Source organism: Ancylobacter sp. SL191 (genome assembly GCF_026625645.1).
Taxonomy (GTDB): domain Bacteria; phylum Pseudomonadota; class Alphaproteobacteria; order Rhizobiales; family Xanthobacteraceae; genus Ancylobacter.
Map to the genome: position 1 here is coordinate 1417766 of NZ_CP113056.1, position 56843 is coordinate 1474608.

Consider the following 56843-nt stretch of genomic DNA (forward strand, 5'->3'; position numbering starts at 1 on the left):
TGACGCAGCCGCTGTCGGGCATGCAGCGCTATGCGCAGGAACTGGTGGGGGCCCTCGACGCCAAGCTCGACGCCGAGCCGGAACTGCGCGCCCGGCTGAGCCCCGTCGCCCTCGTCCCACCGGGCGAGCGGCGCGTGCCCGGCTGGCGGCATATCCCGGTGCGCGAGGTCGGCCGGCTGAAAGGCCATGCCTGGGAGCAGATCGAGCTCGCCCTCGCCGCGCGGGGCGGGACTTTGCTCAACCTCATCTCCGCCGGCCCGCTGGCCCATTCCCGCTCCATCCTGGTGATGCACGACGCGGCGGTGTTCGCCCATCCCGAGCATTTCTCGCGCGCCTATCGCACGCTGCACCGCTTCCTGCGCCCGCGCCTCGCGCGCCGCGCGCGCCGGCTGGTGACCATCTCGGAATTCTCCCGCCGGGAGCTGGCGCGCTATTGCCGCGTGCCGGAGAGCGCCTTCACCATCATTCCCGACAGCGCCGAGCACATCCTTTCGGTCGCGCCGGACACCTCGATCCTCGCCCGGCATGGGCTGACCCCCGGCCAGTATGGCCTCACCGTCGGCAACCAGACGCCGAACAAGAACATCGCCCTCGCCATCCGTGCCTTCGTGCGCGCCGCCCCGCAGGGCTGGCGCCTCGCGGTGGCCGGCGGCGGCTCGGACCGGATCTTCGCCGGTGGCGCGGTGGAGGATCACCCCTCCGTCGCCCGCCTCGGCCGGGTGAGCGATGGCGAGCTGCGCGCGCTCTATGAGAACGCCGGTCTGTTCCTCTTTCCCTCGCGCTATGAGGGTTTCGGCGTTCCCCCGCTGGAAGCCATGGCGCTGGGCTGCCCGGTGCTGTCCTCCGATTCCTCGGCCATGCCCGAGGTGCTCGGCGACGCGGCGCTGTACTTTCGCAGCGACGATGAGGGGGACTGCGCGGCGCAGATCCGGGCGCTGCTCGCCGCTCCCGCCGGCGCCATCCCGCTTAAGGCGGCGGGGCGGGCGCGGGCCGCGTCCTTTTCGTGGGCCCAGGGGGGAGCGACCTTGCGGCGCTTCTCCTGCCGCCGGGCGCATACCGTGCCGATTGAAAGCAATGTCGGTGGCTGTGCCGCCGAGTGTCGATCCAGGAGCGAAGCGTGACAGCAGCGTCGGGCAAAACGGAATTCGGCATGGGGCAACTTGCCTCCATCCAGGTTCTTCGGGCGTTGGCCGCGATCATGGTGACTGTCGCGCACGCCTCTGAAGAGGCGAAATACTTCTATGGCTTCACGCCATGGATCGAGACCGACCCCTTCGGCAAGGGTGTCGATCTGTTCTTCATCATCAGCGGCTTCATTATCTATTATTCGAGCGTGAAGCTCTTCGACCTGCCGCGGCCGCACGTCCAGTTCATCAAGAACAGGCTTATCCGCGTCGTTCCGATCTATTATATATTCACCACGCTCATGATCATGGTCATCATTTTCGCGCCGGGCGGCGTGAAGGAGGCCAAATTCGACGTCTATCAATTCATCTCATCGTATCTGTTCTTTCCTTACGAGCGCTATGACGGGCGTATTTCACCGATCCTGTCGCTTGGATGGACGCTGAATTATGAGATGTTCTTCTATGCGATGTTCAGTCTGTGCCTGATGGTGTCGCGTGCGCATGTCGCCTTGTGCACGATCATCCTGCTCTTCGTGCTGTCGGTTCTGGGCGCGCTCGGTGTCGGTGCGGAATTCGCGGCCATCCGCTTCTGGACCAACAGCATCATTCTCGAATTCGCCATGGGCATTCTCATCGCGCTGGCCTATGCGCGGTGGGGCAAGGCGTTCGCGCTGTCCACCGGCTTGGCCGTCGCCGTCGCTTTGGTGGGGTTGCTGGCGCTTTACTATCTCAATATGCCGCACAAGCCGTTCGCGCTTCCACGCTTCGTGTCCGCCGGCATTCCCTCCGCCATTACCGTGGCGGCGCTGGTGCTGCTCCTGCCGGCCACCGTGGAGCGCCGCCTGCCGCGCTTCATGGTCGCGCTGGGCGACAGTTCGTACTCGCTCTATCTCAGCCACCGCTTCGTGCAGCGTCCGATCCAGATTCTGCTGACGAAATCCGGCATCTTCGGACCGGGGACGGTCGGCGGGGTGTATGTCGTCATGGCCGTCATTGCGGCGATTGGCGTCGGTCATCTGGTCTATCTGCTAATCGAGCGGCCCCTGCTACACTGGATGCGGTCAATGTCGCGGGGCCGGGTCGGTCGCCCGCTTGGAGAGCGTTCATGAAGCCGGGTGTTGGGGGCGATCAGCGTCAGCGGCGTGGGGGACCGGCGCCTCGGCCGCCGGACCACGTCTTCCTGCTGCTGATCTCGCCTCTCTTCATCCTGAGCTTCACCTGGGCGATCGGTCTGATCGGCTATGAGGTCGGCGGGCTGATCGGCCAGAACTATTCCTACTTCGCCTTCATGGTCTACGCGCTGAAGCTCGTGCCGCAGTCGACGCCCTTCGGCTATCTCTGGCTGCTTCTCGGCTATCTGTTCTTCGCGACCGGCGTGGTCGCCGCGGGGGTGTGGAACCGGCGGCAGCCGCCGGACTACAGCAATGTCCGCTCCTTCTTCTTCTTCAAGGTGCTGCTGATCCTGTTCTCGGTGACATCGGTCGTCGCCTTCATGTGGATCGGCGTCGCCATCATCCAGTTCGGTGGTCTCGCGGCCATCATGGAGGTTGCGGCAAGCGACAACGTGGCAGCGCGCGATGCCATTGTCGGCGCGGCCTTTCCGGGCGGCCGTCTGGTCAGCTCCGGCTTTATCGGCATTGCGGTGCTGTGCGCCGGCCGTCTGGCTCTGACCGAAGTGCCGATGACGTTCCCGCAGCGCCTTGCTATCGTCGGCATGTTCATCGTCGCGCTGATCTATCTATCGCTGGCACCGATCCTGATCAGCGGCCGCATTAATTTCTTCATTGCCTGCATCGGCAGCTTCGTCGCCGCCTCCATCGTTCGCGGGCGGATTATCGGCGTCGGCTACCTGCTGATCGGCGTCGGCATGCTCGCCTTCGTCTGGACGATCAAGCAGTACTTCGTCATGGGTCACGTGACGGACGAATCCGTGGCCCAGCAGGGCTGGCAGAGCATTCTGTTCTATCTGTACAACGATGTTTATAATGCCCTCGTGCCGGTGCAGAACAACGAGGGAGATCTTGCTCTCGGCTGGTACTCCCTGCGGTTCGTGTTCTTCTTGACCTTCACGAACAAGTGGTTCCAGGCCTACAACGCCGAGGCGATCATTGATGCCCAGGAATGGATGGGCGGCGGTGAGATTCCCCTGCTCGGCGCGCCCTATATCGATTTCGGCTTCGGCGGACTGATCGTCCTGCTCGTGATGGGCTACGCGACGCAGATCGTTTTCATGAAGTGCCGTCGTCATTTCTTTTATGCCTCAGCCTATGGGCTGATCTTCGCCTGCCTGCTGCTCTCCACCCACTCGGCCTATCTGACGAGCCAGGAAGTGGCGTACAACCTCATCGTCATCGGCGCGGTGGGTTGGCTGGTCACGCGCCGCGCGCCCCAGGCTCGCCCGGCCGTGCGGTCAGTCTTCCCCAATCCCAGAGACAGGTCGCTGGTGCCCGGTGGACCGGTGGCCGGACAGTCGTCGTCGCTCTAGCCGACAGTTGAGCCGAGCGGTGTTCGGTGCTGCCGTCGCCTTTTGCGCCGCCGCTGCCTTTTGCAAGGTGCCTGAAAAAGCAGCGCCTCCGATGACGGATCATCGGAGGCGTTTGTGTTGGCGTGGCGCGGGCGCGACGCTCAGCTCTGGGCGACATTCCCCCGGCCGATGCCGGTGTATTTGAAGCCGCGGCTGAGGAGGTCGACGGGCGGGTAGATGTTGCGCAGGTCGACGATGATCGGGCTCTTGAGCACGGCCTTCAGGCGATCGAGGTCGAGGGCGCGGAAGGCGTCCCATTCGGTGACGATGACCAGGCAGTCCGCTCCCTCGGCGCATTCATAGGCGCCGGCGGTGTAGACCACGCTGGGCGGCAGCACCTTGCGGGCCTCGTGCATCCCTTCCGGGTCATAGGCGCGCACGGTGACGCCGCGATCGACCAGCGACTGCACGATGTTGATCGCCGGGCTGTCGCGCATGTCGTCGGTGTTCGGCTTGAAGGTCAGGCCGAGCACGGCGACGGTGGCCCCGCGCGGCGCCACTTCCAGCGCTTCCAGCACCTTGCGGCCCATGGCGGCCTTGCGCGTCTCGTTGACCGTGGTGACGGTCTCGATGAGGCGCACCGGGGAGCCGGCCTCCTGCGCCGTGCGCATCAGCGCCAGCGTGTCCTTCGGGAAGCAGGAGCCGCCATAGCCCGGACCGGCATGCAGGAACTTCGAGCCGATCCGCCCGTCGAGGCCGATGCCGCGCGCGACTTCCTGCACATTGCCGCCGACCTTCTCGCACAGGTCCGCCATCTCGTTGATGAAGGTGATCTTCATCGCGAGGAAGGCGTTGCTGGCGTATTTGATCAGCTCCGAGGTGTTGCGCTCGGTGAACAGGATCGGCGCGGCGTTGAGCGAAAGCGGGCGGTAGAGCGCGGACATCACCTCGCGGGCGCGCGGATCGGTGGTGCCGATCACCACGCGGTCGGGGCGCTTGAAGTCCTCGATCGCCGCGCCCTCGCGCAGGAATTCCGGGTTCGACACCACGGCGATGTCCGCCTCGGGCGCCGCCTCGCGGATGATGTGCTCGAGGTCGGTGCCGGTGCCGACCGGGACGGTCGACTTGGTGACGACGACGGTGAAGCCTTCCGCGACCTGCGCGATCTCGCGCGCGGCGGCGTGGACATAGGACAGGTCCGCATGGCCGTCGCCGCGGCGCGAGGGCGTGCCGACGGCGATGAACACCACCTCGGCTTCCTTCACCGCCTGGGTGAGGTCGGTGGCGAAGTCGAGCCGGCCGGCCTCGACATTGCGGCGCACCAGGTCGTCGAGGCCCGGCTCATAGATCGGAATCTCGCCGCGGTTCAGCCGCTCGATCTTGCCGGCATCCTTGTCGATGCAGGTCACGTGATGGCCGAAGTCCGAAAAGCACGTACCGGAAACAAGGCCGACATAGCCGGTACCGATCATTGCAACGCGCATGAAGTGATCCCATCCCCCAGATGCCGAAGCACCGGCCCCGCAGGGCGGCGCGTGGCGTACCTAGCAAATTCGCTGCCGGGCGGCGAGAGCGGCACACCCATCTGATACCGTTTCTGGTTGCACTGCGGCATTTTGGACGAGCGTGCCAAGCCTGCGAAAAAGTTCGCGCGGTTGACCCGCTCGTGATGACGCAGGGGCAGTAACGTCGCGTATAGTTTCGGAAGTATCGCAACAATTACCATATTTATTCGTATTTAGAGTAATTAAAAACAAGCCGTTACAAATTGTTTAGTTGACACGTCTGTCCCCGAGGCGGATGACGCCAGCATCCGATGCCCGTTGATCCAAGCAGACCTCGCGATGGCTTTTACTCTTCCGGCCTTTCCGGCGCGCTGCCCGCGCCTCGCTTTCGCCCGGCTGCTGGTCGCGCTGGTGACCGGCCTGCTGGCATGGACGGCGCTGGTGCTGCCGTCGCGGGCGGAAGTGCAGCTGACCGACCTCACCGGCCGGCAGGTGACGCTCAAAGCCCCCGCCAAACGCCTGCTGATCGACGATGGCCGCTTCCTCGTCGCGCTCGCGCTCATCCAGCCCGATCCTGTCAGCCTGCTCGCCGCCTGGCCGCGCGACATCAACCGGCTGGGCAAGAGCACTTATGACGTCTACCGGGCGAAGTTCCCCGCCATCGAGACGCTGGCCAAGGTGGCGAGCTCGGCCGGCGCGCTCTCGGTCGAGCAGGTGGTGGCGGCGCGCCCGGACCTCGCCGTGTTCTCGCTCGGCTCCCAGCCGAGCGAGGAAGAGCGCGCCCGCATCGAGGCGGCCGGCATCCCGGTGGTGGTGATCGACTTCTTCACCCACCCGCTGACCAATACCGAGCCGAGCCTGCGCCTGCTCGGTGCCGCCACCGGCGCCTCCGAGAAGGCCGAGGCGTTCCTGGCCTATCGCCGCGCCCATCTCGACGCGGTGACCAGCAAGCTGGCCAATCTTCCCCCCGCCGAGCGCCCGCGCGTCTTCCTGGAGCCGCACGCGGCGATGACGGCGGATTGCTGCAACTCGCCCGGCCGCGGCAATGTCGGCGAGATCATCGACCTGGTGGGTGGCGCCAATATCGGCGCGGCGGTCATTCCCCGCGCCTTCGGCAAGCTCAACCTCGAATATGTCATCGCCCAGGATCCGCAGGTCTATATCGCCACCGGCGGCAGCCATATGGAAGGCACGGGTGGGCTGCTGATCGGGCCGGAATATACCGTCGAGCGCGCCCGTGAGACGCTGGCCCGCGTCATTGCCCGACCGGGCTTCGCGGGGCTGGCGGCGGTGCGCGACAAGCGCGTCTATGGCCTGTCGCACCAGATGCTCAATTCCGCGCTCGACCTGTTCGCGGTCGAGATCCTCGCCAAATGGATCCATCCCGAACGCTTCCGCGACCTCGATGTCGACGCCACCGTCGCCGAGGTCAACCAACGCTTCCTCGCCGTACCGATCGACGGTCCGAACTGGATTTCGCTCGACTGAGCGTCCCCCACCCGCGCCGCTCGCCGGGAGCGTCGCGCGCCGCCAACGACATCTCTCAACGGAGTAACGCCATGCCTACCGACGCGACGCCCTCCCGGTCCCTGGCCCCCCGCGCGCGCTTCCTGCGCACCGCCCTCGTCTCCGCCACCGCGCTGGTGGCCCTGGCCGGCACGGCGCTCGCGGACCCGGAATTCGTCAAGCAGGTGAAGCCCGGCCAGGGCCTCTACGAGATCGTGTTCGGCGCCTCGACCAATCGCGTCTATGTCGCCGCCGCCGGCACGCGCGGCGCCACCGAGACCAGCGTTCTGGCGCTCGATCCGGCGACGCTGGAGACCCGCGAGACCATCCCCACCGGCGATGACCCGATGTTCGGGCTCGGCATCAACACCAAGACCAAGACGCTCTATGGCACGCAGACCCGCGACGGCTCGGTCGGCGTGATCGACCTCGCCACCGGCAAGGTCGTCGCCAAGCTCGCCAAGGGCGAGAAGGCGCATGTGCGCGAGGTCGCGGTCGACGAGGCCAATAACCGCGCCTATGTCACCGTGCTGGGCATGCGCGACACGCCGAGCGCCGTGTGGATCATTGACGGCGCCACCAACAAGATCGTCGACAGCATTGACGGCCTCACCGGCGGCATTGCCGGCATCGCACTGGATGCCAAGAACAACCGCCTGTTCCTCTCGGCCCTGCAGGCCAACGAGGTCGTGGTGGTCGATCTCGCCAGCAAGAAGGTGACGAACCGCTTCCCCACCGGCGGCGAGGGCGCGATCAACCTTGTTTATGACGCCAGCGGCGACCAGCTCTTCGTCGCCAATCAGGGTTCGGGCGAAGTCACCGTGCTCGACGCCAAGGACGGCAAGCTCATCAAGGAGATTGCGACCGGCGGCGGCGCGCTGAGCGTGGCGCTCGATGCCAAGCGCAGTATCCTCTATGTCGCCAACCGCACCGGCGGTTTCGTCAGCCTGATCGACACCAAGACGCTCGACCCCATCGCCAATGTCGTCACCGGCTCCATGCCGCAGACCATCACGGTCGATGCCGAGAGCGGCAATGTCTATGTGTCGAACAAGGTGAAGAGCGTGCCGCGTCCGCGCCCGCCCGAGGGCGCCGCCGCGCCGGCAGGCGCTCCCCCGGCGGGTGCGACGCCGGTTGCCGCCGCGCCGGCCGGTGCTCCCCCGGCAGGCGCTCCGGCTGGTGCGCCGCCCGCGGGTGGTCCCGGCGGCGAGCGTGGCCGTCCGGTGCCGATGGTCGATCCCTTCGGCGACACCGTCACCCTCATCAAGCCCTGAGCGGCGCCCACCTCGCATGGATGGACCGTCAATGGGTCTGCCGATGAATGCCCGTCTTACCGATGCCGCGCGGCCTGAGCGCGCGGCATCCACGCCCCGCGCGGCGGCGATGTCTGCCCCGGCCCTGCCCTTCGTGCTGGCAGGCCGGGAGGGCACGCTGATCGGGCAGGGCTGCCTTGGGCGGCTGGAGGCAGGCCCGGCGCCGGTCGAGGCGCGGGTGCGCGCCTATTTCGCCGCGCGGCCGGAAGGTCCGCGCCTGCTGGTCGGCGCGCTGCCCTATGACATGGACGCGCCGGCCCATCTGTTGCAGCCGGCGGAACTCACGCGCCAGAGCGGCCGCCCGGAGCTGTCCGGGCTGCTGCCACGCCCCAGCGGCCCGCGCCCGCTGGCCCCGGCCGGGGCCCCGCAGTGGCGGGTCATGGCCGAGCCGACGCTGCCCGCCTATCGCGCGGCGGTGGCGGCCGCGCTCGACGCGATGGCGCGCGGCCAGAAGGATGCGAGCGGCGATGGGCTGCGCAAGATCGTGCTGTCGCGCAGCCTGCGGCTTGCCGCCGACCGCCCGATCGACGCCGGGGCGCTGCTTCAGGCGCTCGCCCGCGATGAAAGCGTCACCACCTTCTGCGTGCCGCTGGCCGGTACGGAGGAGGGTGGCGTGTTTATCGGCGCGACGCCGGAACTGCTGATTGCCAAGACCGGCGCGGCCATTCTCTCCCATCCGCTCGCCGGCTCGGCCCGCCGCCATGCCGATGCGGCCGCCGACCGCGCGGCGGCTGAGGCGCTGGCGGTCTCCGAGAAGGACGGACGCGAGCACCGCGCCGTCGTCGAGGCGATCCTCGACCAGCTCGCGCCCTATTGCGTGGAGCTTGGCACGCCCGAGGGCACGCAGGTCACCTCCACCGCCACCATGTGGCACCTCGGCACGCGCATCGTCGGCAAGCTGCGCGATCCCGCCATGTCGAGCCTCGAACTCGCCGCGCGGCTGCACCCCACCCCGGCCGTCTGCGGCGCGCCGCGCGCGGTGGCGGCCCGCGCCATTCCGGGGCTCGAGGGCTATGACCGGGGCTTTTATGCCGGCGCGGTCGGCTGGTGTGACGAGGCCGGGGACGGCGCCTGGCATGTCGCCATTCGCTGCGCGCGCATTGCCGGCGGCGAAGCCCGGCTTTATGCCGGGGCCGGAATCGTGCCGGGCTCCGATCCGGTCGCCGAGGGGGAGGAGACTTCCGCCAAATTCGCCGCGCTGCTGCAGGCTTTCGGCATCGACGAGGATGGCCGCCCGCTGGACGCGGGCGCGTAAGGGCGTTTGGGAGAGGTTTGCGTGATCCCGCTTCGACAGGTCTGGCCGCCGGAATTTGCCGCGCGCTACCGCGCCGCCGGCTATTGGCGCGGGGAAACCTTCACCTCCTTCCTGCGCCAGCGCGCGCAGGAGATGCCCGCGCACATCGCCGTGGTCGGCGGCGATCAGCGCTGGAGCTTCGCCGAGCTGGAAGGCCGCGCCGAACGCATCGCCCGTGGCCTGCTGGCCCTCGGGTTTCAGCCCGGCGACCGGGTGGTGGTGCAGATCCCCAACATCCCGGAATTCCTGTCGGTGGTGTTCGGCCTGTTCCGCGCCCGGCTGGTCCCGGTCTATGCGCTGCCGGCCCATCGCCATGTCGAGATCAGCCATTTCGCCCGCACGGCCGAGGCGCGCGGCTACATCGTCGCCGCCAGCCATGACGGCTTCGACTACCGCGCATTGGCCGCGCAGGTCGTCGCCGAGGTGCCGGCGGTGGAGCATGTCGTGGTGGTCGGCGAGGGCGGAGAGTTCGCCTCGCTCGCCACGCTGCCCTCCGGCGAAGGCGTCGTGCTCCCCGAGGATGCCGACCCCTCGGAGGTCGCCTTCCTGCAGATTTCCGGTGGCTCGACCGGGCTCTCCAAGCTCATCCCGCGTACCCATGACGACTACATCTATTCGTTCCGGGCGAGCGCCGAGATCTGTCGCCTGACGCCCGACAGCGTCTATCTCGCCGCGCTCCCCGTCGCGCATAATTTCCCCATGAGCTCGCCCGGCGTGTTCGGTGCGCTCCATGCGGGATCGCGCGTCGTGCTCGCGCCCTCGCCGAGCCCGGGGGTCGCCTTCCCGCTGATCGCGCGCGAGCGGGTGACCATCACCGGTCTCGTGCCGCCGCTCGCTTTGCTCTGGCTGCAGGCGGCGCCGGGGACGGCGCATGACCTGTCGTCCCTGGAGGTGCTGCAGGTCGGCGGGGCGAAGTTCCTGCCGGAATCGGCCCGCCGCGTGCGCCCGGTGCTCGGCTGCACGCTGCAGCAGGTGTTCGGCATGGCCGAGGGACTGGTGAACTACACCCGCCTCGACGACCCCGACGAGATCATCACCGAGACGCAGGGCCGGCCGATCAGCGACGCCGACGAGGTGCTGATCCTCGACGATGCCGGCCATCCCGTGCCCGAGGGCGAGGCCGGCAATTTGCTCACGCGCGGGCCCTATACGATCCGCGCCTACCACAACAACGACGGAGCGAATGCCCGCGCCTTCACACCCGACGGCTATTACCGCACCGGCGATGTGGTCAAGCGCACCCCCGAGGGCTATCTCGTGGTGCAGGGCCGCGCCAGCGACCACATCAACCGCGCCGGCGAGAAGATCTCCGCCGAGGAGATCGAGGACCATCTGCTCGGCCACCCCAGCGTGTTCGACGCGGCGGTGGTGTCGCTGCCGGATGATTTCCTCGGCGAGCGCTCCTGCGCCTTCATCATCGCCTCCGGCGAGAAGCCCAAGGCCGCCGCGCTGAAGGCGTGGATGCGCACGCGCGGCCTCGCCGACTTCAAGGTGCCGGACCAGATCGTGTTCGTTGATGCCTTCGAGACCACGGCGGTCGGCAAGGTCTCGCGCAAGGAGCTGCGCGCGAATCTCCGCCGCCGCTTCCTCGAACAGGAGGCCGCCCGATGAGCGTCAAACCCGGTCTGCCGACGATTCCCCCCTACGACCTGCCGCGCCGCGAGGAGCTGCCCACCCCGCGCGGGCCATGGAAGCTGGAGCCGGGCCGCGCCGCGCTGCTGATCCACGACATGCAGAACTATTTCCTGCGCGTCTTCGCCGCCGATGCCTCCCCGCTCGTGCCGGTCATCGCCCATATCGCCGCACTGGCGGATGCGGCGCGCCGCGCCGGCGTGCCGGTGTTCTACACCGCGCAGGAGGGCAATCAGGACCGCCGCGACCGCGGGCTTCAGGCTGATCTCTGGGGCCCCGGCATGAGCGCGGCGCCCGAGCACCAGCCCATCCATCCCGCGCTGACGCCCCAGCCGGGCGACTTCGTGCTGGTGAAGCACCGCTACAGCGCCTTCCAGCGCTCGAATCTGGAGACGCTTATGCGGGCGCGTGGGCGCGACCAGCTGATCATCTGCGGCGTCTACGCCCATATCGGCTGCACCCTCACCGCCGCCGACGCCTTCATGCGCGATATCGAGCCCTTCCTGGTGGCCGACGCGCTCGCCGATTTCTCCCGTGCCAAGCACGACCTCGCCCTCGCCTATGCGGCGGATGTGTGCGCGGTGCCGCTGATGAGCGCGGACGTCCTGGAGGTTCTGTGATGGCCATCGAGCCCGGCGACATCCGCCGCATCGTCACCCCGGCCGCCCCGATCACCCGCGAGCGGATGCGCGCCGACATAGCCCGCATGCTGCATGAAGACCCGGACGAGATCGGCGGCGATGACAGCCTGATGGATCTCGGCCTCGATTCCATGCGCGCGATGAATCTCGTGCTGGCCTGGAGCGAGGGCGGGCTGGAGCTGGAATTTTCCGATTTCGCCGAGACGCCGACGCTCAACGGCTGGTGGGCGCTCGTCAGCGCGAAACAGGCTGCGCGGGCCTGAACATGAACGCGGGGGCATCGGGGGAAAGTTTTCCGCTTGCCGAGGCGCAGGCGGGGCTGTGGTACGCGCAGCGGCTCGACCCTGCCAATCCGCTGTTCAATACCGGCCAGTACATCGAGCTGACCGGCCCGCTCGACCGCCCCGCCTTTGAGGGCTCGCTGGCGCAGGCGGTTATCGAGGCGGATGCGCTCGCTTTGGCGCTGATCGACGATCCCACCGGCCCGCGCCAGCGTGTCGACCCCGCCCGCCGCCCGGGGCTGGAGGTGATCGACCTTTCCGCCGCGCCCGATCCGCTCGCCGCGGCGCAGGCCGACATCGCACGCGACATGGCGACCGCGGTGGACCCGGTGCGCGACAGGCTCGCCGCCGAGCGGCTGTTCGTGCTCGGTCCTGACCGGCACATCTGGCAGCAGCGCGTCCACCATCTCGCCATTGACGGCTATGGCATGATCCTGCTCACCCAGCGCGTGGCGGAGCTCTACAACGCCGCCCGCTCCGGCAACACGCCGGGCACTCCCCCGCCCCCCGTACGCGTGGCGCTGGAGGAAGACGCCGCCTACCGCGCCTCGGACAAGCGCGCGGCGGATGCCGCCTATTGGCAGTCCCTGTTTGCCGACCGGCCGGAAGTGGCGAGCCTCGCGCCGGGCACGCCGATCAGCGCCTTCACCTTTCACCGCCATGCGGTGGAGATCGACCGCACCGCCTTCGCCCGGCTGCGGGCGCTGGGCGACAGCGTGAACGTTCCCTGGCCCGATGTCGTCACCGCGCTCGCCGCCGCCTATGTGCAGCGCCATACGGCGACGCCCGAGGTGGTGGTCGGGGTGCCCTTCATGGCGCGCATGGGCAGCGCGGCCGCCCGCGTGCCGGCCATGCTGATGAATGTGCTGCCGCTGCGCGTCGCCGTCCCCGCCGGCGCACCCTTGCCGGATTATCTCGCCAGCGTCGCGAAAAACCTCACCCGCGCCCGCCGCCACGGGCGTTACCGCAGCGAGCAGCTGCGCCGCGACCTCAAGCTCATTGGCGGCCAGCGGCGCCTGCACGGCCCGCTGATCAACCTGCTGCCTTTCGACGAGAAGCCGCGCTTTGCCGGGCTGGAGAGCCGGCTGGAGGTGCTGAGCACCGGGCCGGTGGAGGACATCACCTTCACCTTCCGCCTGCACGGCACGGATGGGCTGCGGCTCGAGGTCGATGCCAACCCGGCGCTTTACGACGCCGCTGAGGTCGCCGCCCATGCCGCGCGCCTCGCGCAGTTCATTGCTGCCGCCAGCGCCGCCGACACGCTTGAGGCAGTGCCGACGGCGACGCCCGAGGAAGCCCATTGGGCGCTGGTGACGCTGAACGCGACCGATCATCCCGTGCCCGACACCACGCTCGCCGCGCTGATCGAGGCGCGGATGCGGGAGACGCCCGACGCGCCGGCGCTGCGCTTCGAGGGTCAGACGCTGGATTACGCGACGCTCGACGCCCGCTCGCGCGCACTGGCCGAGGCGTTGGCCGCTCGCGGCATCGGCCGTGAAGACATTGTCGTGGTGGCGCTGCCGCGTTCACTGGAACTGGTGATCGCGCTCATCGCCATCATCCGGGCGGGCGCGGCCTATCTGCCGGTGGATCTCGCCCAGCCGGATGCGCGGCTCGCCCGCATCCTCGCCTCCGCCTCCCCGAAGCTCGTGCTGGCCGGCGAAAGCGATGCGCCGCGCTTTGCCGGCGTTCCCGTGCTCACGCCCGCCGCCTGGCCGCGCGAGCCTGCCGGCAACTCGCTGGCGGGCCCCAAGCCGGGTGACGCGGCCTATGTGATCTACACCTCCGGCTCGACCGGCGAGCCGAAGGGCGTCGTCATTGGGCACCGCGCCATCGTCAACCGGCTGGAATGGATGCGGGCGCATTATGCGTTCACGCCCGCCGACATCATCCTGCAAAAGACCCCGGCGACCTTCGACGTGTCGGTGTGGGAGTTCTTCCTGCCCTTCCTCACCGGCTGCCTGCTGGTCGTCGCCCCGCCCGAGGCGCATCGCGATCCCGTCGCGCTGGCCCGCCTCATCCGCGCCGAGGCCATCACCACCGCGCATTTCGTGCCCTCCATGCTCGCCGCCTTCCTCGCTGAGCCCAGCGCGCAGGGGCTGAGCCTTGCCCGCGTGTTCTGCTCCGGCGAGGAACTGCCGGCGGATCTGCGCGACCGCTTCCACCGCACGCTGGCGGCCGAGCTGCACAATCTCTACGGGCCGACGGAAGCCGCGGTGGATGTGAGCTACTGGCCGGCCGCGCGCGACGACCGCTCGCTCCCCGTGCCCATCGGCTTTCCGGTGTGGAACACGCGGCTTTATGTGCTGGACGAGCAGGGCCGCCCGCAGCCGCCGGGGGTGGCGGGTCATCTCTATCTCGGGGGGGTGCAGCTCGCGCGCGGCTATCTCGGCCGGGCGGACCTCACCGCCGAGCGCTTTGTCGCTGACCCTCACTTGCCGGGCGAGCGCATCTACGCGACGGGCGATCTCGCCCTTCTGCGCCCGGATGGCGCGGTGGTCTATCTCGGTCGCTCGGACCACCAGATCAAGATACGCGGCCTGCGCATCGAGCTTGGCGAGGTCGAGGCGGCGGTGATGGCCTCCGGCCTTGTTCGGCAGGCCGGCATCGTCGCGCGCGAGGACCGCGGCACCAAGCGCATCGTCGCCTATGTCGTGCCCGAGCCCGGTGCGGACCTCGCTCTGCTCAAGGCGCGCGTGGCCGCCAAGGTGCCGGACTATATGGTGCCCGCCGCCTTCGTGCCGCTCGACGCGCTGCCGGTGAACGCCAATGGCAAGCTGGATCGGGGTGCGCTGCCCGCTCCCGATTTCGCGGGGACCGGCCAGCGCGCGCCGGAAACGCCGACCGAGCAGCGGCTCGCCGCCCTGTTCGCCGACCAGCTTCAGCTCGCCACGCCCATCGCGGCGGAAGATGATTTCTTCACGCTGGGCGGGGATTCGCTGGCCGCCGTCGCGCTGCTGCTCCGGGTGCGCGAGGCGTTCGGCCGCGATCCCGGCCTTGGCGCGCTGTTCGCCCAGCCGAGCGTCGAAGGCTTCGCCCGGCTGATCGACGCGGAAGGGCAGGGCGAGGATGGGGCCGGCAATGGTGGGCTCGATCCGCTGATCACGCTGGTGGCCGGCGATCCCGCTCTGCCGCCGCTCTTCGCCATCCACCCGGCCGGCGGCATTTCCTGGTGCTATGGCCGGCTCGCCCGCACGCTTGAGCCGCGCCGCACGGTCTATGGGCTTCAGGCGCCCGCTTTGGCGCCGGACGGGGCGGTGCCTTCGAGCCTGGAAGCGCTGGCCGCCGATTATGTCGCGCGCATCCGGGCCATCCGCCCGGAAGGCCCCTATCACCTGCTCGGCTGGTCGGTCGGCGGCATCATCGCGCAAGCCATGGCGGTGCGGCTGCGCGACCTCGGCGGCGACGTCGGGCTGGTGGTGATGCTCGATTCCTACCCCTGCGATGTCTGGCGCGGCGAGCCCGACCCCGGCGAGGACGGCGCGCTCAAGGCATTGATCGCCATTGCCGGCCATGACCCGGACCGGCTGCCGGCGCTGGCGCTCAACCGCGCCTCCGTGCTCGCCTTCCTGCGTGCCTCCGACAGCCCGCTCGGGCGCCTGCCCGATGCCGCGCTCGACGGCGTGGTGCGGGTGGTCGCCGGCAATAACCGGCTCGTGCGCGGCCATCATCACCGCCGCTATGACGGCACGATCACCCATATGCGCGCCGGGCTCGACCATCAGGGCCGCGATCTCTCCCCCGAGCAGTGGCGGGCCTATGCCCATGACGTCGCGGTGATCGAGGTGCCGGCGCTGCACGCCCATCTCACCGGGCCGGAGGCGACCGCGCATATCGCCCCCGCGCTCGCCCGCCTGCTGGCGGGGCAAGATTTCAAGGAGCCGACATGCGCGACAGCGGTCTGAACGGCAAGCTCGCTTTGGTCACCGGCGCCGCCGGCGGCATCGGCGCGGCGGTGGTGCGGCTCCTCGTGGAGGAGGGCGCCCGCGTCGTCGCCACCGATAGTGACGAGGACGGGGTGAAGGCGCTCGCCAGCGAGTTCGGCGACGCGGTGATCCCGTTCCGGCTGGATGTGTCCTCCAGCATGGATGTGACTGCACTCATTGGCCTGATCGTCCACCACATCGGCCCCATCGACCTCCTCGCCAACGTCGCCGGCGTGCTCTCCAACACGGTGGTGACGGAGCTCACCGATGCCGAGTGGGAGAGGGTGCTAAGTATCAATGCCGGCGGGGTTTTTCGCGTCAGCCGGGAGGTCGCGAAGGTCATGCAGGCGAGGAAGCGCGGCGCCATCGTGACGGTATCATCGAACGCCGCCGGCATTCCCCGCCACGCCATGGCCGCCTACGCCGCCTCCAAAGCCGCCGCCACCATGTTCACCCGCTGCCTCGGGCTGGAGCTCGCAAGTCACGGAATTCGCTGCAATATTGTCGCGCCGGGCTCGACCCTGACGCCCATGCAGACCGGCATGTGGGCGGATGAGAACGGCGCCGCGCGCGTCATCGCCGGCACGCCGGAGACCTTCAAGGCCGGCATTCCGCTCGGCAAGCTGGCGACGCCCGATGAGGTAGCCGAAGCCGTGGTGTTCCTGCTCTCCGACCGCGCCAGCCACATCACCATGACCGATCTCTATGTCGATGGCGGCGCCACGCTGCGCGGCTAAGTGTTTGATCCGACGACTAAAGCGCGCGGTCGACGATCACCTGCAGGAAGCCCCGCGAGCAGGGCTCGACCCGCGCCTCGACCTTGTAGACGCGGGCCAGCGTCGCCGGGGTGATCGCCTGTGCCGGGCTACCGTCGGCGGCGATAGCGCCTTGTTCCAGCAGGATAATCCGCTGCGCGTAACGCGCCGCCTGGGCGATGTCGTGGAGTACGATGATGACGATGATGCCCCGCTCGCGCGCCAGCTCCTCCACCAGTTGCATCACCCGCAACTGGTGATGGATATCCAGTGCGCTGGTCGGCTCGTCCAGCAGCAGCACGCGCGGTTCCCGCACGATGGATTGGGCGAGGCTGGCGAGCTGGCGCTGGCCGCCGGAGAGCTCGTCGAGGCCACGTAGGGCGAGATCCGAAATCCCAAGCCGCTCAAGGGCTTGCATGGCCTTGAGACGCGCCTGCGCGGCGGGCAGGGCGTCGCCCCTCGCCGACATCAGCGCGCTCAGCGTCGCCTCCAGCACGGTCAGCGCGACACGCTGTGGCAACGCCTGCGGCATGTAGGTAACATGTTGCGCATGGCCGGCGATGGACAGCGCCGTCAGCTCGATATCATCGAGCCGGATCGTTCCCTTTGCACTGACCAACCCCGCCAGCGCCCGCAACAACGTGGTCTTCCCCGCCGCGTTGGGCCCGATCAGCGCGGTGACCTGCCCGCCTTCAATGGCAGGAATATCAAGTTTATCAATGACATGGCGCTTGCCGTAGCCGACCGACAGCCCCTCCACATGCAGGGCCATCACAGTCGCTCCCGGCGTGCGAAGATGAGCGCCATGAAGAAGGGCACGCCGACCAGCGCCGTGACAATGCCGACCGGTAACAAGGCGCCGGGAACAATGGTCTTCGACGCCACCGAGGCCAGGGACATCACCGTCGCTCCCGCTAACATACTGGCAGGCAAGAAGAATCGATGATCTTCGCCGACTAATATTCGGGCGAGGTGGGGGGCTACTAGGCCGATGAAGCCGATCGTGCCCACGAAAGCCACCGAGGTCGCCGCCAGCAGGCTGACGCGCAACAGCGAGAAGAACCGTAACCTCTTGACGGATATGCCGAAAGAGCGCGCGCGGTCTTCGCCGAGGCGCAGCGCGGTCATGCGCCAGGCGGCGGCCAGTGAGTACGGTGTGGTGACCAGTGTGACCAAAGCGAGCACGCCGAGCTTGCCCCAGGTGGCGCGCGACAGGCTGCCCATGCTCCAGAACACCAGCTGCTGCAGCGCCTCCTGGCTGGCGACGAACTGGATCAGCGCCACCAGCGCGTTGAAGGTGAAGACCAGCGCGATGCCGAACAGCACCAGCGTCTCCACCCCCGTGCCGCGCAGTCCGGCGAGCACCTGAAGCAGCAGCACCGAGCCGAAGGCGAAGAGGAAGGCGAAGAGCGGCAGGTTCCATTCCCCCGGCAGCAGCGGCACGCTCGCGCCCAGCACCAGCGCCAGAGCCGCGCCGAAGGAGGCGGCGGAGGACACGCCGAGCGTGAAGGGACTGGCCAGCGGGTTGTTGAGGATGGTCTGCATCTCCGCCCCGGCGAGCGCCAGCGCCGCGCCGACCAGCACCGCCATCAGCGCATAAGGCAGGCGCACCTGCCAGATGATGACGCGGGCCGGACCGTCGAGCGAGGCGGGGTCGAGAATGCCGGCGACCACATCGGCGATCGGCAGGCGGGAGGGGCCGGTGGCGATGTCGAACAGCAGCGCCACCAGCATCAGCGCGCCGAGCCCGATGACGATGGCGACGCGCCGGCGCACCAGCCGCGCATAGGCGGCGAGCGCGGTCGCGTGCGGGGCGGCCTCGGGCGTCGCGGGCGGCGGTGCAGGGGACGCGATGGGGGGCGAGGTCTCGGTCATGCGGGTCTCCGCGGGCCGGGCCGCGCGACGGGTCCAGCGGTTCTGCATGAGGGGCCGGAGGGGGTCAAGCTTCTGCAAGGGAAAGCAAATTCCTTAGAATCGTTTCAGTCTGGAAGTCCCCCACGTCCCCCGCCGCCGCCCCGCCCTTCTGCCCGCTGTGTCACGCCGGGCCGCGCGTGCCGCCGGCGTGGCTTCCCGCCGCGCCCTCCCCCTTGCGCGCCCGGCGCCATGGTCTAGAGCAGGGGCCGTGCCGGGCTTGCCGGCGCGGGAGGCGCAAGGGAGCCCCGATGCCCGCCGTCATCGTGCCGGATGCCGAATGGTTCGATCTCATGCCCCCCGGTGGCGGCGCGCCCTGGCGCATCTTCCTCGCCCGGCCGCGCGGCCCCGCCCCGCCCGGCGGCTTTCCGCTGATCGTCATGCTCGATGCCAATGCCGCTTTCGCTACCTTCACCGAGGTGATGCGGCGCGGCGCCGGCCGGACGCAGGCCACGGGCATCGAGGAGGCTGTGCTGGTCGGCATCGGCTATCCCGAGGACGAGGACACCCGGCGGCGCCGGACCTTCGATTTCACAACCGGGCCCAGCGCCGAGATGCGGGAGGGCAGCGCTCCGTCCCGCCCGACCGGGGGGAGGGACGCCTTGCTGGCCTTTATCCAAGGCACGCTCAAGCCGCGCCTCGCCGCCGAACTGCCGCTCGATTCCAACCGCCACCTGCTGTTCGGCCATTCGCTCGGCGGCTGGTTCACGCTCGACGTGGCGCTGCGCGACCCGGCCGCCTTCGCCGCCTATGTCGCGGTGAGCCCGTCCCTCTGGTGGGACGAGCCCCGGTTGCGGCAGGGGCTCGCTGAGCGGCGGGAGGCGGGCACAGCGCCGCGGCTCGCCATGATGGTCGGGGAATGGGAGGAGGCGATGGCGCCCTGGCAGCAGGGCGGCCTCTTGAGCACGGACATGGCCGCCCGTCGCGCCGCGCGCGGCATGGTCTCCCGCGCCACCGCCTTCGCCGCCGCGGTAGCGGCCGAGCTCGGCCCCGCGGCGGATATCCGCTTCACCCTCCTGGCGGGCGAGGACCACGCCTCGGTTCTTCCCACCGCGATGGCGCGCGCCCTGCGCTTTCTGCGCGGGGGGTGAGGGGGCCTGTGTTCCCGCCTGCGTGCGTCGAGGGGGCCCATGGCGCCACCGTCAGCGTGAGGGATGGCACGCGCTGGGCGGGTTCGTACCCGACCTTCCGTCATGGCCGGGCTTGGCCCGGCCATCCATGACTTCCTTGCCCGCTCATGCGCCCGGTCAAAGTCGTGGATCCCCGGGCCAAGCCCGGGGATGACGTCGCGAGGGGTGGGGGCGGCGATACCGGGCCGGGCGCCCGCCGTGGTCGCGCCGCCTAAACTCGAATGGTGCTTGCCCCAACACGCCGTCATGGCCGGGCTTGGCCCGGCCATCCATGACTTCCTTGCCCGCTCATGCGCCCGGTCAAAGTCGTGGATCCCCGGGCCAAGCCCGAGGATGACGTTGCGAGGGGTGGGGGCCGTGAGATGCGATGGTGGAGGCGAGCCGCTGCCGTCGCCGCGTCGCTTGAACGGGAGCGTCGCTGCTTTCAATACACCGTCATGGCCGGGCTTGACCCGGCCATCCACGACTTCCTGTCCGCATGCACCCGTCCAAGTCGTGGATCCCCGGGTCAAGCCCGGGGATGACGGTGGTCGTGGTGGAGGCCGTTCCAGCCGACGCGTGGCGGGTGCGTGCGGGCATCCGCCCCACCTGCCTCCACCGCCCGCGACCACTCGTGATTTGCAACGGCGCGCCGGGCGACTAGTTGTACCGCACCTGAAACCCACGGATCCCGCCATGACCCGCGCCGTCCCGCCCAGCGCCGCCTCGCCCGCCAACGCTCCGGCCGCCTCCCCCTCGCTGCGGCTGACGCAGATCGCCGCCGGGCTCATCGTCGCGATCGCGGCGGCCGGCACGCTGGCGGGGGCGTGGTACTTCCAGCTCGTGGTCGGGCTGGCGCCGTGTCCGCTCTGCCTCGAACAGCGCATTCCCTATTATGTCGGCGTGCCGCTGGCGCTGGTCGCGGTGGCACTGGCGAGCGCGGGCAAGGCGAATTTCGCCCGCATGGCGCTGTCGCTGACCGCCATGCTGATGGCGCTGGCGGCGTGCCTGGCCATCTATCATGCCGGCGTCGAATGGGGCTTCTGGCAGGGACCGACGGCGTGCTCGGGCAGCGGGCCGGCGCTCGGCGGCGGCAATATGCTCGACAGCCTGCAGCAGGCGCGGGTGGTGCGCTGCGACGAGGCGCCGTGGCGGCTCTTCGGCCTGTCGCTGGCCGGCTACAACGCGTTCATCGCGGTGGCGCTGACGCTGGTTGCCCTGCGCGGGGCGGCGGCGCGCTGACTCGGCGCGAGCCGTAAGGAGGCACCGGGCCGGGCCTATGGGTCGAGCTCGGTGTCCCAGTAGAGATAGTCCATCCAGCTGTCGTGCAGGTAGTTCGGCGGGAAGTGCCGGCCGTTCTGGTGCAGATCGAACACCGAGGGCTGGAAGGGGCGCTGGCGCGGGATCATGCCCGCTTCCACCGGCATGCGGCTGCCCTTGCGCAGATTGCAGGGCGAGCAGGCGGCGACGACGTTCTCCCAGGTGGTCTGGCCGCCGCGTGAGCGGGGGATCACATGGTCGAAGGTGAGGTCGTCGCGCGAGTCGCAATACTGGCAGGTGAAGCGGTCGCGCAGGAACACGTTGAAGCGGGTGAAGGCCGGCTGGCGCGACGGACGGATGAAGGCCTTGAGCGAGACGACGCTCGGCAGCTGCATCTGGAAGGTCGCGCTGGAGACCTGGCGCTCGTAATATTCGACGATGTTCACCCGGTCGAGGAACACCGCCTTGATCGCATCCTGCCAGGACCAGACCGAGAGAGGGTAATAGCTCAGAGGCCGATAATCGGCATTGAGCACGAGGGCAGGCCAGGCACCCGGAGACAATGTCGCCGTCAACACTCGCTCCCTGCAAAAGGGCGCCAGCTCGACGACTCGGCGCCGTCTGACGCACGGCGATAGTCTATTCTTAGCGTGTCAATCTTGTGAAGCGGCGAATGGCGGGCGCGGGGTCACACCCGCGCGCAGGCCGGCTCGGCCTCGGGGCGATCAGCCCTTCAGGACGTCGGCGAGGAAGGCGCCGGCGAGGCGCAGGCCGACCGGATCGATACCATGGCCAAGGCCGGGGGCGAGGTGCGAGCGCACCGCGATGCCACGCGCCGACAGGCTTTCCACCGCGCGGGCGAGATAGGGCGGGGCGATGATCTCGTCGCGGTCGCCATGCACCAGCAGCACCGGCGGGCGGGCGGTGATCTCGCCATCGAAGGCGGGGATGCCGCGCTCGCCCGGCAGCACATGGATACCGGAAAAGCCGACAATGCCGGCCGGCGCGACCTTGCGGCGCAGGCCGGTGTGCAGCGCCATCATCGTGCCCTGGCTGAAGCCGACCAGCGCCAGCCGGTCGCCGCCAAGGCCAAGGCGGGCGAGTTCGGCGTCGAGGAAGCCGTCGAGCGCGGCATGGGCGCTCTGCACGCCCGCCCAGCGCTCGGCATCGTTGCGCTCGACATAGCCGAACCATTGCCGCCCGACCGGGGCGATGGTGAGCGGCTCCGGCGCGTGCGGGGAGACGAAGGCGGCGTCGGGCAGGAGCGGCGCCCACATCTGGCCGAGGTCGATCAGGTCGCGCCCATCCGCGCCATAGCCGTGCAGCAGCACGACGAGCGAGGTCGCCGGGCGGCCGGAACGGGGGGCGAGGTGCGGGCCGTCGAGCATCAGAACACGTCCCGCATCAGTTGGAATCGTCGAGGCTGGCCGTGCCGCCCGAGGCGACCTTGGGCAGGGCGTTGTGGTTGAGCAGCGTGTCGATGCGCTCGCGCTCATCCTCGAAGCTCGCCAGCATCTTGCCGTCGAGCGCACGCCCGCGCGGCAGGCGGATGCGCATGGGATCGACGAAGCGGCCGTTCACCAGCACCTCGTAATGCAGGTGCGCGCCGGTGGAGAGACCGGAGGAGCCGATATAGCCGATGAGCTGGCCCTGGCGCACGCGCAGCCCCTCGCGGATGCCCTTGGCGAAGCCGGACTGGTGCGAATAGGTCGTCACATAGCCGTTGGCGTGCTGGATCTCGATGCGCCGTCCATAGCCGGAGGTCCAGGCGGCTTTCTTGATGACGCCATTGCCGGCGGCGTAGATCGGCGTGCCCACGCGGTCGGACCAGTCGACGCCGGAATGCAGGCGGCTATAGCCGAGGATCGGGTGGCGGCGCATGCCGAAGCCCGAGCGCAGGATGCCGCCGGAGAGCGGCTTGCGGACAAGGAACTTCTTCGCGCTCTTGCCGGCGTCGTCATAGAAGTCGACCAGCCCGTCATCGGGCGTCTGGTAGCGGTAATAGCGCCGCTCCTCGCCGCTGACGGTGAGGCCGGCATACATCACGCCGCCGGCGCCGCCCGCCTCGTCGGGCTCGTATAGCACCTCGAAGGCATCACCCGCGCGCACCCGGCGCTGGAAGTCGACGTCGAAGGAATAGACGCGGATCATGCTCTCGATGACCGGGCGCGGCACTTCATGGCGCAGCGCGGTCTCCCAGATGCTCTCATAGAGCGTGATGCCGCCGCGCCCGCCGCCATCGGCATCGCCATCGGCGTCATCCGGCCCGATATCGGCGACCTGGGTGTCGGCCGGTTCCTGCACCGCGAGGAAGCGGCCGGTGTCGGAATAGGCGATGGTGCCCTGGTGACCATTGTCGTTGAACACGGCGACGCGCACCGGGATCACCGCGCTGCTGCTGGCATCGAGCAGCACCTTGAGGCGCATGCCTTCCGCCAGCGGGCCCTGCAAGTCGCGCGCGACGAAGGCGCCGGAGGCCGCCTTGGCGGAGACTTCCGGCACGCCGAGGCCGACGAGGATGGAGACGATGGTGTCGCCCTTCTTGGCGACCACCGCGCGCTCGCTCCAGTCATTGCCGCCGGTGGCGTCGTCGCCGGACTTGTCGATGGAGGAGTAATTGTCCGGTTGGGCAAGGGCGCTCGCCGGGTCCGCGCCGGGGGCGGGCGGGAAACCCAGCGCGCCGCCGAAATTCGCCAGCGCCGGGGTGCGGCTGTCGGTCGGCAGGCTGAATTCGGCGCTCTCGCGCACCTTCATCAGCACGTCCTCCATCGGCAGCTCGGCCGCGAATTTCGTGCTGGGGGGCATGGAGGCGAGGTCGCGCATGACCAGCGTGATGTCGCCGGTGGGCTCCGCCTGCGGGCCGTCATTGTCGTCGTCGGCGGTGGAATCGGCGATCAGCTTGGCCGGGTTGAAGCGCGGCACGTCGACCGAGGCGGCGGTGACCGACTGGGCGAGGTTCGAGGCGACCTTGATGACCGGGCGGACCTTGATGACCTCGCGGTCGCCATCCTTGCTGGTGGTGGAGATGCGCAGCGTCTGCTTGGCGCTGAAGGTCTCCGACAGGATGGACATGCGGTCGCCCTTGCGGGCGGTGTTGGACGGGCGCTCGCCGGCCGCTAGCGCGCCGCGCAGGGCCGAGCGCACGGTCTCCGGCATCTGCGCGAAGCGGTATTCGCCATCGAGCGCGGCATAGACCGCCCCGCCCATCAGTCCGGCGCCGCAAATGCCGGTGAGCAGCGTGGCCATCAGCCAGCGAATGGAAATGCGACGGCGGTTGATCGGCTCCTCGGCATCGCCATCGACACCGAGCGGCGGCTCATCACCCAGATCGAACGCCGCGCCACGCGAGTGACGTAGGCCGTTTGGTCCGCGACGAGTCTCCAACAGGCCAATCCCCACTCATGTCCGGCGCCTTGCCTTCCGCCTCGCGGCGGTGGGCGACGCCTTGTTCGCTCTGGTTCATACCGGCGCTCGCCAGAGCGGGCGCAACGATTCGGCGGTTGGTCAGTACCCTCTGACGAGGGCGGCCGGGACGATGCCGTCTACGGCCGGTGCCGTCAACCCGAGGCGGCGCGGCAACCCTGCGCCGCCCGATCCGAGCGGTGATGTAAAGCCGGGTCTCACGGCAAAAGCATGGCGCGGCTTGCCCGAGGCTTTCCAGCCGCGGCCTATTGCAGGCTCACCGACTGGGGCGCGGGCGGGCTCGTGGCCCGGCGCGGGCGCAGCGGCGAGGGCGTGGGAAGCGGCACGGAAGCGAGGCGCGGGGCGGCCGTCGTCGCCGTCACGGGGCTTCCCGTTCCTTCCGCGCCGGTCTCGCTCGCGGGCGCGATGCCCTGCCAGGCGGTTGCCAGCGAATCCGGGTTCTGCAGGATTGGTCGGGCGGCTCCGGCGGTGGTCGGCGCGCTCGCGCGTGCCGCCGTCGCCATCACAGCAGGCTGAGCGGTCGGCGCCATGGCCAAGGCGCGCGTGGACATCTCTCCGCCACCGGGCGCCACCACAGGGTTGCCGGCGAGCAGCGGCACGGCGTCGGGCGCGTCCGGCAGGGGCAGGGTGAACCGCTTGAAGAAGGACCAGATCTCCTCGGGCGCGTCGAGCCCCGAGCGTCGGGGGCCGAGCAGCAGCGCGGCCAGCGCATCCGCCGCGTCGGTCGACTGCGAGGGCGGCTGGTGGCCACCGGCGATCTCGTAAAAGGCCACCGCCGAGCCATTGGCGCAGCCCTCCCAGCGCAGGATGCGGGCATGTGGCGCGCTGGTCTCCACCGGCGTGCCGCAGCCGTCGATGCGCGCGAACAGCGCCGCGCTCTCGCTGGCGGACATCAGCCGGGCGCCCGGCGTCGGGCGACCGAACATCGGCACGATGGGATCATAAGTGCCGTTCATCATGAGAATGGGCAGCGGGCGCGCCGGCTTGCAGCTTTCCGAATAGCCCACGGGCACCGTCATCATCATCGTCGCATAGGCGGCGAAGCGGTCGGCGTAGCGGCAGGCGACGAAGGCGGTGAGGAAGCCGCCATTGGAGAAGCCCATGAGATAGGCGCGGCTGGGATCGACCAGCCCTTCCGCCTCGAGGCTCTCCAGCACATCGACGACGAAGCGGCCATCGTCGCGCGGGTAGAGGATCGGCATGATGCCGGCGACGGTCGCGCGCCCGTCGTTCCAAAGGAGGTTCAGGCCCTTGGGATAGGCAACGATGAAGCCCTCGCGGTCGGCCACCTTGTCGAGGTCGAGATAGCGCTGCATCACGCCGGCCGGTTGCCAGGCGCCGTGCAGGGCGATGACCAGCGGCTTCGGGCCCGGCGGCGCGTCCTTCGGTATGTGCAGGATGTATTCGCGGGTGAGACCGCCGGAGACGAGGCTGCGCTCGCCGCTCGCGGCCTGCTGCGCCGCAGCGGGGGCGAGCAGCGCCAGGAACAATGCGCCAATCAGGAGGCAGGGTTTCGTGAAATGCATAGTTCGGCGCGACCTCGGAGGTGCGGCTCTGCGTACAAGGCGTAAAGACCGCTCATTTCCGTCAATTAGAAGGCAAAGATGGTTAACAGCCCGTCAGCACCGCAATCCTGCCGTTTCGGAAGCAAAAGCCGGGCGAACCTGCGAATGCGGGATGTATCGCACCGGCACCTTGCGCTAGGCTGCGCATGCTGCGACGCAGTGCGTGAGGCCCTCATCCCCGAACGATAGGCGTCGCCTTTGGAATGATTGCGATTCGCAATCGTTTCCGCTACGCACCTCTGACGATCCTTAGGACCCAAGGATAGCGACATGCCAGGAGCGGCCGAGCGGCCCCTTTCCCCGCATCTGCAAATCTACCGCCCGATGCTGACGATGATGATGTCCATCGTGCATCGCGTCACCGGCGTCGGCCTTTATTTCGGCACGCTGCTGCTGGTGATCTGGCTGGTGGCCGCCGCCACATCGCCCGAGGCCTTCGCGACGGTGAACGCCGTGTATGGGAGCTGGATCGGCCTGCTGGTCCTCGTCGGCTTCAGCTGGGCGCTGATTCATCACGCCATTGGCGGCATCCGCCACTTCATCTGGGATACCGGCGCCGGCTTCGGCCCGGAATCGCGCGAATTGCTGGCACGCATCACCATTGGCGGCTCGATCGCGTTGACCATCCTGCTCTGGGTCACCATCTGGCTGGTGAAAGGCTGAGCGATGAGTTCCTCATCCGGTTCCTCCATGCGCACCCCGCGCCGCCGCGTGTCGGGCCTCGGCTCCGCCCGCTCCGGCACCGGCCATTTCTGGCTGCAGCGCGTCACCGCCATTTCCAACCTGCTGCTGATCCTCATCAGCATTCCGCTCGTAATCAGCGTAGCCGGTGACGGACATGAGGCGCTGGTGGCGCTGCTGCGCAACCCGCTCGCGGCGGTCGTGCTGGTTCTGGCGCTGTTTTCCATCACCACGCATATGCGGCTGGGGATGCAGATCGTGATCGAGGACTATGTTCATGCGGAGGGGTCGAAGGTGCTGGCGCTGATCGCCAACAGCTTCTTCACCATCGCCGTCTTCGCCGTCGGCGCCTTCGCCATCCTCAAGATCAGTTTCGGAGGCTGAAGCCATGGCCGGGACGAACGGTGCCAATGGCGCGGCGAACGGGGCCGCTGCCGGCGTGCTCGGGGCCGCCTATCCCATCACCGACCACACCTATGACGTGGTCGTCGTCGGCGCCGGTGGCGCGGGCCTGCGCGCGGTGGTCGGCTGCTCGGAAGCCGGGCTGCGTACCGCCTGCGTCACCAAGGTATTCCCCACCCGCTCCCACACCGTCGCGGCGCAGGGCGGCATCGCCGCCTCGCTCGGCAATATGGGCACGGATGACTGGCGCTTTCACATGTACGACACCGTGAAGGGGTCGGACTGGCTGGGCGACCAGGACGCCATCGAGTATCTCGTGCGCCACGCCCCGGCGGCGGTGTATGAGCTCGAGCACTGGGGCGTGCCGTTCTCGCGCACGGAGCAGGGCAAGATCTACCAGCGCCCGTTCGGCGGCATGACGGTGGACTATGGCAAGACCCCGGCGCAGCGCACCTGCGCGGCGGCCGACCGCACCGGCCACGCCATCCTGCACACGCTCTACGGCGCGGCACTCAAGCACTCTGCCGAGTTCTTCATCGAGTATTTCGCGCTCGACCTCATCATGGATGATGACGGGCGCTGCCGCGGCCTCGTCGCGCTGAAGATGGATGACGGCACGCTGCACCGTTTCCGGGCGCAGACCGTGATCCTCGCCACCGGCGGCTATGGCCGGGCCTATTTCTCCGCGACCAGCGCTCACACCTGCACCGGCGACGGCAACGCGATGGTGCTGCGCGCCGGCCTGCCGCTGCAGGACATGGAGTTCGTGCAGTTCCACCCGACCGGCATTTACGGCTCGGGCTGCCTGATCACCGAGGGCGCGCGCGGCGAGGGTGGCTATCTCACCAATGCCGAGGGTGAGCGCTTCATGGAGCGCTACGCTCCCTCGGCCAAGGATCTTGCCTCGCGCGACGTCGTCTCCCGCTCCATGACCATGGAGATCCGCGAGGGACGCGGCGTCGGCAAGAACAAGGACCACATCTACCTGCACCTCGACCATCTCGACCCGGCGATCCTGCATGAGCGCCTGCCGGGCATTTCCGAGAGCGCGAAGATCTTCGCCGGCGTCGATGTGACCAAGGAGCCGATCCCGGTTCTGCCGACCGTGCATTACAACATGGGCGGCATCCCCACGAATTTCCACGGCGAGGTCGTCACCAAGAAGGACGGCAACCCCGATCACGTGGTGCCCGGCCTGATGGCGGTGGGCGAATGCGCCTGCGTGTCGATCCATGGCGCCAACCGCCTCGGCTCGAACTCGCTGACCGATCTCGTGGTGTTCGGCCGCGCGGCGGCGCTGCGCTGCGCCGACATTCTCACCCCCGGCGACAAGCAGCCCGAGCTGCCGTCGAACTCGGCGGAGCTGGCGCTGTCGCGGCTCGACCATTTCCGCAACGCCCATGGCAGCTCGCCGACCGCGGAGCTGCGCCTGTCGATGCAGAAGGTGATGCAGAACAACTGCGCCGTCTACCGCACCGGCGAGGTGCTGGAGGAAGGCCGCAAGCTGATCGCCGACGTGTTCGCCGGCACCGACGACATTGGCGTCACCGACCGCTCGCTGATCTGGAACTCCGATCTCATCGAGACGCTGGAGTATGACAACCTGATCGCCCAGGCGAGCGTGACGATGGAAAGCGCCGCCGCCCGCACCGAGAGCCGCGGCGCCCATGCGCGCGAGGATTATCCCGAGCGCGACGATGCCACGTGGATGAAGCACACGCTCGCCTTCGTCGATTTCGATAAGCGCGCGGTGCGGCTCGACGACCGTCCGGTGCACACCTACACCCTGTCGAACGACATCCAGTACATCGAGCCGCGCAAGCGCGTGTACTGAGCCGGGAACGATTTCTCGCCATGGTCCAGCTCACTCTCCCGAAGAACTCGCAGCTCACCGAAGGCACGGTGTGGCCCAAGCCCACCGGCGCCAACCGGCTGACCGAGTACAAGATCTACCGCTGGAACCCGGATGACGGGAAAAACCCGCATGTCGACACCTATTATGTCGACCGCGACGATTGCGGGCCGATGGTGCTGGACGGGCTGATCTGGATCAAGACCAAGCTCGACCCGACGCTGACCTTCCGCCGCTCCTGCCGCGAGGGCATTTGCGGTTCCTGCGCGATGAACATCGACGGCACCAACACGCTCGCCTGCCTCAAGAGCATGGACGACGTGACGGCCTCGTCGGTGAAGATCTACCCGCTGCCGCACATGCCGGTGGTGAAGGATCTGGTGCCGGACCTGACGCAGTTCTACGCCCAGCACGCCTCGGTGGAGCCCTGGCTGCACACCGAGACGCCGGCACCCGAGAAGGAATGGAAGCAGGCGCGGGGCGACCGCGAGAAGCTCGACGGGCTGTATGAGTGCATCCTGTGCGCCTGCTGCTCGACCTCCTGCCCGAGCTATTGGTGGAATGGCGACCGCTATCTTGGGCCCGCGGCGCTGCTCCAGGCCTATCGCTGGCTGATCGACAGCCGCGACGAGGCGACGGGCGACCGGCTCGATCATCTCGAGGATCCGTTCCGGCTCTATCGCTGCCACACCATCATGAACTGCGCCAAGGCCTGCCCGAAGGGGCTGAACCCGGCCAAGGCGATCGCCGAGATCAAGAAGATGATGGTGGCGCGCCAGTTCTGACGCGCTACAAGAGGCGGGCGATGAGCGACGCCCGCCCCGCCTTCCGCTTCGCGCCGAGCCCGAATGGCCTGCTCCATCTCGGCCATGCCCGTTCCGTTTTGCTGAACGACGCGATGGCGCGCGCCGCCGGCGGGCGCTTCCTCCTGCGTATCGAGGACATCGACGCCACGCGCTGCCGGCCGGAATTCGAGGCCGCGATCCATGAGGATCTCACCTGGCTCGGCCTCGACTGGGAGCGACCGGTGCGCCGCCAGTCCGAGCATATGGACGCCTACCGCGCCGCGCTGGCGCGGCTGGAGGCGATGGGCGTCATCTATCCGAGCTTCGAGAGCCGGGCGGAGATCCGCCGCGCGGTGGAGGCGCGTCCCGGCTGGCCGGTCGATCCCGACGGTGCGCCGCTGTTTCCCTTCCCCCGCGACGCCATGAGCGACGCCGAGCGCGCCCGGCGGATGGTGGCCGGCGAGCCGCATGCGTTGCGCCTCGACATGGCCCGCGCCGCCGATCGTGCCGGACCGCTCGACTGGCAGGAGGTGAGTGAGGCCGGCGGTGCCTGCACTCACGCCGCCGATCCGCGCGGCTGGGGCGATGTGGTGATCGCCCGGAAGGAGGTGCCGACCTCCTATCACCTCGCCGTGGTGGTCGACGACGCGTTGCAGGGCATCACCCATGTGGTGCGCGGCGCGGATCTTCAGGCCGCGACGTCCGTTCACCGCCTTCTCCAGCGGCTTCTCGACCTGCCCGCCCCGCTTTACACCCACCACACGCTGCTGCTGGACGACCAGGGGCGCAAGCTCTCCAAATCCATCGGTTCGCGGAGCCTGCGCGACCTTCGGGCAAATGGCGCGACACCGGCCGATGTGCACCAGCTGGCCGGGGTGCCGTCGGCGGCACATGACGGCTGACGTTTCGTCAAACCGCTGTCACCGCGCCGGGTTAGCGAGAGCCATCCGCTCCGCCCGAGCCGATAGGAGAGCCCCGTGACCCTGTTCCCCGCCCTGCGCGCCGTGCTGCGTCCCGCCTATCGGCCCATCGCAACGGCCCTCGTCGCTCTGGCGCTCATCGCTCCGGCGCTCATAGCTCCGGCGTTCATAGCTCCGGTCTTGGCCGAGACGCCGATCACCGAGATCGAGATCGGCCCGCGCCCGTTCTATCTCGTCGGCGAGATGAAGGATGGCGCGCTCAAGGATCAACTGGCCCAGTGCAAGGGGCCGTTCACGGCGAAGAACTTCTCCATCGCCCATCGCGGCGCGCCGCTGCAATTCCCCGAGCACACGCGCGAGGGCTATATCGCGGCCGCCCGCATGGGCGCGGGCGTGATCGAGTGCGACGTCGCCTTCACCAAGGACCGCCAGCTGGTTTGCCGCCATGCCCAGTGCGACCTGCACACCACGACCGACATTCTCGCCCGGCCTGAGCTGGCCTCGAAATGTTCGCAAGGCTTCCAGCCGGCCGATGCCGCCACCGGCCGCAAGGCCAGCGCCAAGTGCTGCACCAGCGACCTGACGCTCGCCGAGTTCAAATCGCTGCGGCCGAAGATGGACGGCTTCAACCCGCGCGGGGTGACGGTCGAGGAGTATATGGACGGCACGCCGAGCTGGCGCACCGACCTCTATGTGAACCGGGCGACGCTGGTCTCGCATAAGGAATATATCGAGCTGGTGAAGTCGCTGGGGCGGAAGTTCACACCCGAGCTGAAGACGCCGGAAGTCGCCATGCCCTTCGAGGGCGGCTACACGCAGGAGCATTACGCCCAGCAGATGATCGACGAGTACAAGGCGGCCGGCGTCGATCCGCGCAATGTCTACCCCCAGTCGTTCCGGCTGGAAGACGTGCTCTACTGGCTCAAGGCCGAGCCGGCCTTCGGCGCGCAGGCGGTCTATCTCGATGGCCGCGACGACGGCAACAAGGACTTCGACAACATGAAGCCGGAGACCTGGCAGCCCTCCATGAAGGAGCTGGCCGACAAGGGCGTGAAGATCCTCGCCCCGCCGCTCTGGATGCTGGTCACCCACAAGGACGGCAAGATCGTGCCCTCGACCTATGCCGAGGAAGCCAAGAAGGCGGGTCTCGGCCTCATCAGCTGGTCGCTGGAGCGTTCCGGCCCACTCAATACGGGCGGCGGCTATTATTACCAGTCGGTCAAGCCGGTGATCGACCGCGACGGCGACATGCTGGCGCTGCTCGACGTGCTCGCCCGCGATATCGGCGTGATCGGCGTGTTCTCCGACTGGCCGGCGACCACCACCTTCTACGCCAACTGCCTGAAGCTGAACTGAGGTCGCGCCTCGCGCCTCAGCCGACGCCGAGGATGAGGAACCAGACCGAGACGGTGAACAGGCTCAGCGCGGTCGAGAGCGAGACCGCGCTGGCCGAAGCGGTGACGCCGGCCTTGTAGCGCTGGGCGAGCAGATAGGCGTTCACCCCGCTCGGCATGGCCGCGAACACCACCGCCACATCCGCCCATACCGGCGGCATGGGGAGCACGCGGGTGAGCGCGTAGACGATGCCGGGATGCACCACCAGCTTGAGCGTCGTGATGACGACGGCCGGGCCGAGATCGCCGCGGATCGGGTAGCGGTGGAGCGCGAGGCCGAGCGAGACCAGCGCGCAGGGAACCGCCGAGGCGGCGAGCATGTCCAGCGTCTGCTTGAGAACCCCGGCGGGTGCATAGCCGACAATCTTGGCGATGGCGCCGGCATAGATGCCGAGCAGGATCGGGTTGAAGGCCAGCATCCGCCCGAGCTTCGACAGGCCCTTGAGCGAGAAGCCGACGCTGGCCCCTTCGGTGAGCACGGTGGCGACCACCATCATCACTGGTAGATGAATGGCGATGAGCAGGAACAGCGGCACCGCCCCCTCCGGCCCGAAGGCCTGGAGAATGAGCGGCACGCCGACAAATACCGTGTTCGCCTGGCCGGAAGTAAAGCCGTGGATCACCGATTCCACATGGTCGCGCCCGAAGAGCCGCTTCGCCGCCGTCATTCCGAGCGCGAAGACGATGAAGGCGCCGGTGAAATAGGCGATCCAGTAGCCCCAGGGCTGGCCTTCCGCCGGTAATTGCGCTTCCGCCAGCGTCTTGAAGATCAGCACCGGAACGGCGAGGCCGAAGACATATTCGGACAGGCCGTCGGCCGCCCGCTCGCGCAGATGGCCGGAAAGGGAGGCGACATAGCCGAGCCCGATCAGCCCGAAGACCGGCGCCACGATGTAGGCGATGGCGCCAAGCTGCGCGAGCATCATCGGTTCATGCCGCCGCGACGACGGCGGCGCTGGACACCAGATGCGAGCTGCGCACCGGCACCATTACGTCGATCCGCGCCCAGAGCCGCTCTGCCACTTCTACCGGGGCGACGAAGGCGATTTCCGCGCGCATGTCGCCGAGATGGGCGGGATCGATCCGGCCATCCTCCGGTCCGTCGAGCCGCACGCGGGTGGGCTGCACGTCGTGGATCGCGAAGGGCTCCAGCAGGCGGAGCATGAGATTGGGGTGCGCATCCGCCTCGACGACGAGGCGATGACGAAGAAGACCGGCGGTCATGGCAAATTCCGATGACGAAAGGGTAAGGAGCAGGCGCGTCAGAACTCCCGGCCGATCAAGTCGGCCGGGCGACGAATTCGCCGATCCGCGCGCACAGGCGCCCTCTGGGTCATCATCTCGAACATGGTGTGGAAACTAGGCCGGCAGGTGCGGCGCCGTCAATGGGGCAGCACCATTGCCAAATGGTCGAGCCAGGGCGGCAGGGCCGGCACCTCGTGCAGCAGCCGGAAGGTGGGCGGCTCCTCCGGGCAGCTTCCCGCGCCGCATTCGACGAGGGTCGACAGGCCGTTGACCAACGTGAGCACGCAGATGACGAACAGCGCGGCGATCCCGCTTAGGGAGAGGCGCCGACGCCGGCGAAAGATCGCCGGCTGGCGATCGATCAGCATCAGCAGGGCGCCGCCGGCAATGAGGCTGGCGAAAAGGGTCACGGCCCAGCTATAGGCAACGGGCTCGAACGGGGGAGTTGAATGGGTGCGCAGATCCGGGGTGATCTGCATGAGCACCTGGCGTGCCGCGATCATCGCCCCGGCCACGGCGGACAGGATGGCGATGACATAGTGGCTCACCCGCGCCCCGAAGCGCAGGTTGAGGCTGAGACCGACGGCGATGCCGATGAAAGTGATCCGCTGCATGATGCAGAGCGTGCAGGCGACGTCATGCCGGTGCATCTGATCCACGGTGGTGAGGGCGAGCACCAGGCCGAGCACCAGAATGCCGCCGGCATTCACCCGCCGCGATACCTTCAGCGACAGGCGGGGCAGAATTTCAAGCGGCAGGTCGGGCGGCATGCCGGCATCGCCGGATGACGCTTCTTGAGGGGAGCCCGCGGACGAGCCGCCTTTCGGCAGGGTGGGCTTAGGGGACGGCGGCATAGCGCTACAGGATCATCCGCAACGTGTCGGCGGCGTGACCGCGGAACAGCACCAGCAGGATGACCATCGAGGTGAGCCAGCACAGTATGGCGAGCCGTCGGTGGCCGACAGACACAAAGATGAGCGCGGCAAACAGTCCAAGAAACGGCAGGCTCATCATTTCCGCGCGACCCAGCCTGCGTGACGCACGCCGGCACCTAAGCACCCCGACTGGACGGTCTCATGACACTCTGAATGATTCGTTAGCTCATGGATCCAATCGGGTACATCCCATGAATTTAGCCGATTACGTAACGGTAGCTTGCGGCGGGATGTCGTCCGGCTAAAGGAAGCTCTGCGGGTCGATGTCGATCTCCACCTTGAGATCGCCGCGCGCGCGCGGCGCCGCCGCCATCCAGCCGCGCACATAGGCCGACAGATCGAAGCCGCGCTCGGCGCGGGCGAGCAGGCGGAAGCGGTGGCGCCCGCGCACCAAAGCGAGCGGCGCCTCGGCCGGGCCGAGCACGCGCACTTCGTTCGACAGTGGAGAGGACGCGGCCAGCGCCCGCGCATGGGCCTGCGCGGCATGGGCGTCCGAACCGGAGACGATCAGCGCGCAGAAGCGGGCGAAGGGCGGCAGATGCGCCTCTTCGCGAATGGCGATCTCGCGGTCATAGAAGGCATCGCGGTCGCCGGCGACGAGCGCCTGCATCACCGGGTGCTCGGGCATGTAGGTCTGCAGGAAGGCACGCCCCTCAACGCTGTGCCGTCCGGCGCGGCCGGCGACCTGGTGCAGGAGCTGGAAGGTGCGCTCCGCCGCGCGCGGGTCGCCATGGCCAAGGCCGACATCGGCGTCGATGACGCCGACCATGGCGAGACCGGGGAAGTTGTGGCCCTTGGCGACGAGCTGGGTGCCGATGACGACATCCACCTCGCCATCCTCGATGGCTTTCAATTCGGCCCGCAGCCGCTCCACCCCGCCGGCAAGGTCGGAGGAAAGTACCTGAAGCCGGGCATGCGGCAGGAGGCTCGCCGCCTCTTCATGCAGCCGCTCGACGCCGGGGCCGCAGGGAATGAGGCTGTTCGGCTCATGGCAATGCGGGCAGTCGCTCGGCACGGGCGTGGCGAAACCGCATTGGTGGCATTCGAGCCGCCGGCGGAAGCGGTGCTCGACCAGCCAGGACGAGCAGGAGGGGCAGCGTATGCGGTGGCCGCAGGCACGGCAGAGCGTCAGCGGGGCATAGCCGCGCCGGTTGAGGAACAGGAGCGCCTGCCCGCCCGCCTCGATGGTCCTCTCCATCTCCTGCGCGAGGCGCGGGGCGATCCAGCGCCCGCGCGGCGGGCCTTCCTTGCGCAGGTCGATGGGTTCGAGGCGCGGCACGCGGGTGCCGGCGAATCGCTCGGGCAGATGCAGCCTTGCATAGCGGCCGCGCCGGGCGTTCACTTCGGTCTCAAGCGAGGGCGTTGCCGAGACCAGCACGACCGGTGCTGCCTCCAGCCGGGCCCGCACCACCGCCATGTCGCGGGCGTGGTAATGGACGCCGTCCTCCTGCTTATAGGCGCCGTCATGCTCCTCATCGACAATGATGAGGCCGAGATCGGTAAAGGGCAGGAACAGTGCCGAGCGCGCGCCGGCCACCACGCTTACCTCGCCCGCCGCGACGCCCTTGAAGATGCGCCCGCGGCGATTCGAGCTTACCGCCGAATGCCACTCCGCGGGACGCACGCCGAAGCGGCGGGCAAAGCGGTCGAGAAAGGCCTGCGTCAACGCGATTTCCGGCATCAGGATCAGCGTCTGCCGCCCCTGCCGGATGGTTTCGGCCACCGCCTCGAAATAGGTCTCAGTCTTACCCGAGCCGGTCACGCCGTCGATGAGATGCGGGGCGAAGGCGCGGGTCTTCACCGCCGCCACCAGAGCGTCGGCCGCCTCCCGCTGGGCGGGGAGCAGGTCCGGCGTGTCGTGGTCGGGATCGGGCGTCTCGGCGGCCGGTTCGGGCGGCAGCACGATGGTTTCCAGCACGCCGTCGTCAATCAGCCCGTCGATCACCGAGGGAGAGACCGCCGCCTCGCGCGCAGCTTCCGCCTTGGCGCGCACGAATCCATCCGACAGCGCCTCCAGCACCCGCGCGCGGGCGGAGGTGGCGCGCTCGGGGCGCCGGTCGGTGAGGCGTACGCCGGTGCGCTCGCGGGCGAAGCCGGCGCTCTCGTCATGGCGTAGCGCGAGGCGCAGCACCATGCCCGGCGGCGTGACGGTGTAGTCGGCAATCCAGCGGATGAAGGCGATCATCTCCGGCCGCAGCGGCGGCACATTGTAGCGGCGCTGGATCGGCTTGAGCTTGGCGGGGTCGACGGTGGGCGCGTCCTCTGCGCGTGGCCAGACGCAGCCGAGCATGTTGCGCGTGCCGAGCGGCACCACGACGATATCGCCCGGCGCCACCTCCATGCCCTCCGGCACGCGGTAGGAATAGGCCGCGCCGATTGCCACCGGCAGTAGCACGTCCACCACGCGCGGCGGGGCAAAGAGGGAAGGGGAATCGGAGGCGAGCATGACGCCCTTCATAGCGCATCGCGCGGGAGGGAGGGAAAGGGAGCGCGGTAAGCGCGACGCGTCGAACGAATGGCGCTGCGCGTCGAATTTTAACCGCAGCGGCGCATCATTCTGCGAACAGGCGAGGCCGGGATCGGATCATGGCGGCGAGCGACGCACAAAAGGCGGAACGGGCGCAGAAAATGCTGCTGGCCGGCGCCACGCCGGACGTGGCGGCGGCGCTCACCGGCTGGCTCGGGCGCCTCGCCCATGAGAGGCGCCTCTCGCCCAAGACGCGCGAGGCCTATGCGCGCGACATGACCAGTTTCCTGCTGCTGCTCGGCGATCATCTCGGCGCGAAGCCGGACCTGCCCGCGCTCGCCGCTCTCACGCCCCGCGATGTGCGCGCGGTGATCGCTGCCCGGCGGGCGGAAGGAATCGAGGCGCGCACGCAGATGCGCTTTCTCGCCGCTGCCCGCTCCTTCGGCCGGCACATGGAGCGCGAGGGGCTGGGCAAGGTCGGCGCGCTCGCGGCGGTGCGGGCCCCGCGCATTCCCCGCACCTTGCCGCGCCCGCTCTCGCCCGCCGATGCCCGCGCCGTGGCGGACCCGGACACACGCGCCGGCGAGGCGCGCGAGCCGTGGGTGCTGGCGCGCGACGCGGCGGTGCTGGCGCTGCTCTATGGCTCGGGCCTGCGAATCTCGGAGGCGCTGGGCCTGATGCGGCGCGACATGCCGGAGCCCGGAAGGGGCGACCAGATCCTTGTTCATGGCAAGGGCGGCAAGACGCGCATGGTGCCGGTGCTGCGCGCGGTGCTGGAGATGGTGGCAGCCTATGCGCGTGCCTGCCCGTTCGAGCTGGAGCCGCAGAAGCACTTGTTTCGAGGGGTGAAAGGCGGGCCGCTCTCGCCCCGCATCGTGCAGCTCGCCATGGAGCGGATGCGCGGCAGCCTCGGCCTGCCCGACAGCGCGACGCCGCATGCGCTGCGCCACTCCTTCGCCACCCATCTGCTCGGGCGCGGTGGCGATCTGCGCTCCATCCAGGAACTTCTCGGCCACGCCTCGCTGTCGACCACGCAGATCTATGCGGCGGTGGATTCGCAGACGCTGATGGCGGCATGGAAGGCGGCCCACCCCCGCGCGCGGTGAGCAGAATGGGCCCTCGCCTACACGCCTGCGTGAGATCGGCGGCAATGATGAGCGATGAGGCATCCCGGTGCCGCTGCCGCTCTTTTCAGCGCGGTGGGCTTGGGCGACACTTTCCCCATCGTGAACCATGACAGGAGAGTGTCTGATGAAGCGTGTCGCGACCGCCCTCTGTGCTCTGGCCTTCACCGCTGCCATTTCCGGCGCGGCTCTCGCCGACTGCCCCGCCCATGCCTCGACGACCCAGACGCAGACCCCGGTGAAGGGCTCCTGAGCCTTTCCGCCTGAACAAGCGAAAGGCCCGGAGGGATGACCTGCGGGCCTTTTTGCGTGCCATGCGACGCCGCCCGCGGGCGGGGTGCTCACATATGGATGGAGCGATTCTCCACCGCCATCGCCGCTTCCTTCACCGCTTCCGAGCGGGTGGGGTGGGCGTGGCACGTGCGGGCGAGATCCTCGGAGGAACCGCCAAATTCCATCAGCACCGCCGCCTCGTGGATCAACTCGCCGGCTTCGGAGCCGATGATGTGGACGCCGAGCACCCGGTCGGTCGCGGCATCCGCCAGCACCTTCACGAAGCCATCGGTCTCGTCATTGGCCTTGGCGCGGCCATTGGCGAGGAAGGGGAACTTGCCGACCTTGTAGGCGACGCCGGCTTCCTTCAGCTCTTCCTCGGTCTTGCCGACGGACGCGACTTCCGGGTGGGTGTAGACCACGCCCGGAATGACCTCGTAATTCACATGGCCGGCCTGGCCGGCCAGCAGCTCGGCAATGGCCACGCCCTCGTCCTCGGCCTTGTGGGCGAGCATCGGGCCGGTGATCACGTCGCCAATGGCGAAGATGCCAGGCACGTTGGTGCGGTAATAATGGTCGGTGACGATGCGGCCGCGCTTGTCGGTCTCGACGCCCAGCGCCTCCAGGCCAAGGCCCTGCGTGTAGGGCACGCGGCCAATGGCGACCAGCACGACATCGGCCTCCAGCGTCTCGGCGGCGCCGCCAGTGGCGGGCTCGACCGAAACCTTCAGCGTGGCGCCCGAGGTGTCGACGCCGGTGACCTTGGAGCCGAGCTTGAAGGCAAAGCCCTGCTTCTGCAGGATGCGCTGGAAGGACTTGGCGACATCAAGGTCCATGCCCGGCAGGATTCGGTCGAGATATTCGACGACCGTCACCTCGGCGCCGAGGCGCCGCCACACGCTGCCCAGCTCAAGGCCGATGACGCCGGCGCCGACCACGATCAGCTTGCCCGGCACCTTCTCAAGCGCAATGGCGCCGGTCGAGGAGACGATGCGGGTCTCGTCGATGTCGATGCCCGGCAGGCGGGCAATGTCGGAACCGGTGGCGATGACGATGGCCTTGGTCTCAAGCGTCTGCGCCGCGCCGTCGGCCAGCGCGATGTCCACCTTGCCGGCGGCTGGAATGCTGGCCGTGCCGTGATAGGTGTCGATCTTGTTCTTCTTCATCAGGAAGGCGACACCCTTGGTGTTGCCCTCCACCGCCTGGTCCTTGAAGCCGAGCAGGGCGGCATGGTCGAGCTCCGGCGCGCCGACCTTGATGCCCATCTTGGCGAAGCTGTGGCCGGCCTCCTCGAAACGGTGCGAGGCGTGCAGCAGCGCCTTGGAGGGGATGCAGCCGACATTGAGGCAGGTGCCACCGAAGGTGGCGCGCTTCTCGACCACCGCAACCTTGAGCCCGAGCTGGGCGGCGCGGATGGCGCACACATAGCCGCCGGGGCCGGTGCCGATGACGACGAGATCGTAGGACATGGACGCAGCTTCCCTGAATTCGAAGGTGGTCAGCCTGCCTTCTGGACGGCGAGGCGAAGGCCGAGCAGCACGAAGGTCGCGCCGGTTACCCGGTTGAACCAACGGCCACCGGCCGCGAAGCGTGCCCGCACGGCGGGATTGGTGAAGAACAAGGTGACGCCGGCAAACCAGGCGATGAGCGCGCTCGCCATGCCGATGCCATAGAGGAAGATCACCGGCACCGGCGTCTCATGGCTCACCATCGCCGAGAACAGCGACAGGAAGAACAGCACCGGCTTGGGGTTGAGCGCATTGGTGAGGAAGCCCATGCCGAAGCACGCGGGCAGCGAGACACGCCCCGCTTTGCCGGCATCCGCCGTGAGGGCGCGCTCGTCGACATTCATCGGCGTCTCGAAGAAGGAGCGGATGCCGAGATAGACGAGATAGGCGACGCCCAGCCACTTGATCAGCGCGAACAGCGCCAGCGACTGGGAGACGATGAGCCCGATGCCGAGAATGGTGTAGGAGATGTGGAACAGCAGCGAGGCGCCGATGCCGAAGCTGGTGACCAGCGCGGCCTTGCGGCCATGCACGACGCTCTGGCGCACGACGAGGGCGAAATCCGCCCCCGGCGCGACGATCACCACGGCGAACACGGCCATCAGAGCCGCGAATTCGCTGATGTAGGTCATTCTCCCCTCCGCCGGAGCCCGGTCCGGATTACAGATCCAGCACGAGGCGGGTCGGATCCTCCAGCGCTTCCTTGACGCGCACGAGGAAGGTGACGGCGCCCTTGCCGTCGACGATGCGGTGATCGTAGCTCAGCGCGAGATACATCATCGGCCGGGCGACGATCTGGCCCTTCACCACGACCGGGCGTTCCTCGATGCGGTGCATGCCGAGAATGCCCGACTGCGGCGCGTTGAGGATCGGGGTCGACATCAGCGAACCGTAGATGCCGCCATTGGTGATGGTGAAGGTGCCGCCCTGCATGTCCTCGATGCCGAGCTTGCCGTCGCGCGCCTTGCGACCGAGTCCGGCAATGGTCTTCTCGATACCGGCGATCGACAGGTTGTCGGCGTCGCGCACCACCGGAACGACGAGGCCCTTGTCGGTGCCGACGGCGATGCCGATGTGGTAATAGTTCTTGTAGACCAGATCATTGCCGTCGATCTCGGCATTGACCTCGGGCACGTCCTTGAGGGCCTGGATCACCGCCTTGGTGAAGAAGCCCATGAAGCCCAGCTTCACGCCGTGCTTCTTCTCGAACACGTCCTTGTACTGGGCGCGCAGGCTCATCACCGCCGACATGTCGACATCGTTGAAGGTGGTGAGCATCGCCGCCGTGCTCTGCGCGTCCTTCAGCCGCTTGGCGATGGTCTGGCGCAGCTTGGTCATCTTCACGCGCTCTTCGCGCGCGGCATCGTCCGGCGCGGAGGGCGCGCGCACGGTGACCGGGGCGGCGGCCGGAGCCGTGGCGGTGGCGATGGCCGAGAGCATGTCGCCCTTGGTCACGCGGCCATCCTTGCCGGAGCCGGCGAGCATCGCCGGGTTGAGGCCGCTCTCGGCGGCGAGTTTGGCGACGGCGGGGCCGTTGGCGCCAGCCGGCGCGGCGGCGGGGGCCGCCGCAGGCGCCGGGGCGGCGGGCTTGGCAGCCTCGACCTTCGGCGCTTCCGCCTTGGCGGGCGCGGGGGCCGCGGCGGGGGCGGCCTTGGCGGCCGCGCCGCCCTCACCGATTGAGCCGAGCAGCGCGCCCACGCCGACCGTCTCGCCATCCTTGGCGACGATCTCGGACAGCACGCCGGCCGCCGGGGCGGGAACCTCGATGGTGACCTTGTCAGTCTCCAGCTCGACGATCGGCTCGTCGGCCGCGACCGCCTCGCCGGCCTTCTTGAACCACTTGCCGATGGTCGCCTCGGTGACCGATTCGCCCAGCGTCGGAACGCGGATCTCGGTGGCCATGCTCGTTGTTCCTCACCCTTTGCCGGCCCCTGGACCGGCACTCCCTCAGTTCAGTCGGAATATCAGCCCAGAGCGTCCGCGAGGAACGCCTTGAGCTGCGCGAGATGCTTGGACATCAGGCCCGTCGCCGTTGCCGCGGACGCCGGACGGCCGGTGTAGCGCGGGCGCGACGAGACCGAACCCGCCTGCTCCAGCACCCACTCCAGATAAGGCTGCACGAAGGCCCATCCGCCCTGGTTCTTCGGCTCTTCCTGGCACCAGACGACTTCCGCCTGCTTGAAGCGGGAAATCTCCTGCGCCAGCGTCTTGAGCGGGAACGGGAAGAGCTGCTCGACGCGCATCAGATAGACATCGTCGATGCCGCGACGCTCGCGCTCCTCATAGAGGTCGTAATAGACCTTGCCCGAGCAGAGCACGACACGGCGGATCTCGCCATCGGCCTTCAGCTTAACCGCCTCGGCCGGCTGGTTGGTGTGCGCGCGGTCCGCGTCGTCCCACAGCACCCGGTGGAAGCTGGTGCCGGCGCCGAACTCGGCGAGCGTGGAGACGGCGCGCTTGTGGCGCAGCAGGCTCTTCGGCGTCATCAGGATCAGCGGCTTGCGGAAGTCGCGCTTCAGCTGGCGGCGCAGAATGTGAAAATAGTTCGCCGGCGTCGAGCAGTTGGCGACCTGCATGTTGTCCTCGGCGCACATCTGCAGAAAGCGCTCAAGGCGGGCGGAGGAATGCTCCGGACCCTGGCCTTCATAGCCGTGCGGCAGCAGGCAGACGAGGCCGGACATGCGCAGCCACTTGCGCTCGCCCGAGGAGAGGAACTGGTCGAAGATGACCTGAGCGCCATTGGCAAAGTCGCCGAACTGCGCTTCCCACATGGTCAGCGCATTGGGCTCGGAGAGCGAGTAGCCATACTCGAAGCCGAGCACCGCCTCTTCCGAGAGCATCGAGTTGATGACCTCGTAACGGCCCTGGCCCTCGCGCAGATAGTTGAAGGGCGTGTGGCGCTCCTCGGTCTCCTGGTCGATCAGCACGGAATGGCGCTGCGAGAAGGTGCCGCGCTCGCAATCCTGGCCGGAGAGGCGCACTGGGTGGCCTTCGAGCTGGAGCGTGGTGAAGGCGAGCGCCTCCGCCGTCGACCAGTCGATGCCGGCGCCGTCGTCGAGGATCGCCTTGCGGCGCGCGTCGAGGAAACGCTGGATGGTGCGGTGGAGGTGGAAGCCCTCCGGCACGGTAGTGATCTTGTCGCCGATCTCCTTGAGGACATCGATCGCGACGCCGGTATTGCCACGGCGCGGATCGTCCTCGGAGGCGGCGGCCTTGAGGCCGGCCCAGCGGCCGTCCAGCCAGTCAGCCTTGTTCGGCTTATAGGCCTGGCCTGCCTCGTATTCGGTGTCGAGGCGCGCGCGCCACTCGGCCTTCATGCGATCGAACTCGCCGGCCTCGATCGTGCCTTCGGATTCGAGCTTCTTGCCGTAGAGTTCCAGCGTGGTCGGGTGCTGCTTGATCGCCTTGTACATCAGCGGCTGGGTGAAGGCGGGTTCGTCGCCTTCATTGTGGCCGAAGCGGCGGTAGCAGAACATGTCGACCACCACCGGCTTCTTGAAGCGCTGGCGGAACTCGATGGCGATCTTGGCGGCGAAGGTGACGGCTTCCGGGTCGTCGCCATTCACATGGAAAATCGGCGCCTCGATGGTCTTCGCCACATCCGACGGGTAGGGCGAGGAGCGCGAGAAGCGCGGATAGGTGGTGAAGCCGATCTGGTTGTTGATGATGAAGTGGATCGAGCCGCCGGTGCGGTGACCCTTCAGGCCGGAGAGGCCAAGGCACTCGGCGACGACACCCTGGCCGGCAAACGCCGCATCGCCGTGGATCAGCAGCGGCAGCACCTGCGTGCGCTCGATATCGCCGAGCAGATCCTGCTTGGCGCGCGACTTGCCGAGCACCACCGGATCGACGATCTCGAGATGCGACGGGTTGGCGGTGAGCGACAGATGGACCTTGTTGCCGTCGAACTCGCGGTCCGAGGAGGCGCCGAGGTGATACTTCACGTCGCCGGAGCCCTCGACCTCGTCGGGGGCCCAGGAGCCGCCCTTGAACTCGTGGAACAGCGCGCGATGCGGCTTGCCCATCACCTGGGTCAGCGTGTTGAGGCGGCCGCGATGGGCCATGCCGAACACGATCTCCTGCACGCCGAGCTGGCCGCCGCGCTTGATGATCTGCTCCAGCGCCGGAATCAGCGACTCGCCGCCATCGAGGCCGAAGCGCTTGGTGCCGGTGTAGCGGACATCGAGGAACTTCTCGAAGCCTTCCGCCTCGACCAGCTTGTTGAGGATCGCGCGCTTGCCCTCGCGGGTGAAGGTGATCTCCTTGTCGGGCCCTTCGATGCGCTCCTGGATCCACGCCTTCTCCTCGGGGGAGGAGATGTGCATGAACTCGACGCCCAGCGTGTGGCAGTAGGTGCGCTGGAGGATGGCGACCATCTGGCGGACGGTCGCGAATTCCATGCCGAGCACGTGGTCGATGAATATCGGCCGGTCGAGATCGGCTTCCTGGAAGCCGTAGGAGGCCGGGTCGAGCTCGGGCGCCGAACGCTCCGGCTCAAGACCGAGCGGGTCAAGCTTGGCATGGAGATGGCCACGCATCCGGTAGGCGCGGATCATCATCAGCGCCTTGACCGAGTCGCGAGTGGCCTGCTGGACATCGGCGGAGCTGAGCTCGACACCGGTCTTCTGGGCCTTCTCGGCGACCTTGGCCTCGACCTTCTTGCCGACCGCCTTCTCGACCTCGATCCAGTTGCCGTCCATGGCCGAGACCAGCTCGCCATTGGCGTGGATCGGCCAGCCCTGCTTCTTCCACGAGGCGCCGCGGGCGCTCTTCTCGACGTCGGCCGGCGCATCCTTGAGACCGGCGAAGAAGGCCTGCCACTGCGCGTCGACGGAGGAGGGGTCCGCCTCGTAGCGAGCGTACAGATCCTCGATCCAGGCCGCATTGGCGCCGTAGAGGAAGGAGGTGTTCAGGAAAACTTCGTTCAAGTCCGCGCGCGACATCGTCGGCTCCTGGAGGACCGCTGCGGTCCGGTGGAGACGCTTTACAGCCGGTCGTCGGTGCCCGGCGGGGGCGGCCTAGGGTCCGGTGCTCCGAGGCTCGGAGCGAAAGCGCTTAATCAGCGAGTATATAGGTCTCGTGTTGACTTCATGAATGCCGCAGGAATGCGGCACCGTCATGCAAAATGGCAACTTGTCACTTGGAAGTAACCCAAGGTCAGCGCGATCCCCCAAGGTTCGCGTGTCCGAAGGCGGCTTCCACCCGCCGCACAGGTGTGGCGGGGGTACTGTGCGCCGACCGGGCGGACCCGGGCGGCGCGGTTCATGGGGTGCCGGACAGCTCAGGCGCCGAGCGCGGGAGCGATCTTCTGGCACTCGGCGACGAGTTCCTTCACCGAGGCAATGGACTTGTCGAGCATGGCTTGCTCGGAGCTGTCGAGGCTGATTTCGACGATCCGCTCCACGCCCTCCGCGCCGATGATGACGGGCACGCCGAGATAGAGGTCGTTCACGCCGTACTGGCCGGTGAGGAAGGCGGCGCAGGGAAGCAGGCGCTTCTTGTCGCGCAGATAGGAAGTCGCCATCTCGATAGCCGAGGCGGCCGGGGCGTAGAAGGCCGAGCCGGTCTTGAGCAGGTTGACGATCTCGCCGCCGCCCTTGCGAGTGCGATCGACGATGGCGTCCACCTTCTCCTGGCTGGTCCAACCCATCTTCACGAGGTCCGGCAGCGGAATGCCGGCAACGCCGGAGTAGCGCACCAGCGGCACCATGTCGTCGCCATGGCCACCGAGCACGAAGGCGGTCACGTCCTCGACCGACACGTTGAACTCGTCGGCGAGGAAGTAGCGGAAGCGGGCCGAGTCCAGCACGCCGGCCATGCCCACCACCTTGTGGGTCGGCAGGCCGGAGGCCTTCTGCAGCGCCCACACCATGGCATCGAGCGGGTTGGTGACGCAGATCACAAAGGCGTTCGGGGCATACTGGGCGATGCCCGCGCCGACCTGCTGCATGACCTTGAGGTTGATGTCGAGCAGGTCCGAGCGGCTCATGCCGGGCTTGCGCGGCACGCCGGCGGTGACGATCACCACATCCGCGCCGGCGATCGCCTCATAGCTATTGGTGCCGCTCAGCTTGGCGTCGAAGCCGAGCACCGGAGAGGATTCCGCAATGTCGAGGCTTTTGCCCTGAGGAATGCCCTCCGCCACGTCGAACATCACGACGTCGCCGAGTTCCTTGAGACCCGCGAGAAGGGCGAGAGTACCGCCGATCTGGCCGGCCCCGATCAGTGCAATCTTTGCTCGAGCCATGAGATTTCCTGACTTTCCGAGGGAGGGTGCGGCGCTCCGCCGCGCGCGCTTCCGATAGCCCGTCTCGCCGCCCGGTTCAAGCGACGAGCGCCGTCCAGATGTCCACGCTGTCTACAACTTTGCTACCAATTCCAATGGTATACGAAATACGGGATGCCTATCGGCGCCGTTCCGCCAAGTCTTCCATGAGTTCGATCTGGATCGCCTGTATCTCCGCCAGCCGCTCCCATTGCCGCGTGAGCATGTGGTCGATCTTCTCGTGCAGGTGCCGGATCTCGAGTTCCGCCTTCAGGTTCACGCGGTAGTCGTTCTCGGAGCGGCGGCGGTCCTTCGCCTCCTGCCGCTTCTGGCTCATCATGATGACCGGCGCCTGCAACGCGGCGATGCAGGACAGCACAAGATTGAGCAAAATGAACGGGTAAGGGTCGAAAGCTCCCAGCAGACCGGCGACGTTCAGGCTCATCCAGACGACGATGAATGCCATGAAGGAGATGATGAAGACCCAGCTACCGCCGAAGCTCGCGATGCCATCCGCCGCCCGCTCGCCGAAGGTACGGCCGCTGTCGATCTCGGCCTCGATGTTCTCGGTCAGGATGTCGTTTTCGGCGAGGCTGTCGATCACATCATGGTCAAGCTGGGTGAGGTCGCCGCGCTCGGCCTGGAGGGTCGCGGCGATATAGGCGGCGCGCTCGCGGCCCAGTGCCTTGCGGGAGATGTGTGCGTCTGGCGCAAGGCCGGGATGCGCTAAGCGAATATGTTCGGCGAGCGTCGGGCGCAGCATGTCGAGCCGCACCCCGTTCCTGTCGGTCAGAACTTGGCCGGTGAGGGCGCAGATATGCGGCACGCTGGATTTGGGATGGTGGATGCGGCTCATGATGCGGCTGTCCGGTCGGTCCACGCCCATAGTGGCGCGGCATGTGTCAGCATCAAGTCTGCCCGCGCCAAAGCGATCAGGTTTCGACAAGACCCGTCGTGTTGCCGCTCGCCTGCGAATCGCCCCGGCCATGCGGGCGGGCAATGTAGTCGGACGAGCCCATCTCGTGCAGGCGCGACACGGTGCGGGCCCACTCGAAGGCCTCCGCGCCTTCGGTGCCGACATAGAGATGCTCGGGGTCGCTCTCGGCTGAAGCGACGACCTTCACGCCCTTCTCGTAGAACTCGTCGATCAGCGTGATGAAGCGCTTGGCTTCGTTGCGCCGGTCCTGGTCGAGCACCGGAATATGGTCGATCAGCACGGTGTGGTAGCCGCGGGCGATGCGCAGATAGTCGCTGGCGCCGAGCGGCACGCCGCAGAGGTCGTGAAAATCGAAGCGCGCGGCGCCGCCGCCGGCGCGCGGCACGGGAATGTTGCGCCCGCCGGAGAGCAGAGTGGTCGGCGCGCCGCCATCGACGCCCGCGACGCGGTGCCAGACCTTCTCCATCTCCCGGTCGATGTCCGTCATGTCCTGGTCGGCACGCGGCACGTACCAGGTGCGCACGCCGCCCAACTTCTCCATGCGGTAATCGGTCGGGGATTCGATCCGCACCACATCCATGTGCTGCTGGATCATGCCGATGAAGGGCAGGAACAGCGCGCGGTTGAGTCCACCCTCATAGAGGTTTTCCGGCGCCACATTGGAGGTGGCGACGATGACCACGCCGAGGTCGAACAGCTTCTCGAACAGCCGGCCGAGGATCATCGCGTCGGCGATGTCGGTGACGTGGAACTCGTCGAAGCAGAGCAGCCATGCTTCCTCGTAGAGCGCGGCGGCGACGAGGGCGATGGGATCGGACTCCTTGATCCGCCCCGCCTTCATCTCGGCCCGGATGTGGAAGATGCGGGCGTGCACGTCGGCCATGAACTCGTGGAAATGCGCCCGGCGCTTGCGCTTGCGCACCGCCACGCACTCATAGAACAGGTCGACCAGCATGGTCTTGCCGCGCCCGACCGAGCCATGGATGTAGAGGCCGCGCACTTTCGGGATGGTGTCCTCGCGCCTGGCGAACAGCCAGCCAAGCGCCGAGGTTTTGCGGGCGAGGCGCCGGGCGGCGATGCGCTGCTCGAGCTGGGCCAGCGCCGCGACCACCTTGGCCTGGCCGGGATCGGGGGCGATATCGCCCGAGGCCATGCGCGCCACATAGCGCGCCGCCAGCACCGAGCCGCCGGCCTCTGCCGAAATCGTCATATCCGCCGATCTGTCCGCCATGATCGGGAGCACTCCCATATTGCACCGCACGCCTTAGCCCCGGCATCGAGCCTCGGCAAGCATGCGTGGGGCTGTCTGCGACGAAGGTGGCGTATGGGCAGGGGTGCGGGAAGCGCATGGCCCGCTGGTAAAATGCAGCGATTTTGCGGGAGAGGGGCGGGCTACCTCTAGCCGCCACGAACCCGACATCATCCTGCGGCTCCTCTGTTCCATCACAAAAGGGGGAGCCGATGCGGGCTTGCCGGGCGATACGCTCACGCACCGTGGCCGCTGTCATCCAGCTGGCGGTTCTCGCCGCCGGCCCGGCCGCGCTGGCGCGCGACCTGCCGTCCTCTGCGGTGACGATCGACGCCGATGATCGTCTCACCCCGGCCCAGTTCGCTCGCGAAATGGGGCTTTCCGGCCCGCAGCTCGCCTCGCGCTTCGGTGCCACCGGCCTCGTGCGCTGCGGCGGCGCGGTCGGCACCGCGCAACTCGTCGGGGCCGGCAATGTCATCGTCACGGCCGCCCACATGCTGTTCGCTCCCGACGGGCGCCCACGCGACACCACGGGGGCCTGCACCTTCGAGATCGACACGCCGGGCTTGCGCCAAGTCGTGCCGATCCGCGTGAGCGACACGCTGTGCGGCTCGCGCGAACCCTATGCCGACGCGGCCATGCGTGATTGGGCGGTGGTGCCGCTTACCCGCTTCGTGGCCGGCGTGCGGCCCTATCCGCTCGGGCCGGTGCTCAAGGTGCCCGGCCCGCTGGTGCTGGCGGCGGCGGCACGCACCGGCGGTGTCGAAGCGCATTCGCTCCAGCGCTGTCAGGCCCGGATGCAGACCGCCCGCGCGCCCGACGGCCTGCGCGAGGTGGCGATTGACTGCGATGCCGAAGGGGGGACGTCGGGGGCGGCGCTGCTTGGCGAGGATGGCAGCTTTCAGGGGGTCTATGTCGGCTTCCGCTCGGCGCATCCGGGCGAGCCGGGCCCGTTCTCGGCGAGCCATTACAATTTCGGGGTTACGGCCGAGGGCGGGCTTCGGCGCGCCATCATGGAAGTCGTGAGCCGGCATCAGCCGCTGAGCGCCGCCGCCGACTAGCGTAGCCTTACGCATTGCCGGACCGGCCGGCGCAGAGCAAGCTTGCGCGAGGCTGGCTCAGGGCGTCCGGGATGCGCATGTGAGCCATGCAGCCGCGTGAGTTGTCTTCGTGTGCAGTGCGCATATTTCTGCTGCGCCGCAATATGATCCCGCGGTTGACGAGATCCGACCCATGTCCTTGACCGAGATGAACCGCCAGACCTTCGCCTCCACCGCCTCTTCCGGCGGAGATGGAGCCGTCGCCGGCCCGGTGCGCGGCGAGGCCGAAGGGCAGATCCGCAAACTGCTGCCGGCGGAGCGTCATCTTCTGGTCGACCATCTGCTCCGGCTGGATCCGCTCAGCCGCTTCATGCGCTTCGGCGGCGTCGTGTCGGATGCGGCCATCGTCCGCCATGCCAACCGCGTCGTGACCGGCAATGGCTGCGCGCTCGGTTATTTCCTCGATGGTGATCTGCGCGCCGTCGCCGAACTGCACCCGCTGCCGAAGGTCGCCGGCAAGCTCTCCTCGGCCGAGGCGGCGTTCAGCGTCGAGCGGCCCTGGCAGGGCAAGGGCATCGGCTCGGCCCTGATGCGCCAGCTGGTCCTGCTCGCACAGAACCGCGATATCGAGGAGCTGCAGGTGGTGTTCCTGCCCAATAACGGGCGGATGAAGCACCTCGCGGTCAATCACGCCGCCGACTTCTCGGTCGATGACGAGGAAGTCGTCGGCCGGTTGCGCGCACCGCACCCCACCTTCTTCTCGCGTCTGCGCGAATTCATGGGCGATGTCTCGGCCGTCTGGTCTGCCGCCTTCGATCTTCAGGAGCGCACGCTTCCGCCCTCCATGCGCGGCAGCTGAGCACCGACGCGCGCAACCGCTTGGCGAGCGGTTGCCGGCCCGACGTCGCCTGCGCCTTGACTTGGCCCATATCGCGCCTGACAGAGTGACTCTCCGGCCCGAATCCGCCCGAGATCAATGGTTCAGCACGCACTTCCGTCACATCGCGCGATCGCGCTCACGCGGCCCGGCTTCGGCGCCGAGGCCCTCCGGGCGCTTCTTGCCGTCCTGCTGGTCGCGCTCGCTTTTCTGACCGCCGCGCTGGCACCCGCCCATGCCCAGACGGTTCTCCCGGAGCAGCAGGCGCTGCAGGAGAAGCTGAGCGGTTTCCGCGCGGTGGTCGACGGCGTCGAGGGCGCGTTGGGGCGCGAGAGCCTGCGCTCGGTCGATCTCGATGATTTGCGCAACCGGCTCGATCCGGTGCGCACGGAGCTTGCCTCGGGCGTTTCCGTGCTGGAGCCGCTGCTCGCCGAGCTCACCCGCCGCGTGCAGGAGATCGGTCCCAAGCCCGAGGCGGGCGCCGCGCCGGAAGACCCGGCGGTCGCCAGCGAGCGCGAGACGCTCATGGCCCGCGCAAGCGAGCTCGACGCTGTGATGAAGCAGGGCCGGCTGCTCAAGGTCCGGGCCGACCAGCTCTCCGACCGCATCATCAGCCGCCGCCGGGCGATGTTCACGGACCAGCTCTTTGCGCGGTCCTATTCGGTGCTCGATCCGGCCTTGTGGTTCTCGGCCGCCGCCGCCATTCCGCAGGAGATGCGCGGCATCGGCTATCTGCTGCGCGACTGGCGCGCCTATGCCGATGCCCGCGTGCCGCTCTACGGGCAGGCGCTGCTGCTGCTGGGGGCCATCCTCATCATTGCCGGCGTGTTCGTGCTGCGCCAGATCTTCAGCCGGCCGCTGAGCCGGCTCGATCTGGGCGCGAGCGGCGAGCACCTGCCGCGGCTGAAGGCCTGCCTGCTCTCCGCACTGCTCGCCATCCTGCGCATATCGGCCGCGCCGGCGGCGACGACGGCCGTGATCGCGCTGCTCAACGCCTTTGACGTGATGCCAGACCGGGTGCAGGAGATCGCGCAGGGCCTCGTGATCGGCGTGATCGTTGTGGCGGTCGGCAATGGTCTGCTGACGGGGGCCCTGGCCCCCAGCGAACCGCGCCGGCGCGTTTTGCCGATCTCCGACGAGATGGCGAGGCTCATCTACAGCAATGCCACGATCGGCCTCTGGATCATGGGCGCCGCGGCCTTTCTGAATAGCCTGCATCGTGCCCTCGTCGTTCCGGTGCCGCTGACAGTGGCAACCGCCGCCACCATGTCGATCGCTCTGACCCTCGTCGCCATGCGCACCATGCGTGGGCTGGTGGAAGGATCGGATGACGAGGCGGATGACGCGACGCCGGCCCGACCCGGCGAAGAGACGCCCGAAGGCGGGCTGAGCTCGACCGGCACGCTGCAATGGGTTCGTCTGCCCTTCTGGGTGCTGAACGCCGTCATCATCGGCTCGCTGGTCGCCGGTTATGTCAGCTTCGGCGCCTTCCTCGCCTCGAGGGCCCTCATCGCCGTGGTGATGGCCGGCACGGCCTATCTGCTGATCGCGCTCATCAATGCGGTGTTCGTCGACGGCATCGCCTCGGGCCCCCGCGCGCGACATGTGGCGAAGGCGCTCGGTGTCCGGCCAGCCAGCGTCGAGCTTCTATCCGTGCTCGTCGCGGGCGTGCTGAAGGTGGTGGCGCTGGTCGTCATCGGCATCGTCATCATCGGCACCTTTGGCACCTCGACCGCCGACATCCAGGATCTCCTGAGCCGCGTCACCTTCGGCTTCAGCATCGGCAGCTCGACCATCACGCTGGGCGATGTGCTGAGCGCCCTGCTGTTCCTGGCGGTGGGCATCGTCATCGCCCGCGCCGTGCAGCGCTGGTTCTCGGTGGCGATCCTGCCGAAGACCTCCTTCGATCCGGGTCTGCAGAACTCCATCGCCACCATCATCGGCTATGTCGGTTCCATCGCCGTGATCGCCGTCGCGATGGGGCGCATCGGGCTCAATCTGGAGAATGTCGCTCTCGTCGCCGGTGCGCTCTCAGTCGGTATCGGTTTCGGCCTCCAGTCCATCGTCTCCAATTTCGTCTCCGGCCTCATTCTGCTCGCCGAGCGGCCGATCCGGGTGGGCGATACCATCGCGGTGAAGGGCGAGGAGGGCTATGTGCGCCGCATCAGCGTGCGCGCAACGGAGATCGAGACCTTCGACCGCGCCTCGGTGCTGATCCCCAATTCGGACCTCATCACCGGGCTGGTGAAGAACTTCACGCACGCCAACACGACAGGTCGCGTTATTGTGGGCGTCAACGTCGCCTATGACGCGGATGCGGACGAGATCCGAGACCTGCTGGTGGGCTGCGCCTGCGATCACCCGCAGGTGCTGCGCAGCCCGCCGCCACGCGTGTTCCTGATGAAGTTCGCCGACAGCTACCTGCAGTTCGAGCTGCGCTGCGTGGTGGCCAATGTCGATTACGCGCTCACCGTGAAGAGCGACCTGCACTTTGCCATCCTCGAGCGGCTGAAGGCCGCCAAGATCGGCATCCCCTACACGCCCTGGTCGATCTATCGCGGCGGCACCCTCGGTCCGCCGGACGCTGCCGACGCCGACTGACGCTCCTCACCCTGTCCTGCTCCCCATCACCCGCGAGCCTTCATGCTTCTGTCATCGCCGAAACGCCTCGCCGCGGCTCTTCTCGCCAGCCTGCTCGTCGCGGGCTGCGCGGCCGAGCCCACCACCATCCCGGTGAGCGAGACTTTCTATGCCGACATCTCCAAGGGCGGCGTTCTCGACCCGCAGGCGGCGGCCTCGCTGCTGAGCGATTATCGCCAGGCGCGCGGCCTGCCCGCCGTGACCATCGATCCGACGCTGATGGCGGTGGCCGAGCGGCAGGCGAGGGCCATGGCGAGCGTCGACCAGCTCTCGCACAATATTGGCGGGCGCGGCCTCACCGTGCGGTTGAAGGCGGCGGGCTTCACCGGGCTGACGGCGGCGGAGAATGTCGGCGCGGGCTATCACACCCTCGCGGAAGCCTTCTCCGGCTGGCGGGATTCGCCCTCGCACAACAAGAACATGCTGCTGCCCAAGGCGACGCGGCTCGGCATCGCCGCGGTGCGCGCGCCGCGCTCCAAATACAGCGTCTATTGGGCGATGGTGATCGCGGTGCCGGATCCGCGCGCCGAGGCTCCCACCACGCCCGCGCCCCCCGCCGGCGCGCCGCCTATCGGCACGACGACGCTCAACCTGAACGGGATGCCGCTGCCGCCGCAATAGGCGGTCAGCGGCGCAGCGTGGCCGGCGCCAGCGGGTTGTCGGTCAGCGCCTTGGCGTCGGGACGGTCCGGCGCCGGCAGGCCCATGAAGGCGTCGAACAGCCGGCGGATGATCGCCGGCTCGACATCCCTCACGATCATGACGAGACGGGTCCGCCGGTCCTCGTCCGGCCAGGCGGGAAGCTGGCTCGGCGGGTGCAGCACATGCTGAACGCCATGCAGGACCATGGGGTGTTCGGGATCCTCGGCCAGCTTCACGATGCCTTTGAGCCGGAGGAGCTTCGAGCCGTGCGTGCCGCGCACGAGCTCCAGAAACATGTCGATCGCTGCCGCCGACACTGGCGCTTCGGTGGCGACGGTGAAGGCGCGGATGCGGTCGTCATGGCGGTTATGGTCATGCGCGTGCAGACGGCTCTCGGCCTCCGCGGCGGCGATCACCTCATCGGCCAGCCAGCGCGACACGTCGGGTATCTTGCTCGCGGGATCATAGAGCCCGGCGCCCAGCAGATTGGCCGCGCTGGCCTCGCCGCGTGCGGCATCGAGCACGGGTGCGCCGGGCGCCAACGCCCGTAGCCGCGCCCGCAGCGCCTGTGCGCCCGCCACCCGCTCGGGGCTATCCAGCAAATCCGTCTTGGTCAGTACGATGCGGTCGGAAATGGCGGCCTGCCGAACGGATTCGGGATGTTCGTCGAGCGTCGACAGGCCGTTCACCGCATCGACCACCGTCACCACGCCGTCGAGCCGAAAGCGCATCACCAGATAGGGATGCATCATCAGCACATGGAGGATCGGCGCGGGATCGGCGAGGCCGGTGGTCTCGATCACCACGCGGCGAAAGGGCGGGATGACGCCATTGTCCATCCGCCGCAAGAGCTGCTCGAGCCCCTCCACCAGATCGCCACGGACGGTGCAGCACAGGCAGCCGGAGGCCAGCAGCACGGTCGCATCGTCGAAATGCTGCACCAGCAGATGATCGAGCCCGATCTCGCCGAACTCGTTGATCAGCACCGCCGTGTCGGCGAGGCCGGTATCCTGCAGCAGACGGTTGAGCAGCGTGGTCTTGCCCGCGCCGAGAAAGCCGGTGAGCAGGGTGACCGGAATAGGCTCGGGCGGCTGGCGCGCGGCGTCGCTCATGTCATCATCCTTGCCGGCCCGGGCCAGACGGCCTTGTCATGAGGGCCGGCGAGGCGGTGGCCGACTATTGCGGCGGCGGGGGAACGGTGGGGTAGGTAGTCGCCGCGGCGGGATTCGGCAATGGCGCGGCGGCCGGCTTGCTGGCTGGTTTGGCCGCGGGCTTTGCCGCCGCCGGCTTCGCGGCCGGTTTGGGCGCGGGCAGGGGGCTGGCGTCGATCACTGCCGTGGTCGGGCCGGGCTTCTTCTTGGCGGCGGGCTTGTCCTTGGCGGCGACCGGCTTCTTCTTCTCCGGCGGCGGGGGATAGGCGGCGGCCAGCGCCTCCGCGCTCGGGAAGGGGCCGACGAAGACCTCGACCGGCGCCATGGAGGGCGGAAGCTTCTGCAAGAGGCTCGCGCCCGTCACATTGTCGCCGAGGTTGCCCATGCCGGCGGCGACAAAGCTGGTGGCGGCCGGCCCGCTATCGTCATCGGCTTCCGAGGCGGTGTTCTTGCGCTTGCCGCCGCACACCTGCGCGCGCATGTCGGTCGGGGTACCGCCCTCATTGCGCAGCGAATCCACGGTCGGCGATACCGCGCCGAAGATCTTCCACGAGTGCTGGAACCCCTTCTCCAGCAGCAATGCCGCCTGTTCCGTGCGGTCCTTGCCGGAATTGGTGCCGAGCACCACAGCGATCAGCCGCTTGTCGCCGCGATGGGCAGTGGCGACCAGATTGAAGCCGGAGGCGCAGATGAAGCCGGTCTTCATCCCGTCCGCGCCGGGGTAACGGTCGATCAGCTTGTTGTAGCTGCGGATCACCGCGTTGCCGAGTTTGATCGCGGGAATGCGGAACAGCTCCGACTGCTCGGGAAACTCGGTGAGGATGGCACGGGTGAGGATGGCGAGATCGCGCGCGGTGGTGACCTGGTTGGGGTCCGGCAGGCCGTTCGGGTTGGCGTAATGCGTGCCGTCCATGCCGAGTTCGCGGGCGCTGGCGTTCATCTCGGCGATGAAGTTCGCGTAATTGCCGCCGACGCCCTCGGCCAGCACCACCGCCATGTCGTTGGCGGACTTCACCAGCATCATCTTCAGCGCGTTGTCGACGGTGACCTGCGTGCCGACCTTGAAGCCCATCTTGGACGGCTGCTGCGCCGAGGCCGTCTCGGTGACGGTGACAAGCGTCTGCGGGGTGACGCGGCCGGCGCGGATCGCCTTCAGCGTCACATAGGCGGTCATCAGCTTGGTGACGGAGGCGGGATACCACGGCTTGGTGGCGTCCTCGGCCATGAGCACCTTGCCGCTGTCGACCTCGACCACCAGCGCGGGCGTGGCCTTGGCTGCCGTGGCAAGAGCCATCGGCGCCAGCGCGAGCGCCAGCATCACGGACAGGGCAAAGCCGCCAAGGCGTGCGGGGCGGGCGCGGGAGAGGGAAGAATGCGTCACGCGTCTAGGTTCCGTTTTCCAGCGTCGACCGGCGGCTGAACAACCGCTAACCGAAATTCTTGCATAAACCGTTTGCGGCGTCGGATCAAAAACGACGGACCGGCCGCGGGGAGCGTCCGATCATAAGGGCGCGAGGTGGCGCCACTCTTCCGTCCGGTGGCCAGGGCCGGGAGACCCTGTCCTCAATCATGCAAGCTTCGCACGCGCTTGTGGCGACACAACGGCTTCACAAATGTCGTCCTAGGCTTATGCCATGAGCGATTCGATCCACCGCCTGCACGATGCCGTGGTCGCCACGCGCCGGGGGCGCCTTGTCGCCCCGCGGACCGCCCGCCTGTTCGCCAAGGGGCGTCACTCCATCGCCAAGAAGGTGGCGGAGGAGGCGGTGGAGGTTTCGCTCGATGCCGTTCAGGGCGACATTGCCGGGGCCATCCGCGAGAGCGCCGATCTCATCTACAATCTGGTCGTGCTGTGGGTGGAACTGGGGATTCTCCCCGCCGATGTCTGGGCCGAGATGGACCGGCGCGAGGCGCTGCTCGGCTTGGCGGAAAAGCTGCCGAAACGCTCGCCCGTCGACGGCGCGCATGCGGTAACGCTGGACCTTCTGGCCCTAAGCCTGCATGAGGGAGGCAACCTCGGCGAGGCTGCCGATCCCGGCCGGCGCGGCAATCGACGCCGCTGACGGCCGCCTCGTCCCGCCCTTCAGGAGCCCTCATGCTGCGCCGTCTCTACCAGTGGGTGATCGACCTCGCCGAACGTCCGTCCGCGCCCTGGGCGCTGGCCGGGGTCTCCTTCGCGGAGAGCTCGTTCTTTCCGGTGCCGCCCGACGTGATGCTGGTGCCGATGTGCCTCGCGCGGCCCAAGCTCGCCTGGTTCTATGCCGGCATCTGCACCGCCGCCTCCGTGGTGGGGGGGCTGCTCGGCTATGCCATCGGGGCGCTGCTCTATGAGAGCGTCGGGTTGTTCCTGATCCAGCTCTATGGTTATGGCGACAAGGTCGAGGCGTTTACGCAGGCCTACCAGCACTATGGCCACTGGATCATCCTGATCAAGGGACTGACGCCGATCCCCTACAAGGTGGTGACCATCACCTCGGGCTTCGCGCATTACAGCCTGTTCTGGTTCGTGGTCCTCTCGGTCATCACCCGCGGCCTGCGCTTCTTCATGGTGGCGGGACTGCTGCAGTGGATGGGCCCGCGCGCGCGGCACTTCATTGAGGAACGGCTGGGCCTCGTCACCGCGCTGCTGGCGGTGACGATCGTCGGCGGGTTCCTGATCGCTATCTATCTGTTCTGATGGCTCAATGCCGCCCGCTGCGGGCCGCGAGGCGGGCTTCCAGCGCCACCTTGGCCAGCAGCGTGACA

49 protein-coding genes (2 of these 49 running past the window's edge) are annotated in these 56843 nt (G+C 68.2%); 27 read left to right on the top strand and 22 right to left on the bottom strand.

Annotation, left to right across the window (positions count from 1 at the left end; genetic code table 11):
- The 3 genes in view from OU996_RS06505 to OU996_RS06515 are tightly spaced (each overlapping or abutting the next) and all read left to right on the top strand, a layout consistent with a single transcriptional unit that may run on beyond the window.
- On the top strand, positions 1-1121 hold the 3' portion of the coding sequence (locus OU996_RS06505; protein ID WP_267584819.1) for a glycosyltransferase family 4 protein. The gene continues 43 nt to the left of window position 1, outside the view; 1121 of the gene's 1164 nt are visible here — the last part of the coding sequence; its start codon lies beyond the left edge, outside the window; it ends in the stop codon at positions 1119-1121.
- Entirely contained in the window at positions 1118-2236 is a 1119-nt protein-coding gene (locus OU996_RS06510) for an acyltransferase family protein (RefSeq protein ID WP_267584820.1), read from the top strand. Before OU996_RS06505 ends, OU996_RS06510 begins: the two co-directional genes overlap by 4 nt.
- Positions 2233-3612, top strand: a complete 1380-nt coding sequence (locus tag OU996_RS06515; RefSeq protein WP_267584821.1) for an O-antigen polymerase — start codon at positions 2233-2235, stop codon at positions 3610-3612. The genes OU996_RS06510 and OU996_RS06515 overlap by 4 nt, the downstream gene beginning before the upstream one ends.
- Positions 3613-3752: 140 nt before the next feature.
- Here the strand turns inward: OU996_RS06515 and OU996_RS06520 are convergent, their stop codons facing one another.
- Positions 3753-5075, bottom strand: a complete 1323-nt coding sequence (locus OU996_RS06520) for a UDP-glucose dehydrogenase family protein (RefSeq protein WP_267584822.1) — start codon at positions 5073-5075, stop codon at positions 3753-3755.
- A gap of 360 nt (positions 5076-5435) precedes the next feature.
- On the opposite strand from OU996_RS06520, the gene OU996_RS06525 reads away from it, so the two are divergent.
- From OU996_RS06525 to OU996_RS06560, 8 genes are all read left to right on the top strand, one after another.
- Positions 5436-6584 carry an ABC transporter substrate-binding protein gene (locus tag OU996_RS06525; protein ID WP_267584823.1) on the top strand — a complete coding sequence of 383 codons (1149 nt, stop codon included), beginning with the start codon at positions 5436-5438 and terminating at the stop codon, positions 6582-6584.
- 71 nt (positions 6585-6655) lie between these two features.
- A complete protein-coding gene (locus OU996_RS06530; protein ID WP_267584824.1) occupies positions 6656-7876 on the top strand; it encodes a YncE family protein in 1221 nt (406 codons plus the stop codon).
- A gap of 109 nt (positions 7877-7985) precedes the next feature.
- The gene (locus OU996_RS06535) at positions 7986-9170 is read left to right on the top strand and encodes an isochorismate synthase (RefSeq protein ID WP_267584825.1); all 1185 of its coding nucleotides are present in this window, start codon (positions 7986-7988) and stop codon (positions 9168-9170) included.
- A gap of 21 nt (positions 9171-9191) precedes the next feature.
- Positions 9192-10820 (top strand): (2,3-dihydroxybenzoyl)adenylate synthase, encoded by a 1629-nt coding sequence (locus OU996_RS06540; protein ID WP_267584826.1) that lies wholly within the window; start codon positions 9192-9194, stop codon positions 10818-10820.
- The gene (locus tag OU996_RS06545; protein ID WP_267584827.1) at positions 10817-11461 is read left to right on the top strand and encodes an isochorismatase family protein; all 645 of its coding nucleotides are present in this window, start codon (positions 10817-10819) and stop codon (positions 11459-11461) included. Before OU996_RS06540 ends, OU996_RS06545 begins: the two co-directional genes overlap by 4 nt.
- Positions 11461-11745, top strand: a complete 285-nt coding sequence (locus tag OU996_RS06550) for a phosphopantetheine-binding protein (protein WP_267584828.1) — start codon at positions 11461-11463, stop codon at positions 11743-11745. Before OU996_RS06545 ends, OU996_RS06550 begins: the two co-directional genes overlap by 1 nt.
- 2 nt (positions 11746-11747) lie before the next feature.
- A complete protein-coding gene (locus OU996_RS06555) occupies positions 11748-15668 on the top strand; it encodes an amino acid adenylation domain-containing protein (protein ID WP_267584829.1) in 3921 nt (1306 codons plus the stop codon).
- Positions 15650-16426 carry a 2,3-dihydro-2,3-dihydroxybenzoate dehydrogenase gene (locus OU996_RS06560; RefSeq protein WP_267584830.1) on the top strand — a complete coding sequence of 259 codons (777 nt, stop codon included), beginning with the start codon at positions 15650-15652 and terminating at the stop codon, positions 16424-16426. Before OU996_RS06555 ends, OU996_RS06560 begins: the two co-directional genes overlap by 19 nt.
- 16 nt (positions 16427-16442) lie before the next feature.
- Here OU996_RS06560 and OU996_RS06565 read toward each other — a convergent pair whose 3' ends face one another.
- Positions 16443-17216 carry an ABC transporter ATP-binding protein gene (locus tag OU996_RS06565; protein ID WP_267584831.1) on the bottom strand — a complete coding sequence of 258 codons (774 nt, stop codon included), beginning with the start codon at positions 17214-17216 and terminating at the stop codon, positions 16443-16445.
- Complete coding sequence (locus OU996_RS06570) at positions 17216-18319, bottom strand: FecCD family ABC transporter permease (protein WP_267584832.1); 1104 nt, start codon at positions 18317-18319, stop codon at positions 17216-17218. The genes OU996_RS06565 and OU996_RS06570 overlap by 1 nt, the downstream gene beginning before the upstream one ends.
- 287 nt (positions 18320-18606) lie before the next feature.
- On the opposite strand from OU996_RS06570, the gene OU996_RS06575 reads away from it, so the two are divergent.
- Both OU996_RS06575 and OU996_RS06580 read left to right on the top strand, forming a co-directional pair.
- Positions 18607-19446, top strand: coding sequence for an alpha/beta hydrolase (locus OU996_RS06575; protein WP_267584833.1), 840 nt, complete (start codon positions 18607-18609; stop codon positions 19444-19446).
- 714 nt (positions 19447-20160) lie between these two features.
- Entirely contained in the window at positions 20161-20706 is a 546-nt protein-coding gene (locus OU996_RS06580) for a disulfide bond formation protein B (protein ID WP_267584834.1), read from the top strand.
- A 35-nt stretch (positions 20707-20741) separates the two neighbouring features.
- Here the strand turns inward: OU996_RS06580 and OU996_RS06585 are convergent, their stop codons facing one another.
- The 4 genes from OU996_RS06585 to OU996_RS06600 form a co-directional block, all read right to left on the bottom strand.
- Positions 20742-21299 carry an HNH endonuclease gene (locus tag OU996_RS06585; RefSeq protein WP_267584835.1) on the bottom strand — a complete coding sequence of 186 codons (558 nt, stop codon included), beginning with the start codon at positions 21297-21299 and terminating at the stop codon, positions 20742-20744.
- Positions 21300-21449: 150 nt separating this feature from the next.
- Positions 21450-22112 (bottom strand): alpha/beta hydrolase, encoded by a 663-nt coding sequence (locus tag OU996_RS06590; RefSeq protein WP_267584836.1) that lies wholly within the window; start codon positions 22110-22112, stop codon positions 21450-21452.
- Positions 22113-22128: 16 nt separating this feature from the next.
- The gene (locus OU996_RS06595; protein ID WP_267584837.1) at positions 22129-24108 is read right to left on the bottom strand and encodes a M23 family metallopeptidase; all 1980 of its coding nucleotides are present in this window, start codon (positions 24106-24108) and stop codon (positions 22129-22131) included.
- A gap of 284 nt (positions 24109-24392) precedes the next feature.
- The gene (locus OU996_RS06600) at positions 24393-25673 is read right to left on the bottom strand and encodes an alpha/beta hydrolase family esterase (protein ID WP_267584838.1); all 1281 of its coding nucleotides are present in this window, start codon (positions 25671-25673) and stop codon (positions 24393-24395) included.
- Between the two features lie 309 nt (positions 25674-25982).
- On the opposite strand from OU996_RS06600, the gene sdhC reads away from it, so the two are divergent.
- The 6 genes from sdhC (at position 25983) to OU996_RS06630 (ending at position 31708) form a co-directional block, all read left to right on the top strand.
- Positions 25983-26375: a succinate dehydrogenase, cytochrome b556 subunit gene (gene sdhC, locus OU996_RS06605; protein ID WP_267584839.1), complete on the top strand. Its 393-nt coding sequence runs from the start codon at positions 25983-25985 to the stop codon at positions 26373-26375.
- 3 nt (positions 26376-26378) lie between these two features.
- On the top strand, positions 26379-26777 hold the full coding sequence (gene sdhD / locus OU996_RS06610) for a succinate dehydrogenase, hydrophobic membrane anchor protein (RefSeq protein ID WP_267584840.1): 399 nt from the start codon (positions 26379-26381) through the stop codon (positions 26775-26777).
- 4 nt (positions 26778-26781) lie between these two features.
- Entirely contained in the window at positions 26782-28629 is a 1848-nt protein-coding gene (sdhA, locus tag OU996_RS06615; RefSeq protein ID WP_267584841.1) for a succinate dehydrogenase flavoprotein subunit, read from the top strand.
- A gap of 20 nt (positions 28630-28649) precedes the next feature.
- Entirely contained in the window at positions 28650-29432 is a 783-nt protein-coding gene (locus tag OU996_RS06620; protein WP_267584842.1) for a succinate dehydrogenase iron-sulfur subunit, read from the top strand.
- 20 nt (positions 29433-29452) lie between these two features.
- Positions 29453-30334 carry a tRNA glutamyl-Q(34) synthetase GluQRS gene (gluQRS, locus tag OU996_RS06625; RefSeq protein ID WP_267584843.1) on the top strand — a complete coding sequence of 294 codons (882 nt, stop codon included), beginning with the start codon at positions 29453-29455 and terminating at the stop codon, positions 30332-30334.
- Between the two features lie 171 nt (positions 30335-30505).
- The gene (locus OU996_RS06630; RefSeq protein ID WP_267585620.1) at positions 30506-31708 is read left to right on the top strand and encodes a glycerophosphodiester phosphodiesterase family protein; all 1203 of its coding nucleotides are present in this window, start codon (positions 30506-30508) and stop codon (positions 31706-31708) included.
- Between the two features lie 16 nt (positions 31709-31724).
- Here OU996_RS06630 and OU996_RS06635 read toward each other — a convergent pair whose 3' ends face one another.
- The 5 genes from OU996_RS06635 to OU996_RS06655 all read right to left on the bottom strand — a co-directional run bounded on the left by OU996_RS06635 (position 31725) and on the right by OU996_RS06655 (position 36372).
- A complete protein-coding gene (locus tag OU996_RS06635; RefSeq protein ID WP_267584844.1) occupies positions 31725-32669 on the bottom strand; it encodes an AEC family transporter in 945 nt (314 codons plus the stop codon).
- Between the two features lie 7 nt (positions 32670-32676).
- On the bottom strand, positions 32677-32970 hold the full coding sequence (locus tag OU996_RS06640; protein ID WP_267584845.1) for a hypothetical protein: 294 nt from the start codon (positions 32968-32970) through the stop codon (positions 32677-32679).
- 158 nt (positions 32971-33128) lie between these two features.
- On the bottom strand, positions 33129-33761 hold the full coding sequence (locus tag OU996_RS06645; protein ID WP_267584846.1) for a disulfide bond formation protein B: 633 nt from the start codon (positions 33759-33761) through the stop codon (positions 33129-33131).
- 88 nt (positions 33762-33849) lie between these two features.
- The gene (locus tag OU996_RS06650) at positions 33850-34005 is read right to left on the bottom strand and encodes a DUF5993 family protein (RefSeq protein ID WP_267584847.1); all 156 of its coding nucleotides are present in this window, start codon (positions 34003-34005) and stop codon (positions 33850-33852) included.
- Positions 34006-34167: 162 nt separating this feature from the next.
- Positions 34168-36372 (bottom strand): primosomal protein N', encoded by a 2205-nt coding sequence (locus tag OU996_RS06655; RefSeq protein ID WP_267584848.1) that lies wholly within the window; start codon positions 36370-36372, stop codon positions 34168-34170.
- A 140-nt stretch (positions 36373-36512) separates the two neighbouring features.
- Here OU996_RS06655 and OU996_RS06660 point away from each other — a divergent pair, with 140 nt between their 5' ends.
- Both OU996_RS06660 and OU996_RS06665 read left to right on the top strand, forming a co-directional pair.
- Positions 36513-37499 (top strand): tyrosine recombinase XerC, encoded by a 987-nt coding sequence (locus OU996_RS06660; protein WP_267584849.1) that lies wholly within the window; start codon positions 36513-36515, stop codon positions 37497-37499.
- Positions 37500-37644: 145 nt separating this feature from the next.
- Positions 37645-37770, top strand: coding sequence for a hypothetical protein (locus tag OU996_RS06665; protein ID WP_267584850.1), 126 nt, complete (start codon positions 37645-37647; stop codon positions 37768-37770).
- A gap of 88 nt (positions 37771-37858) precedes the next feature.
- Here the strand turns inward: OU996_RS06665 and lpdA are convergent, their stop codons facing one another.
- From lpdA to zapE, 7 genes are all read right to left on the bottom strand, one after another.
- The gene (gene lpdA / locus OU996_RS06670) at positions 37859-39259 is read right to left on the bottom strand and encodes a dihydrolipoyl dehydrogenase (protein ID WP_267584851.1); all 1401 of its coding nucleotides are present in this window, start codon (positions 39257-39259) and stop codon (positions 37859-37861) included.
- 29 nt (positions 39260-39288) lie between these two features.
- A complete protein-coding gene (locus tag OU996_RS06675; RefSeq protein ID WP_267584852.1) occupies positions 39289-39930 on the bottom strand; it encodes a LysE family transporter in 642 nt (213 codons plus the stop codon).
- Between the two features lie 28 nt (positions 39931-39958).
- Positions 39959-41200 (bottom strand): 2-oxoglutarate dehydrogenase complex dihydrolipoyllysine-residue succinyltransferase, encoded by a 1242-nt coding sequence (gene odhB / locus OU996_RS06680; RefSeq protein ID WP_267584853.1) that lies wholly within the window; start codon positions 41198-41200, stop codon positions 39959-39961.
- A gap of 62 nt (positions 41201-41262) precedes the next feature.
- On the bottom strand, positions 41263-44241 hold the full coding sequence (locus tag OU996_RS06685; protein WP_267584854.1) for a 2-oxoglutarate dehydrogenase E1 component: 2979 nt from the start codon (positions 44239-44241) through the stop codon (positions 41263-41265).
- A 338-nt stretch (positions 44242-44579) separates the two neighbouring features.
- Complete coding sequence (gene mdh, locus OU996_RS06690; protein WP_267584855.1) at positions 44580-45545, bottom strand: malate dehydrogenase; 966 nt, start codon at positions 45543-45545, stop codon at positions 44580-44582.
- A gap of 157 nt (positions 45546-45702) precedes the next feature.
- Positions 45703-46551, bottom strand: coding sequence for a DUF1003 domain-containing protein (locus OU996_RS06695; RefSeq protein ID WP_420712706.1), 849 nt, complete (start codon positions 46549-46551; stop codon positions 45703-45705).
- Positions 46496-47710, bottom strand: coding sequence for a cell division protein ZapE (gene zapE / locus OU996_RS06700; protein WP_267584857.1), 1215 nt, complete (start codon positions 47708-47710; stop codon positions 46496-46498). Before zapE ends, OU996_RS06695 begins: the two co-directional genes overlap by 56 nt.
- Positions 47711-47994: 284 nt before the next feature.
- Here zapE and OU996_RS06705 point away from each other — a divergent pair, with 284 nt between their 5' ends.
- The 4 genes from OU996_RS06705 to OU996_RS06720 all read left to right on the top strand — a co-directional run bounded on the left by OU996_RS06705 (position 47995) and on the right by OU996_RS06720 (position 52927).
- Entirely contained in the window at positions 47995-48810 is an 816-nt protein-coding gene (locus tag OU996_RS06705) for a trypsin-like peptidase domain-containing protein (RefSeq protein ID WP_267584858.1), read from the top strand.
- 172 nt (positions 48811-48982) lie between these two features.
- Entirely contained in the window at positions 48983-49648 is a 666-nt protein-coding gene (locus OU996_RS06710) for a GNAT family N-acetyltransferase (RefSeq protein WP_267584859.1), read from the top strand.
- A 117-nt stretch (positions 49649-49765) separates the two neighbouring features.
- Positions 49766-52267, top strand: coding sequence for a DUF3772 domain-containing protein (locus OU996_RS06715; RefSeq protein WP_267584860.1), 2502 nt, complete (start codon positions 49766-49768; stop codon positions 52265-52267).
- Between the two features lie 42 nt (positions 52268-52309).
- Positions 52310-52927, top strand: coding sequence for a CAP domain-containing protein (locus OU996_RS06720; protein WP_267584861.1), 618 nt, complete (start codon positions 52310-52312; stop codon positions 52925-52927).
- A 4-nt stretch (positions 52928-52931) separates the two neighbouring features.
- Here the strand turns inward: OU996_RS06720 and OU996_RS06725 are convergent, their stop codons facing one another.
- Positions 52932-54059, bottom strand: a complete 1128-nt coding sequence (locus OU996_RS06725) for a CobW family GTP-binding protein (RefSeq protein WP_267584862.1) — start codon at positions 54057-54059, stop codon at positions 52932-52934.
- A gap of 64 nt (positions 54060-54123) precedes the next feature.
- The gene (locus tag OU996_RS06730; RefSeq protein ID WP_267584863.1) at positions 54124-55479 is read right to left on the bottom strand and encodes a D-alanyl-D-alanine carboxypeptidase family protein; all 1356 of its coding nucleotides are present in this window, start codon (positions 55477-55479) and stop codon (positions 54124-54126) included.
- Positions 55480-55732: 253 nt separating this feature from the next.
- On the opposite strand from OU996_RS06730, the gene hisE reads away from it, so the two are divergent.
- Positions 55733-56161 carry a phosphoribosyl-ATP diphosphatase gene (hisE, locus tag OU996_RS06735; RefSeq protein WP_267584864.1) on the top strand — a complete coding sequence of 143 codons (429 nt, stop codon included), beginning with the start codon at positions 55733-55735 and terminating at the stop codon, positions 56159-56161.
- 32 nt (positions 56162-56193) lie between these two features.
- The gene (locus tag OU996_RS06740; RefSeq protein WP_267584865.1) at positions 56194-56775 is read left to right on the top strand and encodes a YqaA family protein; all 582 of its coding nucleotides are present in this window, start codon (positions 56194-56196) and stop codon (positions 56773-56775) included.
- 4 nt (positions 56776-56779) lie between these two features.
- Here OU996_RS06740 and cysW read toward each other — a convergent pair whose 3' ends face one another.
- Positions 56780-56843, bottom strand: the final stretch of a protein-coding gene (gene cysW / locus OU996_RS06745; RefSeq protein WP_267584866.1) for a sulfate ABC transporter permease subunit CysW. 773 nt of this gene lie beyond the right edge of the window; 64 of the gene's 837 nt are visible here — the last part of the coding sequence; its start codon lies off the right edge, out of view; the stop codon is at positions 56780-56782.

Bases quoted from the DNA above. Each gene is read 5' to 3' on its own strand.
- OU996_RS06515 (WP_267584821.1), top strand. From the start codon at position 2,233: ATGAAGCCGGGTGTTGGGGGCGATCAGCGTCAGCGGCGTGGGGGACCG.
- OU996_RS06520 (WP_267584822.1), bottom strand. From the start codon at position 5,075: ATGCGCGTTGCAATGATCGGTACCGGCTATGTCGGCCTTGTTTCCGGT.
- OU996_RS06525 (WP_267584823.1), top strand. From the start codon at position 5,436: ATGGCTTTTACTCTTCCGGCCTTTCCGGCGCGCTGCCCGCGCCTCGCT.
- OU996_RS06530 (WP_267584824.1), top strand. From the start codon at position 6,656: ATGCCTACCGACGCGACGCCCTCCCGGTCCCTGGCCCCCCGCGCGCGC.
- OU996_RS06535 (WP_267584825.1), top strand. From the start codon at position 7,986: ATGTCTGCCCCGGCCCTGCCCTTCGTGCTGGCAGGCCGGGAGGGCACG.
- OU996_RS06545 (WP_267584827.1), top strand. From the start codon at position 10,817: ATGAGCGTCAAACCCGGTCTGCCGACGATTCCCCCCTACGACCTGCCG.
- OU996_RS06550 (WP_267584828.1), top strand. From the start codon at position 11,461: ATGGCCATCGAGCCCGGCGACATCCGCCGCATCGTCACCCCGGCCGCC.
- OU996_RS06555 (WP_267584829.1), top strand. From the start codon at position 11,748: ATGAACGCGGGGGCATCGGGGGAAAGTTTTCCGCTTGCCGAGGCGCAG.
- OU996_RS06560 (WP_267584830.1), top strand. From the start codon at position 15,650: ATGCGCGACAGCGGTCTGAACGGCAAGCTCGCTTTGGTCACCGGCGCC.
- OU996_RS06565 (WP_267584831.1), bottom strand. From the start codon at position 17,216: ATGGCCCTGCATGTGGAGGGGCTGTCGGTCGGCTACGGCAAGCGCCAT.
- OU996_RS06570 (WP_267584832.1), bottom strand. From the start codon at position 18,319: ATGACCGAGACCTCGCCCCCCATCGCGTCCCCTGCACCGCCGCCCGCG.
- OU996_RS06575 (WP_267584833.1), top strand. From the start codon at position 18,607: ATGCCCGCCGTCATCGTGCCGGATGCCGAATGGTTCGATCTCATGCCC.
- OU996_RS06580 (WP_267584834.1), top strand. From the start codon at position 20,161: ATGACCCGCGCCGTCCCGCCCAGCGCCGCCTCGCCCGCCAACGCTCCG.
- OU996_RS06590 (WP_267584836.1), bottom strand. From the start codon at position 22,112: ATGCTCGACGGCCCGCACCTCGCCCCCCGTTCCGGCCGCCCGGCGACC.
- OU996_RS06600 (WP_267584838.1), bottom strand. From the start codon at position 25,673: ATGCATTTCACGAAACCCTGCCTCCTGATTGGCGCATTGTTCCTGGCG.
- sdhC (WP_267584839.1), top strand. From the start codon at position 25,983: ATGCCAGGAGCGGCCGAGCGGCCCCTTTCCCCGCATCTGCAAATCTAC.
- sdhD (WP_267584840.1), top strand. From the start codon at position 26,379: ATGAGTTCCTCATCCGGTTCCTCCATGCGCACCCCGCGCCGCCGCGTG.
- sdhA (WP_267584841.1), top strand. From the start codon at position 26,782: ATGGCCGGGACGAACGGTGCCAATGGCGCGGCGAACGGGGCCGCTGCC.
- OU996_RS06620 (WP_267584842.1), top strand. From the start codon at position 28,650: ATGGTCCAGCTCACTCTCCCGAAGAACTCGCAGCTCACCGAAGGCACG.
- gluQRS (WP_267584843.1), top strand. From the start codon at position 29,453: ATGAGCGACGCCCGCCCCGCCTTCCGCTTCGCGCCGAGCCCGAATGGC.
- OU996_RS06635 (WP_267584844.1), bottom strand. From the start codon at position 32,669: ATGCTCGCGCAGCTTGGCGCCATCGCCTACATCGTGGCGCCGGTCTTC.
- OU996_RS06640 (WP_267584845.1), bottom strand. From the start codon at position 32,970: ATGACCGCCGGTCTTCTTCGTCATCGCCTCGTCGTCGAGGCGGATGCG.
- OU996_RS06645 (WP_267584846.1), bottom strand. From the start codon at position 33,761: ATGCCGCCCGACCTGCCGCTTGAAATTCTGCCCCGCCTGTCGCTGAAG.
- OU996_RS06650 (WP_267584847.1), bottom strand. From the start codon at position 34,005: ATGATGAGCCTGCCGTTTCTTGGACTGTTTGCCGCGCTCATCTTTGTG.
- OU996_RS06655 (WP_267584848.1), bottom strand. From the start codon at position 36,372: ATGCTCGCCTCCGATTCCCCTTCCCTCTTTGCCCCGCCGCGCGTGGTG.
- OU996_RS06660 (WP_267584849.1), top strand. From the start codon at position 36,513: ATGGCGGCGAGCGACGCACAAAAGGCGGAACGGGCGCAGAAAATGCTG.
- OU996_RS06665 (WP_267584850.1), top strand. From the start codon at position 37,645: ATGAAGCGTGTCGCGACCGCCCTCTGTGCTCTGGCCTTCACCGCTGCC.
- lpdA (WP_267584851.1), bottom strand. From the start codon at position 39,259: ATGTCCTACGATCTCGTCGTCATCGGCACCGGCCCCGGCGGCTATGTG.
- OU996_RS06675 (WP_267584852.1), bottom strand. From the start codon at position 39,930: ATGACCTACATCAGCGAATTCGCGGCTCTGATGGCCGTGTTCGCCGTG.
- odhB (WP_267584853.1), bottom strand. From the start codon at position 41,200: ATGGCCACCGAGATCCGCGTTCCGACGCTGGGCGAATCGGTCACCGAG.
- OU996_RS06685 (WP_267584854.1), bottom strand. From the start codon at position 44,241: ATGTCGCGCGCGGACTTGAACGAAGTTTTCCTGAACACCTCCTTCCTC.
- mdh (WP_267584855.1), bottom strand. From the start codon at position 45,545: ATGGCTCGAGCAAAGATTGCACTGATCGGGGCCGGCCAGATCGGCGGT.
- OU996_RS06695 (WP_420712706.1), bottom strand. From the start codon at position 46,551: ATGGCCGGGGCGATTCGCAGGCGAGCGGCAACACGACGGGTCTTGTCG.
- zapE (WP_267584857.1), bottom strand. From the start codon at position 47,710: ATGACGATTTCGGCAGAGGCCGGCGGCTCGGTGCTGGCGGCGCGCTAT.
- OU996_RS06710 (WP_267584859.1), top strand. From the start codon at position 48,983: ATGTCCTTGACCGAGATGAACCGCCAGACCTTCGCCTCCACCGCCTCT.
- OU996_RS06715 (WP_267584860.1), top strand. From the start codon at position 49,766: ATGGTTCAGCACGCACTTCCGTCACATCGCGCGATCGCGCTCACGCGG.
- OU996_RS06720 (WP_267584861.1), top strand. From the start codon at position 52,310: ATGCTTCTGTCATCGCCGAAACGCCTCGCCGCGGCTCTTCTCGCCAGC.
- OU996_RS06725 (WP_267584862.1), bottom strand. From the start codon at position 54,059: ATGAGCGACGCCGCGCGCCAGCCGCCCGAGCCTATTCCGGTCACCCTG.
- hisE (WP_267584864.1), top strand. From the start codon at position 55,733: ATGAGCGATTCGATCCACCGCCTGCACGATGCCGTGGTCGCCACGCGC.
- OU996_RS06740 (WP_267584865.1), top strand. From the start codon at position 56,194: ATGCTGCGCCGTCTCTACCAGTGGGTGATCGACCTCGCCGAACGTCCG.